This is a genomic window from Nostoc sp. 'Peltigera membranacea cyanobiont' 232 (assembly GCF_002245985.1).
Lineage (GTDB): Bacteria > Cyanobacteriota > Cyanobacteriia > Cyanobacteriales > Nostocaceae > Nostoc.
Genome location: NZ_NOLK01000012.1, coordinates 57,672 through 99,301, shown reverse-complemented (window position 1 = coordinate 99,301; position 41,630 = coordinate 57,672). Strand labels below are relative to the sequence as shown.

Genomic DNA, 41,630 nt, shown 5'->3' with positions numbered 1-41,630 from the left:
CAAAAGTAAGATAAAATACTTTGAAATTTCAGATTTTGGAATTGAGTAAGTAAGTCGATGGGAATAAACTAAACTATCTTACGAAACGTAAATAGGCTTGAAACCCTTACTAATGAGAAATGACAAATGACAATTAAACTTGTTCGCTGCTGAGATGAGCGATCGCTTGTTTTATCCAATCTTCGACGTATGCATCTTTGGGTAAGCCGATATCTTCACTCACTACATGCAGGGCGTGACTAACTTCATGGGCAGTATATCCCAAAGCGAAGAGAGTCATTTGCACCTCTTCGAGAATTCCTGGTGCTGGCCCGCCTGTAGCGACGAAGAACCCGGCTGATTTGCGCCACTCGACTAATTTGCTTTTCAGTTCCAAACAGATGCGCTCTGCGATTTTTTTGCCCACACCGGGAGCCTGAATTAAGATTTGTGTATTGCCAGCGATAATTGCTTGGACTAAATCTGGTAGTTCCAGAGTGTCTAAGAGGGCGATCGCTAAAGCTGCACCAATCCCTGTGACAGTCAGCAAGTGGCGAAATAAATCGCGTTCAGATGGCGAAGCAAAACCATATAAAAAGGGCACTTCTTCCCGAATTTGGAAATGGGTAAAAATTTGCGCTACTCCTCCCGACTCTGGTAACTGGTTTGCTAGCCGTTGGGGAACTTGCAAATCATACCCCAAGCCATTCACTTCCAGAGTCAGAATCACGCGATTAGCGCCAATTGTTTGGATACCAGCGACTATACCTTTTAGATAACTAATCATTACAAGAGACCAAAATAATTTAAGCCTTCAATAATTCCACCTGCACAAAAACATGAAGCCAGGTAGCGGTAGTCAGAGGGATGCTCATTGTGCCATTGGAGTAACTCTTTTCGGGCATTCCCGACAATGATTCCCCGTTCGTTGCCTACAGCAAATAAAGCAATATCATTACCCGAATCACCACAGACAACTGTTTGTTCTGCTGCAAATTTCCACTTCTGGCGTAAAAACTGCATTGCCTGACCTTTATCGCTGCTATGGGGTACAATGTCAAGGTCTATTCCGCTACTGTAGATTAACTTTACATTTAATTTAGATTTCTGCAACTTTGCTTCAAGTTGTGGTAGAACATTCGCAGATGCTTCTTGCTCTAGAAAAAAACTCACTTTAAAGGGACGCTGTTCTGAATCTGGTTGCCGAACTAACTCACGGAACTTCTGGGTAATAGATAATACAGTTTCCCGTTCCCATCCCGGAGAGAGAATTTCTGACCAATCCGAGTCTGGAGTATCAGTACCATCAAGGTAAATTTCTGTACCCACAGAAAGGACGAGGGCATCTGGTTGTAAGAGATTTTTTTGAGCTTGGAGTTCTTTGTAAAGAAAAGGCGATCGCCCGGTAGAATAAACAATTTTAGTGCCGTATTCTTGGCGATGTTGATTCAGCAGTTGATTTAGTTCTGGTAAAGCGCTGTCATCGCCCACGGTGCGATATACGAGGGTGTCATCTAGGTCGGTTATAAAAAGAAATGGTTTCATGATTAGAACTCTTGCAAAATTTCGTTATTCTACCGCGTGAAGGGAATTTTGCAAGAAGTTTACTAAAAATAAAATAAGTTTAAAGTTGCATTGAGGCTTTAGGAAACCCAGCACCAAGAATCTCTAGTTTTGTTGGGTTTAGTTCCTCAACCCAACCTACACATTATTGTAAGTTGAGAACCGTTAAAGTTACAGACTTAAGCTATTCAGAAGGCGTATGAGTGATATCGATAAACAGTGGGAGAAGTTAAAGCATAACCTTCCTATTGGACACAAATTTTATGGAGAGGTTATAAGTGTCAAGCCTTTTGCTATTTTTGTGTACCTTGGCTATCAAGTCATCGACGGTTATAAACTAAGCGGAATTATAGAAATTGCTACAAAATCAGATTGTGATTCATTTTGTTTACCCACGGACACTTCTTTGTGGCCACAAGTTGGTCAAAGCATTCATTGCAAAGTCATAGCTTACCGAGAATACAACAAGGAGGTAGATTTAAGATTGGTTCAATAGAAAATAACTATTCAATAACCTTTACCCCATAATTGGAATCTGCCTCAGAACTAGAATGAATCTTACGTTGAACCATTAACCTCTCTGCGTTCTCCGCGCCTCTGCGGTTCGTTGGGAGTAAGTTTTTTTGAGCTACTGACAGAAAAACTGCCTTTTGATTCTCAAGACCCGATGGAGTTAGTGCATTGTCATATTGCAAAACTTCCTCCTAATGTGTGCGATGTCAACTCTGAGATCCCTTTGGTTCTAGGAAATATTGTTCGCAAGCTGATGGCGAAAAATGCGGAAGACCGCTACCAGAGTGCGTTGGGACTAAAACATGATTTGCATCTGTGCAGAGAACAACTGAAAGAAATCGCGAGGATTGAGCATTTCTCCATTGGAGGGCGAGATATAAGCGATCGCTTTGCAATCCCAGAAAAACTCTATGGCAGGGAGCAAGAAGTTAAAATCTTACTAGAAGGATTCGAGCGGGTTGCCAATGGAGCCTCGGAGTTCATGTTGGTGGCGGGATTCTCCGGCATTGGTAAAACGGCGGTGGTGAATGAAGTACATAAGCCCATTGTCCGGCAACGAGGCTACTTTATCAAAGGCAAGTACGACCAGTTCAACCGCAACATTCCCCTCAGTGCCTTTGTCCAAGCCTTCCGTGACTTGATGGGGCAGTTGTTAGGCGAAAGTGACAGCCAATTAAAGCAATGGAAGAACAGGATTCTGACAGCTTTAGGGGAAAATGCTCAAGTAATTATTGAGGTAATTCCTGAGTTAGAGCAGATTATTGGGCAACAATCCCCAGTGGTGGAACTCTCAGGTAGTGCTTCCCAGAACCGTTTTAATCTGTTGTTCCAAAAATTTATTCAAGTATTCACCACAGTTACACATCCCTTGGTGATGTTTTTGGATGACTTACAGTGGGCAGATTCGGCATCACTCAACTTGATTCAGGTGTTGATCGGCCAGAGAGAAAGCGGCTTTATGTTATTGATTGGTGCATATCGTGATAATGAGGTGTCGCTGGCTCATCCCTTGATATTGACGTTAGAAGAAATCAAGAAAACTGGCACTACAGTAAACACGATCGCACTATCTCCCTTAAGTCAAGAAAGTTTAAATTCGCTGGTTAAGGATACATTGCAATGTCCAGCAGCGATCGCACAACCTTTAACCCAGCTAGTCTATCAAAAAACCCAAGGAAATCCATTTTTCAGCACACAGTTTCTCAAGGCACTATATGAAGAGGGAGGCATTGAGTTTGCTACTCAAGTTGGGCATTGGCAATGTGATATTAGTTATGTACAATCGCTCTCCCTCAGAGATGACGTGGTAGAGTTCATGGCAATGCAGTTAGAGAAGTTGCCAGTTGCCACTCAAAATGTCTTAAAACTCGCAGCGTGTATTGGTAACTCTTTTGATTTAGCAATGCTGGCAATTATCTATGAAAAGTCTCAAGCTGAAACTGCTGCTGACGTGTGGAAAGCCCTTCAAGAAGGATTAGTTATTCCCAGCAATGATATTTATAAATTTTATCAGTCAAAATCAGACTTGTTGATTGAGGAGAATGGACAGTTACAAACAGCACTAACTGATGAAAAAGTAATTGTTTTCTACAAGTTTCTGCACGATCGCGTCCAACAAGCTGCTTATTCGCTGATCCCGGATAACCAAAAACAACTGATGCATTTAAAAATTGGGCGATTGCTCTTAAATGTCATGAACGAGATGGAAAAAGAAGAAAAAATCTTCGAGATTGTTAATCAATTAAATAAAGGATCTGATTTAATTGTCTTAGCAACTGAACGGGAGAGATTAGCAAAACTAAATTTAGCTGCTGCCCAAAAAGCAAAATCTGCAACTGCTTACGTTGCAGCAATTGAATACACCACTAAAGGCATACAACTGCTCACAGCAAGTTCTTGGCAGCAATGCTATGATTTAACGTTGGCTCTCCATGATTTAGCCGCAGAAGTAGCCTGTCTGAGCGGTGACTTTAGACTTATGGAGCAGATAGTTGATGAGGTAGTACAAAATGCTCGTCAATTACTAGACAAAGTGAAGGTCTATGAAGTAAGAATTTTGGCTGATGTCGCCCAAAGTAATCAGCCCAAAGCTATTAAAACTGCTCTTTCTATTTTAAAATTATTTGGAATGTCGTTTCCAGAGCAGCCGACTAACGCAGATATTACTGAAAGTTTGCAACAAACTCAAGATGTATTAAAAGAAAAACATTTAGAAAATTTGTTAGAACTGCCTGAGATGAAAGACCTGAAAGCTTTGGCAGAGATCAGAATTTTAGCGACTGTGACAGCAGCAGTCTATCAAGCGGTTCCAGAATTACTGCCATTAATCGTGTGCAAGCAGGTGAGATTATCAGTTGCTTATGGGAATGCGGCGGTATCAGCACAGGCTTATGCTTGGTATGGAGTAATTTTATGCGGTATTGGAGAAATAGATTTAGGCGATCGCATTAGCGAACTGGCAATGGGACTACTATCACGCTTCGAGAGTAGAGAATTTAAAGCCAGTACGATAAACATGGTTTATCCCTTTGTGAAGCCTTGGAAACATCATATTCAAGATTCACTCGCTCCTTTGCTCGACGGATACCATAGCGGTTTGGAGATGGGCACTTTAGAATATGCTGCCTACTGTGCCTACAATTATTGTTCGCTGTCCTTTTTTCTGGGAAAAAATTTGTCAATCCTAGAACCAGAGATGAAGGTTTACAGTCAGGCATTGGCTCAACTTAAACAGGAAGTGGCTCACAATTATCTAAGAGTTTTTTACCAATCCGTCTTAAATTTCCTTGGAGAGAGTAAGTGTCGTTGGGAAATTCAAGGTCTAGTATATGACGAAGAAATCATGTTGCCCAAGCATCAACAGGCTAACGACCTTTATGCAATGGGAACACTATATATAAATAAACTAATTCTTTGTTACTTCTTCAATGAGTGGGAGCAAGCCATAAAAGTGGCAGTTAATGCCAAACAATATTTGAATGGTGTATCCGGCTGTTTCATGATTCCGGTGTTTCACTTTTACGATTCATTGACTCATCTGGCGATGTTACCCAACGCCCAAGGTAAGGAAGGTAATAGTTTGCCCCAGGAAGTTATTGATAATCAAAAGAAGTTGAAAGAATGGTCAAACCTAGCACCTAAAAACCATTTACACAAATTTTATTTGGTTGAAGCAGAACAGTATCGGGTGTTGGGGCAGATGTATGAAGCAATGGATTACTACGATCGCGCCATTGCATCCGCCAAAGCAAATGCATATATTCAAGAAGAAGCACTAAGCAACGAATTAGCAGGCAAATTCTACCTCCAATGGGGTAAACAAAAACTGGCTCAAGCATATATACAAGAAGCGTATTACTGCTACGCTCATTGGGGAGCTAAAGCCAAAGTCACCGATTTAGAACATCGCTATCCTCAGCTTTTGGCTGCAATTGTGCAACAACGGCAACCGTCACTTACACCATCTGATACAATTTTTGCCCCAGCTTTTCATTCTACTGAAACTTCTAGCTCAAGCAGCATTACAGAATCGCTCGATCTGTTAACTGTTCTCAAAGCCTCTCAAACTCTTTCTGGTGAAATTCAATTAGAAAAACTCCTAGCCGCCTTGCTTCGGATAGTGATTGAAAATGCTGGGGCAGAAAAATGCGTGTTAATGCTGCTGCGGGGCAATTCATTACACGATACCACAGGCGAACGCTTGGTGATTAAAGGGACTGTCACCGCTAATACTCAACCCATCGTTCTGCAAAGAACTCCAGTCGAAGAAAGCGAGGATATTCCTCTGAGACTGATTTATCACGTCAAACATTCCTTAAAACCTGTGGTGTTGGCAGATGCGACTACTCATCCAACCTTTGCCAGCGATACTTACATTTTGAACCAACAGCCAAAAAGCATTTTATGTAGTCCGATTCTCTTCCGGGGTAAATTCGCAGGTATCCTCTATTTGGAGAATAACTTGACGACTGGGGCATTTACTAGCGATCGCGTCGAGATGCTTAACCTGTTATGTACTCAAGCCGCCATTTCTCTAGAAAATGCTCGTCTCTATGAACAGGCACAACAAACACTAGCAGAACTGCGTGCCAGTGAAGCCCAATTCCAGAAGGTGGTTGACAATATTCCAGGGATGGTATTTAAATTCTGTCTGGCTACAGATGGCTCTTTCTCAACACCTTACGTTAGTTCGGGTTGCTATGACCTGTATGAGGTGGATTCACAGGAAGTAATGGCAGGGGTACACAACCTTCACCTGATGACGCATCCAGACGATCGCTCAATAGTTGAACGGTTAGTTATAAATTCTGCTCGAATGTTAACGCCTTTTAGACTGGAGTGGCGAATTGTGGCTGCTTCAGGCAAAATCAAATGGATTCAATGTGCATCTAAACCAGAACTACAAGCCGATGGCTCGGTTGTGTGGGATGGGGTGGTAATTGATATTAGTGATGCCTACGACGAGCTTTGCTTACGCAAACAAGCAGAAGCCGCACTTCAAGAGAAAGAGCAGTTTCTGAGCAGCATCTACAACGGAGCCGAAATGAGCATTTTTGTTGTGGATGTGTCAGAAAATGGTCGCTTCTATTACGCCGGATGGAACGCTCTTTCGGAACGATCGTGTGGAATTAGTAGTGCTGATGCCGTAGGCAAAACGCCCGCTGAAGTGCTTGAGGCAGCACAGGCTGAAATTATCCAACAACAGCTTACTGAGTGCGCTAGAACGGAAATGCCCGTTTATCATGAGCAGTGTCTAACCTTTGATGGGCAGGAAAGCTGGTGGATGATCAATTTCAACCCACTCAAGAATAATGAGGGACGGATTTACCGGATTATTGGCACAAGCTTTGAGATCAGCGATCGCAAACGCGCTGAAGCTCAATTGAATCAGCGCACAGTAGAACTAGAGCAAACTCTGCAAGAACTCCAGCACGCCCAAATGCAGATGATCCAATCCGAGAAAATGTCAGGATTGGGTCAATTAGTCGCAGGTGTTGCCCATGAAATCAACAACCCAGTCAACTTTATTTTCGGCAATCTTAGCCATGCGAATGAATACACCAAAAATATTCTCAGACTCCTGGAACTTTATCAGAAACATTACCCAACTCCCGATTCTGAGATTGAAGAAGAAATTGAGGCGATGGACTTGGAGTTTCTCCTAGAAGACTTACCCAAACTTATTTATTCGATGCGAGTTGGAGCAGAACGCATTCAAAAAATTGTTGTCTCTCTACGCACTTTCTCCCGCATGGATGAAGCCGATATGAAAGAAGTCAATATTCATGAGGGCATTGATAGCACACTAATGATTCTGCAACATCGGCTGAAAGCGAAATCTGATTCTCCTGGCATTGAGATTGTCAAAGATTATGGGGAGTTACCGTTAGTCGAGTGCTATGCCGGACAACTCAACCAAGTGTTTATGAATCTTTTGAGCAATGCCATTGATGCGCTAGAAGAAGCAAACACTCAAAACCAACTCTTAAATCCTACCATTACGATTTGCACTGCCCTGGTAGAAAGCAAACAAGTTGCCATTAAAATCACAGATAACGGCCTCGGAATTCCTGCTCATATCAAGCAACGATTGTTCGATCCATTCTTTACGACAAAACCTGTCGGCAAAGGCACAGGAATGGGACTTTCTATTAGTTATCAGATTGTCACTGAAAAACACAAAGGCAAATTATATTGTGTTTCCGAACTGGGGCAGGGAGCCACATTTATCGTGATGATTCCAATTTGCCAATCTTGATTTGTCATTTGTCATTTGTCATTTGTCATTTGTCATTTGTCATTTGTCATTTGTCATTTGTCATTTGTCATTGGTTTCATTTCGTCTGTGCGAGTGCCACCACAGCTTGAACTAACTCTTCTGGATTGAGGGGCTTGGTAACGTGCCGTTGATAGCCACTGGCTATGGCTCGTTCAGAATCATCAACTCTGGCGTAGGCAGTCAAAGCGATCGCCCGAATCTGTCCGCCTTTTTCGGGGGGTAAAGTTCGGATCTGTTGAATCAGTTTATAGCCATCGACTTCAGGCATCCCAATATCACTGACTAAGACATCGGGTTGGAAGGACTCCAGGTTTGCTAATACTTCCGCCGCCGAAGCAACAGTCTTAACTGTCGCTCCGTATTCAGTCAGCAATACGGTTAATAGCTCGCGGGCATCGGGGTCATCATCGACTGTCAAGACTCGAATTCCGGTGAGTTCAAGTGCTGGTTGTGACAACTCATCTATCTGCTTGATTTCCGATTCAATATTCAGCAGTGGCAACTGGACTGTAAAGGTGGCTCCAAAGCCTTCACCAGGACTATCAGCCGCGATCGTGCCGCCGTGGGCTTCAACCAATTGCCGGACGATCGCTAACCCCAATCCTAATCCGCCATACTTGCGAGTAATTGAGACATCTTCTTGACGGAATGACTCAAAAATATACGGCAGAAAGTCAGGGCTAATGCCTCTGCCAGTATCACTGACGATAATGTGTGCCCGATCGTCAACTCGCTCTAGTCGGATTTCTACCCGTCCTCCCTTGGGGGTAAACTTGATCGCGTTGGAAAGTAAATTCCAAACGATCTGTTGAAGGCGGTTGGAATCTCCAGAGACTTGCCCAATATTTGGTAGTATTGGATGTAAAGCAATTGATTTGGCAATGGCTGCCGTAGTTACCGTATCAATCGCAGCTTCAATTACAAAAGCTAGATTCACAGGAGCAGCATCAATGCTGAGTTTTCCGCGCAGAATCTTGGCTACATCGAGCAAGTCATCAATCAGTTGAGTCTGTAATTTAGCGTTGCGTTCAATGGTGGCTAAAGCTTCAGCCGTTTTGGCTTCACTAAATTTGCGGGTTTGCAGCAGTTTTGTCCAGCCCAAAATGGGGTTGAGAGGCGATCGCAATTCATGGGAGAGAACGGCAAGAAACTCATCTTTAATCCGATTGGCGCGTTCGGCTTCGGCTCTAGCTAGTTTCTCCTGTTCCAACAGTTGCTCCCGTTCTTGCTCGGCAAGTTTGCGATCGGTAATGTCAAGGGCCGCTAGAATTGCGTAGAGAGGTCTTTGATCTGCACTTGTCGGGTCAACGAAAGTCCGTTTGCGAACGCTTAACCAGCGCACGCTGCCATCTGTCCAAACCACGCGATGGTCGCGCGCAAATAGACTAGAAGTAGCAGGATCTGAAAGATAATCGATTAATTGAGCAAGTTCGGCCTGTTCTTCTGGATGAAATGTGGCGTGGATCCGCTCGCGAGAGACAACTAGTTCATCGACGGGTAAACCGTATAAAGCGGCTGCTTCTGGCGAAAGCTCAACTAGATTCGATGTATAATCAAATCTAGCAAGGGCAAAACCGGCAATTTGCATCCCCAATTGCAAGCGCTCTTCCGATTCATACAAGTGCTGTTCAGCAAGTTTGCGATCGGTGATATCTTGCACGTTGCCCAACATCCGTACCGCGTTACCTACGGTATCATAAAATACTTTACCTTTAGCCGCTAACCAGCGAATGCCATTGTGATGTAGGATACGGAAATCAGTTTCATAATGCTCTTGTTGTTGCTGGATGGTACGAGTCACCGCTTCATTGGCTGAGGTGCGATCGTCTGGGTGCAGGCAGCTTAACCACTCTTCATAGGTAATTGACTCTGTGGTTGGGTCAAACCCGAACAGATTGCAGTACTCTTCAGAGATATGAGCGCTGTTGCGGATAATGTCCCAATCCCATAGTCCCGATCGCGTGGCTTTGTATGCTAGCTTTAATCGGGCTTCACTCTCCTGCAATAGGAGTTCTGTCTTTTTGCGCTGGGTGATGTCTCGTGAAACCAACAAGACTCGTTCCATCTGCCCGGAGGCATCCAGAATCGGGCTAACGACCACTTCCCACCATTTGGGAGTGTTTTTGATGGTTGGACAGTATCCGCGAAAAACGCTGATTTTGCCTACTTTAGCGGCAGCGAGTGCCTGCTCTGCCTGTTGCCGATAGCTGCCTTCCCAGAAACAGACCCATTCAGTATTAATATAGGAATCTAAGTCGTCAATTTCCATCAAACACAGCCCGCCTGTATTCATGTACAGGAGCCGCCCATCCAGGCTCAATACTTTGATGCAGTCTGAACTGCTCTCTAAAATGCGGTTCTTAAATTCTTCACTCTGGCGCAGGGCTTCTTCGGTTTGTTGGCGAGCGGTGATATCTCGCCAGGTGGCAACAAATCCATCTCCAAATTTAGCCACGCGGATATCAAATGCTCTAACTAAGCGTTGTTGTCCGTAATCATCCTCATAAACTAGGCTGTCTTTAATCAGCGCTTGACCTGTTTCTACTACCCGACAGTACTCATCAAACAATCCACTGTCACGATGCCCTGGTAGTAATTCACACAAACCCCGCCCAATCTGCTGCTCATAAGTCATTTGATTGTTGAGACAGGCCGCATCATTAACATATTCAGTCCGAAAATCGATAATCTGCCCCTGCTCGTTCCGTATCGCCCGGTATACTCCAAAGCAGTCCAGCATATTTTCAACCGATGTGCGGAAGCGTTCTTCGCTCTGTTGTAGGGCTGCGAAAGAGCGTTTGCGTTCGCTAATGTCTTCGGCAATACCTGCAAACCGATAAATCTCTCCCGCTTCATCTCGAAGGGGAAAGCAGCGATCGTGAACCCAACGAATACTACCATCGGGTAAGATGATCCGGTATTCTTCATCAAATTGACCTGCGACTGCTTTTTCATGAAAGGCTTTGTCAGTCGATTCTCGATCCTCTGGGTGAATCCGATCGACCCATGATTGTTGTCCTTGATACAATTCCTCTGGGTTCAATCCCCACAGTCTTTGATATGCGGGACTAACATAGCTGACTCGGTTTTCGTACACCTCTTTGATCCAAAATACCGCCTCAATATTTTCTGCGAGTTGCCGAAAACGTTCTTCACTATCCCGCAGAACCTGGGCTGACCGTTTGGGTTCGGTGATATCTAAATCAATACCCGCCATCTGAATTGGTTGCCCGTGTTGGTCGTAGAAAACCTTGCCCTGACTGAGTGCCCAGCGAATCTTACCGTTGGGATATACTACCCGAAATTCAATGTCATAGTTTTCTCCCGTGGCGATCGCCCGCTTTACGGCTGCCAAAACGCGATCGCGATCGTCTTGGTGCAACCGGGCTGCAAACATCTCATAAGAGCCGTCAAACTCTCCTGGTTCCATTCCAAATAAGGCTTCCAGGTTATCCGACCAGGAAATTTTTCCCGTCTGGATATTCCAGTTCCACGTTCCCATCCGAGAGGCTGACAGAGCCAATTGTAGCCGTTCTTCGCTTTGACGTAGTTCCGCTTCTACTTGTTGGCGTTCCTTTAGTTCGTGCTGTGCCTGCTGATACAACTCTGCCTGTCGCAAGGCAATACTCACCTGAATTGCCAGTTCTTTGAGCAAGTCAATCTCTAAGGGCTGCCAAAATCGAAGGGAGGCACAATGATGAGCAATCAGCAATCCCCAAAACTGGTTGTCTTGCAGAATTGGCACGACTAGATTAGCTTTGACTTGAAACTGAGCTAATAATTCAACGTGGCATGGGTCAATACTGCTATCCTGAATATCAGATATCGCGGTTACTTGTCCCTGATGATAGCGTTGGAAATAATTCTCGACAAAAGCGGGATCGTAGCTCACAGCTTCTGATGGATTCCATGCGAGGTAGTTTTCAGCCAGACAGGGATCGTAGATAGTCGAGGAGAGGAGCGATCGCCACTCTGCCCCAACTGATTCTGCGATTACTGTGCCATACCCGTCAGGTTTTAACCGAAAAACCAGAACGCGATCGGTGTGGAGAAACTGCCGCACTTCGGCTACGGTTGTCTGAAGAATTTCATCCAGATTCAGGGATTGGTGAATTTGCTGGGTAATGTGGGCGACTACGCGCTCTCGTTCAATCCGCTGTTGCAGTTGGGTGCGTAGCCGCACTGTTTCAATCGCCCCATTCACTGCTATTTGCAGCCCTTCTGGGGTAATTTGCTCTTTGACAATATAATCTTGTGCGCCCGCTTTCATCGCCTGAACTGCGATCGCCTCATTGCCCTGCCCGGTGACGACAATCACAGGTAGGCAGGGCTGTTGGGTTGAGGGTTGCAATTTAGCTAGAAATTCCAGTCCGTCTAGATCGGGCAGTCGATAATCAAGTAAAATAGCATCTGGCTGGTGTTGCTGCCAAAGCTCTAGTCCTTGCCGTCCCAGGGTTGCTTCTAAAAATGTATAGGAATACTCGCGATCGCGCAGCAAGTACCGCCGATAGAGTTCTCGATCCTCTGGGGAATCATCGACAATTAAGAGGGTGCGCTGTTGCTGAGACATCAGGAACTAATTGAGCGGATAGAGTTTAACCCACATTTTGCAGGTTAACATAGAAGAACTGGTATTTTTTTAATAGCGCTAAAATCCTCATTTATCTAAAGATTTTACCATCCCCTTTGTTTTATGACTCTGAGTCAAGAAACAAAGGGGATGATTCTCTTTTGAAGAGAGTGATGAAAGAGCAATTATAGCAATACCAAAAAATATAAAAAATATAATAATATATACCTAAATGCAATCGCCATTGGGCTAATTGCAAGTAGAATTTTCAACTACAATAAATTATATTATTTTTAGTATTTATCTGCCAGGAAAAAACTCATAAACGCTCAATATATTGTTGGAGTCATCAACGATTAAAAGAATGCGCGATCGCCGACTCATGACTAATCTTGTAGGTAATCAGGCAGCGTTGTCACTTCAAACCAATACTCCACAAGCATCTGAATATCTCGTTTCAGTTGAGCAAAATTAATTGGCTTAACAATATAGCTGTTGACACCATATTGATAGCATACTTCGATATCTTTGGGATTATTAGAGGTAGTAAACACCACCACTGGAATCCTTTTCAAATTGTCATCCAGTTTAATCCGGCGCAACACTTCTCGTCCATCGGTTCCGGGCAGGTTCAGGTCAAGGACAATCAAGCCGGGACGGGGGGCACTTTCACGATCGATATAGCTGCCAGTCCGATAAAGAAATGCCAAGGCTTGTTCTCCATTCACACACCGTTGGATAAGGATTGTAATGGAAGATCGCCTGAGAAATCGTTGCAGTGCCTCAAAGTCTTCGTTGCTGTCCTCCACAACTAAAAGCAGTGGCGTTTGCTGCAAAGGGGAGGCTGAAATATGAGTCATTTGTTTGCCTCCGCCGACAGGGTAAAGTAAAACGTACTGCCAAGAGTTGGGGTAGATTCCACCCAAATTCTACCACCATGCCGTTCCACAATTTTGCGGGCAATGGTTAATCCTACTCCAGTCCCACCGCCAAATTCGTCCCGTCCATGTAAGCGGCGGAAGATTTCAAATATTTTGTCAAGATATTCTTGTGAGATACCAATGCCGTTATCACGAACGTAGAAAGTAACAGAAGTGGGAGCAATTTTGCTTTCGCCATTTCCTTCGATGAAACCAATTTCAACCCACTTCTGGGGTTTATCATTGTACTTAACGGCGTTGCTCATCAGGTTGCTGAAGAGTTCGTTAATTTGAGCGCGATCGCCTTGAACGTTATTAAGGGGTTGAGGAATGCGAAACTCGACTTCGCTTTGTGGTCGGGCAATAGTCAAAGTTGCGATTACCTGCTGCACTACCTCATTCAGATTCACTGATTGTCGGCTTAGTTCAGCGCGTCCCAACCGGGAGAAATGGAGGAGTGAGTTGATTAGGTCTTCCATTCGCTGTGTTAGCCGCACCAGCGTTTGGAGTTTCGCAATTCCGTCGTCATCCAGTACGTCTGCATAGTCTTCCATTAAGAAATTAGCATAGTTGTGAATCCCCCGCAGCGGTTCTTTTAGGTCATGAGAGGCAACGTAGGCAAAAGAATCGAGTTCTTCGTTACTCCGTTGTAATTCAAAATTCATCGATGCCATTTTGTCTGCTTGCCGCAACACAACACCCACAACCAGGCTTCGCAGTTCAATAACCGCTTCAACTTCACAGGGTTTCCAGGGTAGGGCAGATCCTTGTACCGTTTCTTGCCATAATTGAAAAGATTTGCGAGGAGATATGCGTAAACTGCCATCGGACGAAACTTCCACAGGTTTGTTGGGGTTGCCGCCCCAATTCACCGTTTGAATTACCTCTGGGCGAAACCAGAGAATGTAATTGTGATGAACTCTAGAAATTTCCAGGGCTAACACCCCACTGGCGATCGCTTGAAATGACTCAGCAGCAGGGTAATTTTTCGCCAGCGATCGCGTCTCAAACAAGTTATGAAAAAAGTGAGGTTTAATCCAATTAAGTAAGGCGTGAACCTCTTCCTCCGATGGCGTTTTCCCGACTCGAATATACTGGTTATCACTGCATATTACTGCTCCGGTAGCGCTAACCAGATTGAGTAATTGAGATTTCAGTTGCACCATGCCATCTCGGAAATACTCAGCCTGAGACAACTCTTCAACAAATTGAGTTTGCAATGATTTCAATTGACTTTTGTAATCAATGTCTTCACTCGCTTCTTTGTTTACTAATTCCACAGACATCACCTGTCCAATGAACTCGCACATAGTGCGGATATTGTAAGAAACATATTTAGGCGAAGAATGATGACAGGCAATCAATCCCCAAAGCTTTTGTTCGTGCATCAGAGAAATAGACATGGAGGCGGTCACGCCCATATTTTGCAGATACTCTAGATGAATTGGAGAAACACTCCGCAACACCGATAGACTAAGATCGAGCGGTTGATTTGTCAAAGGATTGTTCGCTGGAATTAAGCCGACAGGCTGGTAGCTGGCATCTGGAATCAGTCGCAGCCAGTTGAGGGTGTATAGCTGTCGGGCTTGCTTGGGAATGTCAGAGGGCGGATAGTGTAAGTCTAGATAGGGCGTTTCCAGACTGGTATCTTCAGCGATGACACTACCTGCGCCTTCGCGATCGAATTGATAGACCATGACGCGTTCAAAGCCAGTGATTCGCCGGACTTCTGTAACCACAATCTCACACATTTCCAGTAGCGTGGGTGCTTTTTGAATGCGGGTAATGGTTCCTCTTACCTGTTGATAGAAGTCAAAAAAGCCTGCTTTGCCTCTAGCTTTTTTCTGCTCAAATTCGAGAATAATAGTAGTATCTAAACGATGTACAATCCCATCAAAATGAATTGATTTATTCAGACACTTGATAGACAAATTTAGGGGATTGATGCTCTCAAAATCCTCTGCTAAACATTGTTGAATCAGCTTAATCTGCTTGGCATCAAGTAAATCTGATAGCGGCTTCCCCAACAATTTTTCCGGTTGACGACCAATAACTTCCTGGGTATTGCTGCTTACCTGAATAATTTCCAGAGTGGGATCTTGCAAAACTAGTAAAACCCCGTGAGGCTGGATCAGATTCGGAATGTGGATCGGTTCGCGATCGCAGTTTTTCAAATCAATAGTCTCATCAGTCATTCTCAGCTTTTCAAACTCCTCATTAGGATTGGGGATTGGGGATTGGGAAGATTTAAATATGAGTGGAAACGGATATTTACTAAAAATTAGGATTATTTATTTTTAACGAGTTTGACTTTTTAATTATATTTAACTCTCACTAAATGCTCTGGCTTTTACTCTTCACTCAAAGTTTCAATCAACAAATCTACCTGCTGCTGTCGCTGCTGCAAAAAACTTTCACACTGACGTAAATACTCCACAGCACTTGCAAATTGATCGAACACAGCTTCTAATTCCAACTCGCCCGCCTCAATGCGAGTAATAATTCCCTCTATTTCAGCAACCTTCGCCTCATAATTCCAACCTTCCATCGAATCAGAATTAGAAGCACTTTTACGTTTAATCATTAATCTCTCTGTGTCCTCTGCGGTAGCCTGCGGCAAGCCGCTACGCATCTACGTTTACTTCTATAACCTTCACTTTAACCCCACCCTGCCCCAACTGAATCACCAATTCTTCCCCCACAGCCAACTTCGCCGCCGAACGAGCGATCGCTCCATCTTCCCTTCTCACCACCGCATAACCGCGCTGTAACACAGCTTTCGGGTCAAGACTAGCCAACTTTTGCCGCAATAATTCTAAATACTGTGTTGCTTGCTGCGATCGCCCCGTCGTAATTTGCACCAAATGCTGACGCTTCCAAGCTAGCTTTTCCACCTCCTGCTGCACTTGCCGATCTAACCGCAAACGTCGCAAACGATTTCGCAATCCTTGCAGTTTATTCTCAGCATTTTCCCTAAACTCATACACCGCCTCATGTAAAGCCACAACTCGCTGCCGATGCTCAGTATACAACTCTAAAAGTGCCGGTACAACCCTTTCCGCCGCCGCAGTTGGTGTATGCACACAGACATCTGCAACTAAATCCGCCAAAGATTCATCTCGTTGATGGCCGATACCAGTTATTACCGGAATAGAACAACTAGCAAGCGATCGCACCACTCGTTCATCATTAAAGCAAGCCAACTCTTCCACCGCGCCACCACCCCGCGACAAAATTAGCACTTCGGCGCGTCCATCTCTTTCCACCCGCTCAATTGCCTTCACGATAGATTCTGGTGCTTGCTCGCCTTGTACTGTCGCGGGAGAAAATAAAACGTGTAAACCTGGATACCTTTGTTTGAGGGTTTTTTGAATATCACCCCAAGCAGCAGCCGTTGGGGAAGTGACGACAGCGATGGTTTGGGGGTGGGTGGGGAGCGATCGCTTTCTTTGCGCGTCGAACAATCCCTCAGCCGACAAGCGATTTTTTAGTTGTTGATAGCGCAATGCCTGTAAACCAACACCAGCAGGTAAAGTCTGCCAAACTGATAACTGATACTCTCCCCGTTGCGGATACAGGCGAATACTACCCAAAATAATTATCTGCTCGCCAGCAACTGGCATTTGGGCGAGTTTTGGCAATTGGCTGTTCCATACTACACATTTAATTCCGGCGGTGCGATCGGGATCTTGCAGCGTAAAAAATAACCCACTGCGATGGTGGTTAGCGCTGGAAACTTCGCCAGTTACCCAAACTTGCCGTAATTGTTCATCTTGCTCTAACAGCAAGCGGATATAGTCAGTTAACCCAGATACTGAAAGTGCAGTATTGAGAATGAGAGAGTCGGGAAGATCGAGAGTCATCAAAGATGCCTGAAAGCATTTGTGCTGGAGAGATTCTAGCATTTTAATGAAAACGGAAGTTTAGTCTATTCAAAGCCCCAAACATAATTTTTCCACGCTCTTCCCCAATCCCTTTTACTAAGCAAAGGCAATTTTCAGAACTGCTAATTGTCTCACTAACATCATTTCTCCGGTATTGATATCCACAGTAAATAGAGAATTTATTGGCTCACGATTGGGATTAGCAACTGCATATAATTTTCCTAATGGAGAAAAAGCTAAACTGAGCAAGTCACTTTCTAAAGCTTGATTATTGAAGTGCAATTCTGACAACTTGATAATTAGTGGTTTGCCAGTGAGTACCGAATAATTTTCCATGTCTAACTGCACCAAATGTACAGGATGTGCTCGATCCATGCTTGTAGCATAAATTTTTCTATCAACTGGAGATTGAATGAGATTACTATAGCGTCGGTCTGGTAGCAGGTCAGGTAAAACTAGTTCATCATAAGTTACTTTCCCTGTCTCGTAGTCAATAGTTGCTAACTCAAACGGGGGAATACCTGCTCTGAGACTAATGATGCCTACAAGCTTGCCATCTTGAGTTTCTAGCAGACTTTCTAAAGTACTATCCTCCTGTTTAAATCCCCACACTTTTAGAGATTTCTGAATTTGACAAGACTCGTCACTCTTAATAAATAAGAGGCGATTAAAATTGCCTTCTTGCGTGTGCGCTACAGAGCTAATAATGAACGTCTCGTTAGATACAGTAGTGAGACTTGTTAGCCGCTCGTAAGGCTCCTGATAGAAGGCTTTAGGTACAGCTTGAGTAAGTATCTTTTGGTTCTCAACGATGTTAGTCGAGATTGTCGAGTAGAATAAGTTCTCACCAGTTTCTATATCTAAAGATATTAGAGATATTTTAGGGGTCGTATGAGCTATATTTTTAACTTCGGAAGTATGCAATAATCTTCTTACTGGATTACAAATATTTTTTACCGTTTCATCAGCTACACTTGCACCAACTATATTTAAGTTGTTGCTAGTCGCAAAGCTTACTCCGTAAATTATGAAAGACTTCTGTACACCACTTTCTTGTATGTTGGTATTCATATCGGTTAAAGAGTTATTTACAGTTTATGAACTTATATAAATTGCTTTGATAACAAGTCTCAGTCAAATTTTAATAGTTATATAATACAATAAGATTGCATTCTGATTACAGAATGCAATTTAAAAGTTAATCAAACAGAATTTAGGGGACAGGAGTCAGAAGTCTATTCTGAACGACTGGCGGATAGTACAAAAGTAGCGAGCCGGTGAGCGTCTGAAAGAATGGGTTTAATACCTCCACTAAATCAAAGATTTAGTGGTGACAGAGCAAGACGCAGTGTGGTCTTCAAGATGCTTGAGACTCGCTAGCAGTGGTGTGGGTATCTGTAATTTAAATCAGGGAATACTGTTAGTCTTCATCCCCGATCTTAGAGGATGAATGAACAAGTATTTCGCTGTGATTTTAGGTACTTAGCGATNGGTGCATCCCAGTTTTTATTTTCCCATGAAAGAATAACTGTCATTGCGAACGCAAGTGCGTCTCGTAGAGAGGAGGAACGACGTTCGCAAGAGCGTGTCGCAGACAAGCAATCGCATGGACTCGCATTTAGTTGGAGATTTTGCGATTGCTTCGTAACGCTTCGCAATGACATGCAAAAAAGTGGGATGCTCCCCTTAGCGATTCCCCCTAACCCACACCAGTCGCTCCACTTGGGGAGACCCCTTGGCGTTAGCCTCTCTCTTTGGGAGAAAACCGCGCTGGCTCCCCTTAGAAAGGGGGGAACCGGAATAAAAGTCACCCTTATTAAGGAGGATTTAGGGGGATCTAGAACGTTTAAATACCTACAATAGGACTTTTAAAACATCCTCTAAAGGACGATGTATACATTACTCTTTTTCTGATAATTATCGCCGATATTCGTCGCCACAATCGCCAATTAGCTGATACAAATCTCGTGATTGGCGAGATACGGCAATGATGCGATCGCGATCGTCAGCATCTAAACTAAAACTAAATACTTTGGCGTTATCTTCTATATGTTCAGATACACCAAGTCTGGCACCAACTATCACACCGCCCACTGTTGGCTGATCTAAAATGTAACGTACTGCTACGTTGGAAATGCTTACTTTATGCTTATTAGCAATTTCCTTCAAGATAGCTAGCAACTCTTGAAATAATTGCCAACCACCCCAAGCATCGATCGTATTTTTATATTTTTTCAAACTAGCAGTAGAGAGATCGAATCCTTGTGGTTCTGGTTTGCCCAAATAGTTTTCTGATAACAAACTGCCGCACAGTGTACCGTAAGTAAAAAGCTTTATGTCATGCTGTTGACAAAACTCCACCATATTAACTTCGGGACGGCGATCCACCAGGGAAAATTGCACTTGGTTAGAAACAATCTTGATACCTGCTTCAGTAATAATCTTCAGGTTTTCTGTGTCAAAATTTGTTAAACCTAGATGCTTAATTTTACCCTCAGTTTGAAGTTCTGCCATATATTTGAGGGCATCTAGGTAATTTTTATCCTGATATTCCCACCAGTGGAATTGTATTAAATCTAACGATTGCACATTCATCCTTCTCAGGGAAATATCAATATTTTCTTCAACCAGTTCTTTTGTGATTTTACCTGGACGAGGTACCCATTTTGTAAAGGCTTGCACCTGAGATAAAGCATCTTTCCCACGAGTATCAATTAGTTGACAGCGAAACTCACCAATAAAGTCTTCTGCGGGGCCATAATGATCTGCTAAATCCCAAGTGGTAAAGCCTGCATCTAAATATTTGAACATGGTCTCAATGGCGGCTTGAGGATTGATCTTTCCGTGTGCGCCGGAGACTTGCCACATCCCATTTAATATGCGGGAAATATTTAAATCAGGAGTGAATTGGAGACGGCTGGCTGCGGGTAAGTTCATTTTCAATTTATGAGTGAAAAGTTAGCAATGGGAAGACTTAAGAATTACTAATAGATAAATCATAACTGATAATTCATAATTCCTAACTTCTAACTCCCAACTCTTAACTGTCTAACGCCAGCCTTTTTCAGCTTGTTCGAGAACATAAGCAGCAACGTCTTGAATTTGCTGTTCAGCGAGACGCTCTTTGTAGGCTGACATATTATTTTTACCATTGGTAACTATGGATATAATTGCCTCTATTGAATCCATACCATACTTTTTTAGGGCTTGCTTTTTGAGATTTTTTCCACGCCTGACTATGTTGCTACCGTTAATATGACAACCAGCACAATGAACACTAAATATTTGTTCGCCGTTAACTGTGTCTGCCGCACTAGCAGGTAAAGTAAAAGTACTTATCAATAACAAAAATGTTACTAATACTAATGTGAGTATTCTTTTCAATTAACTTCTCCTGATTTGGACAATAACTATAGAGATTCAAAGTCAGTTGTAAATCCAGTAAAATTTGCACAATCTTCTTGAAATGATTCTGCATCGCTAACATCCTCAATTTTGTAGGACATGATGCGTGTACCATCTGGCATTTTTTTGGAACCGATTAATTCACCTTGATACTTTTCTGCGATCGCTTTAAATTCAGTACCATAAAGCTTCCAGGCATCGCCCGAACAAGTAATATTTACTTGCCACATATTTCACTCCTAATTACTACCACTAAATATTCATCATCTCACAAATGGTCAACATCTTACACATCACCTCTGTAGGGCTGGAATTTTCTATCTAAAGGAAGTGCCTAGCTCAATCAGGCTGCGCCATAATATGGGTGTATGAACATGTCTAGAAACTTTTATCCCAATTAGTAAAATTCCAAGAGTTGAAAATGCCTAACAATATCAAACAACAAATTCAAGCAGACTTGCAACAAGCGAAAGAAACTGGACAATTAAGAACCGATCGAATTCGAGAAATTGTTAAATCGGCAGTTTCTCAAGTAGGTTCTGAGTTTAAACAAGGTTCTAGCGAACTTCGTAGCCTTGTTAGAGATGCAGTTTCTGCTGTAATTGAAAACTTCCAAGAAAAAGGTAGCGAACTCAAAGATGAAGTGACAGCTTCTATTGAAGGAGCGCTGGAAGGAATTAATAGTCAAAGACACGAAGCCATTGCTAAAACTCAGACAGATATCAAGCGGCTACAGGCTCAACTGGATGGTGAGGAAGAAGAACTCCAGCAAGAGGTTGATGTAATCTTGGCAGAGATTGAAGAGACGGGTAAGGAAAAATCTGCTAGTACTAAAACTGCTATTGATTCTGCTGTCAATGCTATTAAAGATAGTGAAGAAGCAGCATTGTTAAAGAAACGTTACGCGCAACTGCAAGCGCAGCTAGCGATTGTCCGAGCTAACTTAGCTGCACGCTATGGCGGACGTTCTCTGGAGGTTCAAGATTATCTAGACGAGGCTAAACACTGGTATGATAAAGCCCGTCCCCAAGCTGAGGCCGTAGTTGTACAGGTAGGAGAGAAGCGATCGCAGCTAGAAGATAAACTAGGAGAAGCTGGTACATCTCTCGCGAGAAAAGAGCGTCAAATCAAACAAACATTGCGAGAATTGCTCTTAACAGCAGCTGATTTGTTCAAAGATAAGGATAAGGAACCTGCTGAGAAAGAACGGGAAACTATTCATAAATAGACTAGACTGCTTCTTCACAAAAACCCCGACACATATTTTTTCGTAGGGTGTGTTATGCCAAAGGCTAACGCACCTTTTAGTATGAAAGCTGAAAAACATCTAAGTTCCTCATATAGTTTGGCACATCTTCTCTTCATAAAGAACTAGTAAACTTCTAGTTTTGCTAGAAAGTAAAATGGTGGGTTACAGCTTTAGCCGTAACCCACCATTTGTTAGGTTTCCTAAAATGAATCTTGCATATTAGTAAGTACGTCCCTCTGGATTAAGTTGTTCTTCATGCTTGGCAATGACCCAAATTGCATGAATACTACCGGGTAGCCAACCTAAAACTGTCAGCAAGATGTTAATCAATAATGTTGGGCCAACTCCAACTGTCAGGAAAACGCCTAAAGGAGGCACTAATAAACCTAGAGCAAAGCGAACTAGTTTCATGATTTTACAACTTTGTAATTTTGTTTAGTTACATTCTTTTGAAGATGCCGAATGAGGAAATCCACCTTCGGATATTTTTTTTGGAGTAGAGAAGTGATGAAATTACTACTTCTACTCCCTGTATATTTATCTAGAAGGTAATTCATTTTGGCTTTTGACATCACTACCGCCAGTTAAAAGGCTTCTTTCAACAAAGTAGTTGTTAATGAAAGTATTAGCAAAAGTTAGAATCACTGGCCCCAGAAGAAAACCAATAATCCCACTGACTGAGAAACCAGGAACTAGTACTGCTGCTAACCAAAAACACAAACCGTTGACAACGAGCGAAAATGTTCCAAATGATAAAAAGTTAAGCGGTAGGGAGAGACCAGACAGAACTGGTTTAACTGAACCGTTAATTAGACCAATTACGAAAGCGGCAATCAAAGCTGCCGGGAAATTGGCAATATTAACGCCTGGAACAACTAAATCAACAATCAACAGGCTCAAAGCTGTAGCTAGAGCGGTTAATAATGGTGTCAACATTTTTCTAACCTAATCACTAAAGATGTTTTGTTTGTAACTTCTGATCCGATCTTTAACTATGTGCCAGACTTTCACCTCTCTAGCAAGATAGAATTTGCTTCTACCATTAGGTCTATCATTGAGAAAACTATAGTAGTTATTAGATGGATGCAATACAAAGTAAGGACGCATAGCCATACGCCCCTATTCTGTTTAACTAATTAATTGCAAAACTTGCAATTGCCGTGATGAAATGTTTTGTGTTTTTGAGGTGCGTCATCTGTTTAACGCACCTACAAATTTAAGATTAATTTAATCAGATTTTCTAGACTCAGGCTTCTATAGGACTCCTATTTGATTTTTGAACAAAATTAGGTATGTAGGGTGTGTTAGAACGAAGTTCGTAACGCACCATTATCAAGGGTTTGGTGCGTTACGCTATTGCTAACACAACGCCAGTGACGCTCCTGCGTCGCTACCGCTCAAGTCGGGAAACCCGCCCACACGACTGGCTCCCCTACGTATCTTTTCAGAAATCAAACCGGATTCCTATAGTAAAGGGCTGACTTATATAAGACTGGTTCTTGATGGGTTTCTAAAGTGCAATTAGACAAAGGGTAAGTTACACAAGTAACAACATAACCAGCCTGTATTTCACTTGGGCGCAGAAATTTTTGCTCGCTTTGATTAACTTCACCACTAATAAGTTTGGCGACACAGGCAGAACATTCGCCTTGTTTGCACCCAGATGGTAGACGGATACCAGCATCTTCCGCTATATCCAGAATATATTGATCGTCTGGTACTTGAATGGTGCGATCTAACCCAAGTGTAGGATTGATGAATCGAACTTGATAAACTGCCATCTGCTGCTTATAATTATTGTTTAACTGCTTTCATCGACAAACTAATCCGCTTGAGTTTCTCGTCGATTTCTAACACCTTCACTTTAACTACTTGTCCGACTTTGACAACTTTGTTGGGATCGTCTATAAATCTATCGGCAAGTTGGGATATATGCACTAAGCCATCTTGATGTACGCCAATATCAACAAAAGCACCGAAGTTCGCGACATTCGTCACGATTCCCTCTAGTTCCATCCCCACCTTTAAGTCCCTGATTTCTTTAATTCCTTCTCTGAAGGTGGCATACTTAAATTCAGCACGGGGATCTCTACCTGGTTTTTCCAGTTCGCTGAGGATGTCGCGTAGTGTGGGTTCGCCGACGCTATCAGTAACATATTTTTTCAGGTTGGTCTTTTTGAGTTTTTCGGCAATTTGTGTCACCTGATTTAATGGCACATTTAGATCGGATGCGATCGCTTCTACTACAGAATAACTCTCTGGATGCACTGCTGTACTATCTAATGGGTTGTCACCGCCACGAATCCGCAGAAAACCCGCCGCTTGTTCAAAAGCTTTTGGCCCCAGCTTTGGAACTTTCAAAAGTTGGCGGCGATTTTTAAAGGCTCCATTCTGATTACGATGAGCGACAATGTTATTGGCAACAGTTGCCGTAATCCCAGAGACGGAAGTCAGAAGTTCTTTAGATGCAGTATTCAAGTCTACGCCGACATAGTTAACGCAGCTTTCTACAGTGTCATCTAATTTCTTTTTCAATAACTTCTGATCGACATCGTGCTGATATTGTCCCACGCCAATGGATTTGGGATCGATTTTCACCAGTTCCGCCAAAGGGTCTTGCAAACGGCGGCCGATGCTAATAGCACCGCGCACGGTAATATCTAAATCGGGAAACTCTTCTAGCGCTACAGTACTTGCAGAATATATAGATGCGCCGGACTCATTCACCATCACCTTGACTGGTTTGCTTTCTATTGTTTGCAATACTTGCGTCACAAACTCCTCTGTCTCACGGGACGCTGTACCGTTACCAATGGCGATTAACTCAATCTTGTATTTCTCAATCAGCTTTTTGACAGTTTGTGCAGCTTTCGCGCGTTGTTCAGCCGCTTGGTGGGGGAAAACCGCTTGGTATTCCAAAAATTTCCCCGTTTGGTCGAGGACTGCAACTTTGCACCCAGTTCTAAATCCAGGGTCTATCGCCAAGGTCGGTTTCATTCCGGCTGGTGCAGATAGCAGCAACTCTCGCAGATTAGTTTCAAATGTCTTGATTGATTCTATGTCTGCGTAAACTTTTTTATCAGAAATTACCTCTCCCATTAGAGATACTTTCATCAAACGATTGAATGCATCCTTCAGCATCGCCTGATAAAAATCTCGAATTGACCGAACTTTGGTTTTAATTTCTTTCGACTCCAGATAGTAAAGTACCGTATCTTCATCAAAAGCGATTTCAAAGCTTAATATTTTTTCGGTTTCACCCCGACACAACGCCAGCATATTGTGAGGTGCAATATTTTTTACCCTAATTTGATAGTTACGGTACATCTCAAATTTGGTTGTACCTTCGGGATAATCATCTTTGATGCGGGAGACAAATATCCCTTCATCTAGAAGATAATCGCGGATATATGCCCGTAATTCAGCTTTTTCAGCAACTTCTTCGGCTAAAATATCAGCAGCACCTTTAAGGGCTTCTTCTGCGGTTTTGACTCCCTTGGTTTCAGAAATATACTTAGCCGCTTCTTCCTCCAGTGAAGCTGTTACAGCATTTTTGAGATTTAGTGACTTGATGAACTCCGCCAGTGGTTCGAGTCCTTTTTCTCTAGCGATAGTGGCGCGGGTACGTCGTTTTGGGCGATAGGGTAAGTATAAATCCTCAAGTTCGGTTTTTTGTAAGCAGGATGAGATTTTGGCTTTCAGTTCATCTGTGAGTTTACCTTGTTGGGCGATCGCACTTAAAATCGCAGATTTTCGTTCTTCCAGTTCTGTTAAATAAGTATATCGATCGGACAGTTCACGTAGTTGCACTTCATTCATCTCATCGGTGCGCTCTTTACGGTAACGTGCAATAAAGGGAATTGTTGCACCCTCCGCCAAAAGTTCCAGCGCGTTTTGCACCTGATGGGGTTTGAGGTTTATTTCAGTTGCCAGTAGTTGAGGAATATTCAGCATTAGGTGTCTAAAATGAAAAAATGAAAATGCTACTTCTAAAGGTAATACGCTAGATCCTTATCTTGGCGCAAGACCAAAGTTTTAAGCTAATTTACCAAATGATTTCTCACAAAAGTGGAATTTGCGAAATAGACAAAACTCACCTACGCAATTTTTACACTCTATCAATCTACATAGACAAGCAGTCTTAGTATAAAGTTTTACGCTGGCGCGATCGATTGGGAGAGTACTAGGGACTTGCATCACCACAATAAATTGTCTAATTTTACACTTAAACCGAGCTGCATCTAGCATCTCTTCACCTACTGTTAAAGTTAGCTAGACGCACCGCCAGCGAAAAGGATTGATTCACCAAGCTTTTGTGTGCTTCATCTATAGGAAGAATTATTCCAATTGGTGTAATATCCAACCTTGCGTAATCTTGATTTTCTATAATATTTATTTCGATAGACTGTTGTGGCTAAAACCTTATTGGATGTAGAATTAACCACAATTCCAAAAATAACTTCGATTTGTTTTACAAGCAAAACAACTTTTAGCTCAGAGGTTAGTAATATGCCTTTGTTTTTCTTAATACCACTGTGTACTGCTTTAGCCACTGGCTACTTCTTTAAAAAGAGTAATGATGAAATTGCATATCTTTCTGGTGTATTCGCAGCCATTAGCTTGATATTAAGTTTAGTGTTAGCACCCTGGCCGATTCAGTTTGGATTGTTAATCATGGTCTTGATTATGACCAACAGACTTTTGCAGGAGAATCAGTCCAAATAAACTGAAACTACAGGATAAACAACCTAGAGAAATTAAATAATATCAACCATCCCCAACTAGTTTTTTCTCAACTTTAACCTCCTAGAAATTCTCAGATAGCTAGCCCAGTAATGTACTTAAAGACAGAGATTAAAATCTTTTCTTTGGCAAATTATTCTGTTTGAGTAAGGTTTTGAGTAATTGAGACTCCTTTTTGGAATCGAATATTTACTAATTATGGTAAGCTTGATGTTCTACCTCAGTTCACAAAATCGATGCTGAAGCACTGTTAAGCTTTTCCATCTATAAAGGCAACGCCAAGTTTTAAAAGTATATTTATAACCAATCGTCAGATAAAATAAATTATTCTGACTTACTTAGTGTCGGAATGAACTCTTAACGAAGTTTTGTCTGAGATGTCTGAATTTGAAGGTTTTCGTAGATAAATATAAAACAATTCAGACTCTTATTTACTATACATAGCAACCCGCTTTAATTTCTAAGTTTATTTACGTGGTGCGCGAAGCATCGTAGGCAGGTAATAGGCAACAGGAAAGAAGGCTCTTTGAGTTATACTAAGTTTTTTAAAAAATTAAATATGAGTCCCATATATATTTTTTTGCTATCTTAGATGTATTAATGTAGTATAATATTACATCTTCCTTGTACCTGTACTATTATTCGAGTTTAAATTCTGCTTTCTCAAACTCTTAGCTTGGCACTTCTGGAGCCTGATACCAAATACCTACTTCTATGAGTTTATTAGCCAGGAAGTGCTTCATAAATCTACAAATTCTTAAAAACAAAAATTCACATACAGAAAGCTTTCGATTTTGTGAAGTTTTTGTTTAAGTATATTTTCAGTAAATGAATTTTTGATGAAGTATAGCGATAAATATGCAACACGCTATTCTCGTGGTATTCTAGTAAGTGATTGTATGTAGCAGTAAATTTTGAGGTAAAACTCTAGTTAAAATTACATATAGTTATGAACAATTCAGCAACACTAATATTACAATAATGGAAAGACATTTCAAATCTGCTTAAACCAACGTAAACAGCGAGTTGATTGCCAAACGTTAGTTGAGATTAGCTATTAGTCTTAAATACTCTATTTGGACATTTACTAAAATTCCTCAGAACCCTGTAAAGCTCACTATCATAGACTGGATTCATCTGTCTAAGATTTTCGCAGCCAAGCAGACTTTTGTTAATAGTTTTGTTCCCATGTCTAAAAAGAGTACCTATACACGCTCAACTTGAGTAAAAATTTTTATTAATCGGCTTAGTTACCAGCCGAGGTTACAGATATGGATGTGAGCCTAGAGGAATTCTATGGTATATCAATAAGTTAATTAAACTTTTCTGGAGAAAATGAAGAACATTTATCAATCCAGTTAAGTTAATTTCTTGAAAAGTTCAGTCGTGTCTTTAATAAGATTTCTACAGCAGGATGCAACTGATGAAAATAAATGAATGGATTAATCAAAAATTATGGCAATCCACTTTTATTAGTTTAGCTCCATCTGTTGAACATGCGCGTCTAATTCAAGTTCAAGAGCGGATGTCGCGCACTACTAAAACTTGTCTAGAGCGATTTTGTGATGAAGTCTCGAACCTGCACCATGTCTGCATTCACTATGACAGAAATGTTGCGATCGCACTAAAAGTAGTCTTGAAGCATAACTGGCTGATATGGAAGATTTCTGTAATTCTCGCTCATATCGGAATTGGACATAATCCAGCAACCCTCATACAAACTGCATAGTATTTAGTTGCTAACTCTTAGACATTAGCTTCGATGGTCATTTTGATATTAGTCACGTCAATATAGCCCTCCTAGTTTTATTGTCTATTTACTGAAGTGGAAGTCGAATTGTACAGAAGGTGTAGCCGAAATCAGAAGCGTTCAAAATAACGAGATGTTTACTGTCAGGTTTATACCTACTATCTCGATTGAGGCAAATGTACTATGAAATCTATGTCGCAAATTTCAAACTTTAAAATAATTCCTTATTTTATCTTGTTTGTCAGTATTTTATTTAGTATTTCTGGGCAACTGCTGATGAAAAATACCATGAGTCATGCAGAAGAAGGACTATTTACTTGGGAATTTATTCAAAAATTAGTATTAGCTGTTAGTGTTTATTGCTTGGGAGTAGTAAATTGGATATTGGCTCTACGTTCTGTAAAATTGAGTGTTGCTTATCCACTGACTAGCTTAAATTATGTCGGTATACTGTTTGGCTCATACTATTTTTTTAATGAGGTAATTACACTAACTCGAATAGCAGGAGTAATCACTATTTTTATGGGTGTTCTTTTAGTCGTTCTTCCAGTTAAAAAATCTATATAAAAACCAAAAGTAAATCTGACAAAAAATATTTATAAATGAACATTATTACTTGGCTACTTTTAATGATTGTAGTTTTATTCGGAACAACAGCTAACGTATCACTAAAATATGGACTGCACATTTCTAGCCCTACTCAAGGAGGAAGCGCATCTATCCTAAATCTCTTATTGTCTCGTTATTTTTTGATTTGGTTTATCTGCTATACATTTATGACTATATTGTGGCTTTATGTATTGCGGACAATTCCTCTGAGTCAAGCATTTCCAGTTTTAGGATTAATGTATGCACTTGTACCGATTGCTTCTCACTATCTTCTGAAAGAGCAGGTTATGTTTAGCCAGTGGTTAGGAATTTCCATAATCATTACTGGTGTAATTCTGGTTGTAAACTAATAGCTAAAAAAGTAATGGTTGAGATTATTAATATTAAAAACCCCTGAAGATAAATTTCGAAAACATCGCTAAAAATATAAGTTTAAATTTATGAATATAGGTATCGTTGGCGGAGGTATAACTGGACTAGTATTAGCCCAACGTCTTGCAAATCAAGGACATAGAGTAACTGTATTCGATAGTAATAAGCAGCTTGGTGGACTTACCACCTATTATGATTATGGGTTATTTACTTGGGATCGTTTTTATCACGTTATCCTCCCTTCTGATACTCATTTAATAAATTTTCTCAGAGATATTGGTCTTGGAGATAAGCTACGTTGGCATCGAAGTTTAACAGGGTTCTACGACAATCAAAAATTCTATTCTATCAGTAACACTATAGAATTTTTGCGTTTTCCTCTGTTTGGACTTATAGGTAAAATCAGATTAGCTTTTACTCTTCTATATGGTTCACGCCTGAATGACTGGAGGCGCTTAGAGAAGATTTTAGTGGAAGATTGGCTATTAAAACTCGGTGGTAAAAGTACATACGAAAAGCTTTGGAAACCGTTGCTTCTATCCAAATTAGGAGAGAACTATAAACGGATATCAGCAGTTTTTATTTGGGCTTATATCAAACGACTATTTTCAGCGCGGGATTCTTCATTAAATAAAGAACAACTTGGTTATGTTTCCGGTGGCTATAAAACTGTTTTTGACCATATAGAAAAATTAATTTACGCGGCTGGAGGCCATATCCACAAAGGGGTTGCAGTAGAATACATCGCACCTCATGCAGGAGGTGGAATGTGGGTAGAATCTCAGGGTAAAAAAGAACATTTTGATAAAGTCATTTTTACTGGCCCAGTTAATATTTTGCAGCAAGTTGCTGCCAATGAACTGGTAAAAGTTTCAGACACTGGTGAAACAGTAGAATACCTGGGTGTAATTTGCATGGTGCTGATTACTCGCAAGGCTTTAGTTCCTTATTACGTAGTAAATATTGCCGATAGAAATATTCCTTTTACCGGAGTCATCGGTATGAGTAACTTAGTTTCTTTGCAGGAGACAGCAGGATATCACATGACATTCCTACCAAAATACATCCTTTCCACCGACCCGTTGCTGAAACAGCCAGATGATGAATTGCGCCAAGTATTTTTCCAGGGTATACGTTTGATGTTCCCAGAACTCAAATCAGATGACATTGTAGCGGCACATATAAATCGAGCTATTAAAGTGCAGCCACTACAAGTTTTAGATTATTCAAGTCTTGTTCCAAAAGTGAGTACCGAAAACGATGATTTTTTCGTCGTGAATACCTCACAGTTGGTCAATGATAGTGTCAACAACAATGCAGTTGTGCGACAAGTGGATGAATTCCTCAAGAAATCAACATTACTGAATTCTTGAGATTTGAGTAATTGTATTTTATTTTAAAAATCATACGAGGTCTTTATGAGTCTTTTTGTTCTTTTACCCGCATACAACGAGCAAGAATCAATCCGCCCCTTGTTCAAAAGGTTTCAGACATTACAGCAAATCTCTAATATGGAGATAAAACTGATTCTTGTTGATGATGGTAGTAGTGATGCAACTGCTGAAACTGCTTCAGAGGAAGCTGAATCACTGGGGGTATTACTTAAATTAGTCCAACATCCCAAGAATGCTGGTTTAGGTGAAGCAATTAAAACAGGTTTCACAACTTTCTTAGAAATTTCTAAAGAAGGCGACTTTTTAGCCGCAATGGATTGTGACAACACTCAACCACCAGAACTCTTAATCAAAATGTATGAGACAATGATAGCTGGTAGCTATGATATTGCGATCGCATCTAGATACCGAAAAGGCTCTAAAGTCATAGGCTTATCAAAATTTAGAGAAATAATGAGTTATGGAGCAAGCTGGCTGTTCAGAATTGCAGCCCGTGTACCAGGTGTCAGAGACTATACTTGTGGTTACAGGTTATATAACCGTAATTTTGTTAGTAAACTGGATATGTATTATGGCGACAATCTATTCACTGAAAGTGGATTTGCTTGCATGATAGATTTACTGCTAAAAGCCAAAGCACTCAGACCAAAAATTGCAGAAATTCCAATGATTTTGAGATACGACCAAAAGCCAACTGCCAGCAAAATGAAAATTCTGAAAACTATTACTCGAACATTGAAGCTCCTGTTTAAGAATCTCACATCCACAGGACAAACTGCCAATTTAGGTCAGGCTTTCAATGAGCCAGGAATAGCAAGAATTCCACTCAAAATGGCAAATCGTAAATAAATCTGAGAGTTATAGTCTGGATTAAATTAAGCATTTGTAGCCAACAAGATTACATATTTAGTAAGAGTGAGTCGATAGTTAGAGCATCTTCTGTCTCGTGACTCTCTTCGTTGAAAAGAGTACTAATTAAATCAATATTAGCGCTCTTTTATGACTCTCGTCGGATAAAAATCATCCACCCTTATTTTTAAGGACTTTGATGAATTTAGGCGTAGGTTGGGTTGAGGAACGAAACCCAACACCAACAATCTCTGGTTTTGTTGGGTTTCACTTCGTTCAACCCAACCTACGAATATTTTATTTTTTCGGAGTAATAAAAGAGCGTTAGGTACATCTCATTTTACACCGACACCCTCAAGGGTGCGAACTTTCCAAATCTCAGCCCGCCTTTGCGGGCTTTTTTATTGACAAGCCTTTTAAAGGAGGGTTAGGGAAATCCACACTGCTTTTCTACCAACTGTAGCTTTCACTGATTTGTTAGACTGAACACACCAGGATTTTTCAGTCAAATCTCTGAACTACGCCAGCAGACGAGGCTACCCATGCTTACAAGTACGCTACTTCTCTCGAATCAACTTCCCACATTACAATATTCCTCCACACCAGAGCGTTTCGATGAAACCTGGGAAGCCCCCCTGGCTACCCTCCTGGGATTAGGACGCGCTGCGGGCGCTGACTTTATCGAATTATTTTTAGAGCGTCGCAACTATATTAGTTGTCTTGCAGAAGAAGACTCCATCACTAGTATTTCACCAAGTCTGTCTACAGGTGCGGGAGTCAGAGTATTTCGTGGCAAAGCCGATTGCTACGTCAGCACTAATGACCTTTCATTTTCTGGTTTGAAAGCAGCTTTAGAAAAAGGTCTGTCTATTCTAGGATTACAATTACCGACTCCTAAAGCTTTCATTCCAGAAATTAACCTGGAATTACTGAGAGATTACGCCACCAAAAGAGGTAAAGATGCATGGCTACCAGTGTGTAGCTCCATCCGCGAAATGGGAGAAGTCCTTCTGGATGGGACTGCCAATCTGAAGCAAAAAGCTAGCCACGTCCAATCGCGCCGTGCTACCTATTTCCGGGATTGGCAAGAAGTTTTAATCGCCGCCAGTGACGGGACTTTTGCCCGTGATATTCGCCTCACCCAGTCAGTAGGATTCAACCTGTTATGTGCTGATGGTGCTAATCGTACCTCAATTGGCGATCGCGCAGGTAATACTAGCGATGCCAATTTCTTGAGAACTTGGGATTCTCAACAAGCCGCTGAAAAAATAGCAGAATCTGCTGGAAAAATGCTCTACGCCGATTACGTAGAATCAGGTAGTTACCCAATTATTATGGCCAATCACTTTGGCGGCGTAATCTTCCACGAAGCCTGCGGACACCTCCTAGAAACTACTCAAATTGAACGCAATACCACTCCTTTTGCTGACAAAAAAGGCGAAAAAATTGCCCACGAAAGTTTGACAGCTTGGGATGAAGGGCGTTCTGAAAATGCCTTCGGGACAATTGATATGGATGACGAAGGTATGCCTGCTCAAAGAACTCTATTAATTGAAAAAGGCATTCTCAAAAACTTCTTAGCCGATAGAACAGGTTCTGCACGCACCGGACACCCCAGAACTGGAAGTGGACGCAGGCAAAATTATACCTTTGCTGCTGCTAGCAGGATGCGTAATACTTATATTGACTCTGGCGAATATAGCACTGATGAGTTATTTGCCTCTGTTGATAAAGGTATTTACTGTAAAAAGATGGGTGGCGGTAGTGTTGGTGCTACAGGTCAATTTAACTTTAGTGTTGATGAAGCTTATTTGATTGAAAATGGCAAAATCACCAAACCTTTAAAGGGAGCAATTTTGATTGGCGAAGCTAAGGAAATTATGAATAAAATTTCTATGTGTTCCCAAGATTTGGAAATTGCACCAGGTTTTTGTGGCTCTGTAAGTGGCAGTATTTACACCACAGTCGGACAACCCCACATCAAGGTTGATTCTATTACCGTTGGTGGACGATAGGAATTTTAGATTTTGGATTTTGGATTTTGGATTGCAATGTTCAAAATCCAAAATGCTCAAGTTACTGTATTATTTCGTGAGTTAAATCTAAAATCTAAAACTGTTGAACTGTTGCTTTAATCAGAACTCTACGAGACAAATACAAGCAATAACATCCAAAATCTAATATTCAAAATAGAATCATTTCCAATCCAAAATCCAAAATTGACTATGCCAAACATCAATGAGATTGCAAATTCTGCCAAAGATAATGCTGATAAGCTTGGTATTAAGAAATTCGATATTTATGGCTCAACAGTAGATGATACTAGCGTGCAAGTAGACCAAGGTGAGCCAAAACAAGTCAAAGCCTCAAATCGCTCTGGTGTGACTGTTCGTGTTTGGAATGAAGATAATACAATGGGTGTCACCAGCACCACAGATGTAGATTCCAAAGGACTGGAATTAGCTTTGAAAACTGCTTATGAAGCCAGTTTTTTTGGTGTTAAAGAAAATGTTCCTGATTTTAGTCCCGAAGCTACCGTTCCTATTCCGAATAAACATCAAGATAAAACAGCCCAAGCACCTGTTGCTGAACTCATAGAAAAATTGTTGGTAGCGGAAAAAGAATTACTGGCAGCCCATCCAGCAATTAAAGGTGTGCCTTATAATGGATTGTCACAAAGAGATATTGACAGGTTTTATCTAAATAGCGACGGTGCAGTAAGAACTGAATCTCACTCCTTAGCATCAGTTTATCTTTACAGCAAAACTGAAGAAGAAGGAAAAAAACCTCGCAGTGCAGGTGCTTATAGAATCAATCAAAGTTTAGATAATCTAGACATCAATGGTTGCATCAAAGAAACCGCCGATAAAACTATCAGCCACTTGAACTATGAAAAAATTAAGACTGGTAAATATCGAGTTGTTTTCTCAGCAGAAGCTTTCTTGAGTTTGTTGGGTGCTTTTTCTAATTTGTTCAACGCCCAAAGTATTTTGGACAATCAAAGCCTATCAACTCCTGATGATTTAGGTAAGCAAATTGCCTCTCCTCTACTTTCAGTTTACGACGATGCACTTCACCCAGCTAACGTCGGGGCAGAAACTTTTGATGGTGAAGGAACTCCAACTCGTCAGATTTCACTGATTGAAAATGGCATTTTAGCAAGCTTTCTCCACAGTGCAGGTACTGCCAAAAGGTTGAACGCGCAGCCCACAGGTAATGCTAGTATTGGTGCAAAAGTCAGCGTTAGTCCCAATTTTTATCACGTTTTTACAACAGCAACTGCTGAAGAAGAGTTAAGTTTAGAAACTGCTGAAAATGTGATTTTTATCGATGATTTACAAGCTCTCCATGCGGGAGTTAAATCCTTGCAAGGTTCTTTTTCTTTGCCATTTGATGGTTGGCTAGTGAATAAAGGTGTCAGGACGAGTATTGAGTCTGCAACTGTTGCTGGCGATTTCTTGGAACTCTTAAAGTCAATTATTTATGTAGAGAAAAAGGCTGAGTTAACGCCAGGGGGAGTTTGCCCAAAAATCTGGGTTGATGAACTGTCTATTACTGGTGAGTAAAACTTCGTAAGTGCAGAGTTAGGAGTTGAATCTAACTCTTAACTCATCACTTTGAAATCATGACTCACCATTAGTATTCCCCACCAATGCTAATGGCAGTGTTAAATACATCAGCGCCGCTTAAATCAATATTAGCCAAAATTGCGCCATTTACGTCACTATTATATAAACGGGAATTACTCAAATTAACGTTGGTGAGATTGGCATTATTTAAGATAGTATCGCTGACAAATGCTTTTGTGAGATTAGCAGACTTTAAGTTTGCGCCCGTTAAATCAGCGCCTTCTAAATTAGCACCTTCGAGATTAGCTCCCTTTAAATTTGCATTTCTTAAGTCAACACCTATCAAGTGAGCGCCTTTCAGGTTTGCTCCTGTTAAATTACATCCAGAACATGCTCTAGTTTCCAGCAAGCGCCGAACAGGGGCGGAGTTTTCTGCTTTGACGGAAAGGGGAGCAGCTAAAGATAGGGTGCTGAGTAAGGCTGCTGCCGTCAAAAAGATTGCTTTCATATTTACCTCCGAACACTTCTAAAAGTCTTTAAATTCTTGACTTATACGATAGTAGTGTGCCTAAATTCCAGAATTTTGTCCTCATGCGATGGGAGGAATACATAATTTCTATGTGATTAGGTATTCTTCAGTAAGGTATTCCGATGGTATTAAAATTAAAAGATTGTCAGTAAGAACTTCCCAGGCTACCGCAAAGAAATAAGAGTTTCAAAAAGTTGTTGCATAAATCCTACCTGACAGCACCAAACTGCTGTTAGCAAATAGGAAGTAGCATGGTATTATCGCCACTATTATTCAAATTAGCCAATTATCGGGTGAAAATGTATTGCCAGGATTTAACTTGAGTCTATCTGTTATTAAGCCTTGCCGCTACCTAACAAGTACAGCAGCGCCATCCGAACGGCGATACCGCTAGTAACTTGCGATTGAATCAGACTAAATTCTGGGTCATCCATCAATTCAGAACTAATTTCAACACCACGATTGACTGGGCCTGGATGCAAAACTTTGACATTAGGTTTACAAAGTTGCAGTTTTGTGCGTGTAATGCCAAATAGCTGATGATATTCTCGCAAACTTGGCAGCAAATGAGCCGTCATGCGTTCTTTTTGCAAGCGCAGAGTCATCACAAAATCAGCATTATGCAAAGCTGGTTCTAGCTGCCAATGTAGAAAAAGTTGGGGAGTCGGGGAATAACTCCTAACTTCTGTCTCTTCAGAGATATACTCGGCAAATAACTTGGGTAACAGGGTGGGTGGGGCTGCGAGATGCACTTCGGCACCACTAGCGATTAAACTCCAAATATTCGATCGCGCCACGCGAGAATGGAGAATATCTCCAACAATGGCAATTTTTTTCCCTTTTAAAAGTTCCAGTCGGGGACTAGCGGGGTCAATTAGAGTACTTATGGTAAATAAATCTAGCAGTGCTTGGGAAGGATGCTCATGTTGACCATCACCAGCATTGAGGACACTAACTCGTACACCTAAACGATCCATCTCAGCCGCGATCGCATTCGGTACTCCTGCCTCTCGATGGCGGACTACCATAATATCAGTTCCCATTGCCAAATAGGTCTTTGCTGTGTCGAGAATTGTCTCTCCCTTAGTCATAGAGGATGTGGCGGCGGCGAAGTTGAGGGTATCTGCACTTAAACGTTTCGCCGCCAGTTCAAAACTACTGCGAGTCCGGGTAGAAGATTCAAAAAATAAATTCGCCACCACCTGTCCCTGCAAAGTTGGCACTTTTTTCGTCCGCCGCGATAGCACCTCTTGAAAAGAGGCCGCGGTTTGCAAAACAGTATCGTATTCAGTGGTAGTGAAGTCAGCTAGGGAAAGAATGTGATGACGATTCCAGGTAGTAGTAGGCATCTTTGACGACTGGGGAAGATGGGGCCCCCTCTGGGGATAAGGGGTAATGGGAACTGGGGATTGGGGACTGGGGGAGAAATAATTAATGCCCTATGTCCTATGCCTCATGCCCAATCCCTTCACGTTGGTAAATGGAAAACATTTAAAGCTAGAGAAATTAGGCTAAGGAATGTTAAAAACCCAATTGTATCTAGCATTGTAGTCACTAACGGGCCGCTAACCAAAGCAGGGTCAAGTTTTAAGCGTTCCAAACCCATTGGCAGTAACGTGCCGAGTGTAACAGCCACAATTGTATTAGTTGCCATGACCATGCCGGCAATTAAAGCCACCCATCGCTCTTGGGGATGCGCCCAAATTAAGGAAAGCAAGATCATTGTTGTGGCTAAAGCTAAGGCTGTACCTAAACCAGCTAAAAGTTCCTTGCGGAGAATTTTCAAGGTATCTTTGGGTGTTACCTCTCCTACTCCCAAGCCGCGAATTGTTACCGTTAATGATTGAATACCGACAGTACCACCAGTGTTAGAAAAAATTGGCATGATTACTGCTAAAACTGGCACTGCGGCAATTACAGATTGGAAAGGCGCGATCGCACTGGCGGCACCAATATACAATGCCATGATGCCCAACAGCCAAGGCAAGCGGTTGCGGATGGTGAGTAGAGGAGAGGATAAAGCAGCTTCATCACCACTCACACCGGCCAGTTTTTGGATATCTTCTGTGGCTTCCTCTTCCAAAATATCCATCACATCATCAATGGTGACGATGCCAACTAATCGGTCTTCCCGATCGACGACGGGGATAGCAATTAAGTCGTAGCGCTGCATGATTCGCGCCACTTCTTCTTGAGGAGTTTCAGTTCTAACTTTGATGACGCGATCGCTCGCAATATCTTTAATGAAAACATCGGGAAAGGTAAATAACAACTGGCGCAGTGAAACTACTCTCACCAGCGTTCGGTTGTCATCTGTGACGTAGGCGTAGTAAATCGTTTCCTTGTCTTCATCCTGACGGCGGATTTTACTTAGGGCTTCACCTACAGTCAAACCTTGGCGCAACCGAACATATTCGGTTGTCATCACCCGCCCAGCCGTGCCTTCTGGATAGCCGAGAATCGTTGCTGTTGCTTGCCTTTCTTCTAGACTTAGCTCTTGTAATAGCCGTTTGATTACCCCAGCAGGTAGTTCATCAAATAATTCTGCCCGTTCGTCGGGACTCATGGCTTCTACAATTTGAACTACTTGGACATCATGCAGAGAATTAAGTAGTTCTTCCTGAACCTCTGTGGGCAGATATTCAAATACATCAATTGCCTGAGCTTTATTGAGTAAACGAAATGCGATCGCCCGTTGTTGTTCAGGCAATTGTGTAATGTAATCTCCCACATCCACAGGCTGCAAGCGATTTAAATCCCATTTCAACTGGTTCAAATCGGTAGTATCAGTCAGCAAATCACGAATATCTTGTGTGAGCATGAGATATATCTCCTAAGTCTCCCCCGCGCTGGGAGACTTCCTCACCAGCTCAGAGGAGGTTGATACTGCCATCTGGTGGACTATTGCCCATAAAATTTCAACAATTCAATATCGATATCTAAATCAAGGCATCGCTAGTCATCATCCTAACCCGGAATAGCAATCTCCGGTAGTTACTGAATATTACTATTCAGTCTTTGTGATATTTATCACTATTGAATAACTTAATTGCCATCGGATTTTTAAGTAAATTTTATATTACTTAAAGTAGATTTTACTACTGCCAGAAGCTATGTCAAGCCAATCACCGAATTTACTCGCAAACTTTACAGAGTTAAAATATTTACAAAATCAATAAGTAGTATTTGGTATCAAGTAACTTCATGTATAGTCACCTGGACGACGGAGAATCAGAAATGGGTTGGCAGATTTCACTTCATAGTCGCGGTAAGGTGTTTAAGCTTTGGCGATCGCTCTTCTCCTAAAAATCACTTTTTGGAAGTGACTTGCAAAAAAAGTATAAATGATGATATACCTAGTTTAAAGTTACGAGTTACGTAACGCATAACATATACTACTGTTCTGCTGCTGCTCTTATGTCTCCGTCAAATGATTTTCCGAAGTACAAGGATAAAAGGACGGAGGAGTTTGTTGCTGGTAAAAGGGTAAAAGAGTTTCAGTCTTTTGAGAGACAAGCGTATAAACGACTTGAAATATTAGAGGCCGCCACTAGTAAGGAGGATCTAATGCAGCTACCTAGCAATCGCTTTGAGTCTCTAGGAGGAGATAGAAAAAGTCAGTACAGTATCCGAATTAACGAGCAGTGGAGAATTTGTTTTAATTGGACAGAAGGATATCTTAAACCATTCAACATAGAAATCATAGATTATCACTGAAAGAGGTAAAATGACACGTCCACCTATCCACCCTGGAGAAATTCTTGCTGATGAAATTAATGAATTAGGGATGTCTGCAAGCGAACTAGCGCGTGTTCTGGATGTGCCGAAAAATCGGATTACCGAAATAATTAATGGACAGCGGGGAATTACCGCCGATACAGCTTTGCGATTGGCACAGTATTTTGGAGTTAGTGCTGAGTTCTGGATGAATTTGCAAAAAAATTATGAGCTTAGGTTAGCTGAACAAACAGTAGGCAAAAAAATCCAAGATACCATTCGCCCTCGTGGATTAACTTCTTGTACATAAGTCACAGCTTATATTACCAGAGCTACTAACACAGCTATTAAAATGGGACTGCTATCACCCATAGATCCAGAAGAACTGCAAAACCTCCTATAACAAATTGGTCGATAACTGTCTCAAATCGAAACTGAAATTACTGATGGCGATGACATTAACGACGAAGGCGAAGATGAAGAGTGGGAGTAACAATCATTGGCATATATATGCCGTTATAACTCGCATTATGCTACGTCCTCTAGTCAACTAAAAATTTACTTTATAAATGCTCTCTTAGGCAGTAAATTTCCAAAGTTTAAGATTTCCATCATGATCTCCAGATACCAAAAACTTATTACTGATAGCTAATGAACTGATCCCTGCTTCGTGTTCACCTGGAAATTCTTGCAAAAGTTCTTTGCTTTCAGTAGATGAGATTCTGATATTTCCGTTTAGTGCGGCAGTGATGAGAATACTACCGTTATGATTTAGGAGAACCTTGGGATCAAACGGGCCAGCTTCCCATATTGGTACTACTTCAATTACTTGTATTCTTTTGCCACTCACAGTATCCCATAGGTACACTTTGCTATCTCGATCTGATGCAGTAGCTATAATCCTTCCTCTATCATCAATTGAGGAGTAACTCACTTCTCCATAATGACTATCAGGGAAAGCTCTAATAAGTTTTGTAGAAGGCATTTCCCAGACTCGATTTTCTCCAAGTCCGCCTCGTGCATACAACCGTTCTCCAGTATCATTAAATGCTAATAGGTCAAAAGCCCAAAATCTTTCGTCACTAATTTCAGCAATCTGCTCAAATGACTTTAAGTTCCATACAATGACTTTGACTTGACGTGAGTAATTTATCGCCGCAGCCAAGTAATTAGCTCTAAGATTGATTGCAAGACATCCTACAGCACTTGGTGTCTCTAAAGTTCGTGAAAGCTGATTAGAAAAATAATTCCAGATTTTTATTCTGTTGTCTGAACCTCCACTGATTACATCACCCTTCTCTCCAATTACAACTGCACCAGCATTACGCTCATGAGAGTATGAGGCGATAAGCTCACCAGATAAAAGATGCCAAATACTTACCTTTCCATCTCTTGATGAACAAGCAAGAATTCCTTGCAATTCATCAATAGCAATTTGTGCAACTCCCATAAATGAGTCACGTATTTTATGCGATCGCAAAACTTTAAAGAGTTTTAATGGCGATAAATATTTTTTTCTCTCATCTTCAGATAGCTTGATCGAAGGTAAGGAAGCTTTGTTGTCTAGCCCATAAGAGAAAAATTCATCCTTCATAACTTTGTTTAAGCGAGTTGATAAAGTAATTTTTAGAGATTTTCTCGTGTCCGTTTTGCTTCTATTAGTTTTTCCAGTTCACCAATTTCATCTATGGTATAAAACTTCGGGTTAGGTTCAGCGTTAATTTTATCCATTAGAGCGTGAAAAGCTTCTGTATCATTACGATTCTCTAATAAATAACGTTTTAACTCTATTTTACTCATTGCAGCAAACTTAGGCTTGGTCATTCGTCGTATCTCCATTTACCATTAGGGTTAATTACAATACCAGTTTCATCACCAGCCAAGATATAGATGTCTCCTGTTCGTTCATCTAATCTGACTATAAAGATAGGTAGTAGAAATGTTGTGAGGTTTTGACAGAGAATAAAACAAATCAGATTTTGTTTGGGTGTAGGATACGTCATCAAGGTTGACTTACTTTTTTGATTGCCGCATCACACCACATTCTGACAGCTTCTTCCATTGCCTCACTGTGCCCTATTTCTAACTCAAGAGCTAGCTGTTTGAAAATTTTAACTAAATCCTTAGGCAGATAGGCAGCACTTTGGGTGTAATCGCTGTGGGTGCGTTTGTTAATTCGAGTTTCCATGATGAAAAAAGTTAATCTGCTGTTATGCTAGCATACTAGCTCATATCT

The 41,630-nt window shown here is 41.5% G+C and carries 35 protein-coding genes; 13 read left to right on the top strand and 22 right to left on the bottom strand.

The features are described 5' to 3' along the window. Window positions 1-133: 133 nt before the first annotated feature. A complete protein-coding gene (ruvA, locus tag CDG79_RS06535; protein ID WP_094328759.1) occupies window positions 134-766 on the bottom strand; it encodes a Holliday junction branch migration protein RuvA in 633 nt (210 codons plus the stop codon). After that, complete coding sequence (locus CDG79_RS06530) at window positions 766-1,524, bottom strand: sucrose-phosphate phosphatase (RefSeq protein WP_094341414.1); 759 nt, start codon at window positions 1,522-1,524, stop codon at window positions 766-768. The genes ruvA and CDG79_RS06530 overlap by 1 nt, the downstream gene beginning before the upstream one ends. Before the next feature lie 217 nt (window positions 1,525-1,741). On the opposite strand from CDG79_RS06530, the gene CDG79_RS06525 reads away from it, so the two are divergent. Both CDG79_RS06525 and CDG79_RS06520 read left to right on the top strand, forming a co-directional pair. Continuing rightward, window positions 1,742-2,038 (top strand): hypothetical protein, encoded by a 297-nt coding sequence (locus tag CDG79_RS06525; RefSeq protein WP_094341413.1) that lies wholly within the window; start codon window positions 1,742-1,744, stop codon window positions 2,036-2,038. Window positions 2,039-2,149: 111 nt separating this feature from the next. Then, a complete protein-coding gene (locus CDG79_RS06520) occupies window positions 2,150-7,813 on the top strand; it encodes an ATP-binding sensor histidine kinase (protein WP_143855428.1) in 5,664 nt (1,887 codons plus the stop codon). A 76-nt stretch (window positions 7,814-7,889) separates the two neighbouring features. Here the strand turns inward: CDG79_RS06520 and CDG79_RS06515 are convergent, their stop codons facing one another. The 9 genes from CDG79_RS06515 to CDG79_RS06470 all read right to left on the bottom strand — a co-directional run bounded on the left by CDG79_RS06515 (window position 7,890) and on the right by CDG79_RS06470 (window position 20,843). Beyond that, entirely contained in the window at window positions 7,890-12,404 is a 4,515-nt protein-coding gene (locus CDG79_RS06515; RefSeq protein WP_094341411.1) for a PAS domain-containing protein, read from the bottom strand. A gap of 386 nt (window positions 12,405-12,790) precedes the next feature. Continuing rightward, window positions 12,791-13,264, bottom strand: coding sequence for a response regulator (locus tag CDG79_RS06510; protein WP_094341410.1), 474 nt, complete (start codon window positions 13,262-13,264; stop codon window positions 12,791-12,793). Beyond that, complete coding sequence (locus CDG79_RS06505) at window positions 13,261-15,519, bottom strand: ATP-binding protein (RefSeq protein WP_094341409.1); 2,259 nt, start codon at window positions 15,517-15,519, stop codon at window positions 13,261-13,263. The genes CDG79_RS06510 and CDG79_RS06505 overlap by 4 nt, the downstream gene beginning before the upstream one ends. A gap of 155 nt (window positions 15,520-15,674) precedes the next feature. Beyond that, window positions 15,675-15,908: an exodeoxyribonuclease VII small subunit gene (xseB, locus tag CDG79_RS06500; protein ID WP_094328767.1), complete on the bottom strand. Its 234-nt coding sequence runs from the start codon at window positions 15,906-15,908 to the stop codon at window positions 15,675-15,677. A gap of 40 nt (window positions 15,909-15,948) precedes the next feature. Then, window positions 15,949-17,187 (bottom strand): exodeoxyribonuclease VII large subunit, encoded by a 1,239-nt coding sequence (gene xseA, locus CDG79_RS06495; protein WP_094341420.1) that lies wholly within the window; start codon window positions 17,185-17,187, stop codon window positions 15,949-15,951. A gap of 117 nt (window positions 17,188-17,304) precedes the next feature. Next, window positions 17,305-18,279 (bottom strand): hypothetical protein, encoded by a 975-nt coding sequence (locus CDG79_RS06490; protein WP_094341408.1) that lies wholly within the window; start codon window positions 18,277-18,279, stop codon window positions 17,305-17,307. 846 nt (window positions 18,280-19,125) lie between these two features. After that, the gene (locus CDG79_RS06480; protein ID WP_094341406.1) at window positions 19,126-20,145 is read right to left on the bottom strand and encodes an aldo/keto reductase; all 1,020 of its coding nucleotides are present in this window, start codon (window positions 20,143-20,145) and stop codon (window positions 19,126-19,128) included. 111 nt (window positions 20,146-20,256) lie between these two features. Further along, the gene (gene petJ, locus CDG79_RS06475; protein WP_094341405.1) at window positions 20,257-20,592 is read right to left on the bottom strand and encodes a cytochrome c6 PetJ; all 336 of its coding nucleotides are present in this window, start codon (window positions 20,590-20,592) and stop codon (window positions 20,257-20,259) included. Between the two features lie 26 nt (window positions 20,593-20,618). Beyond that, the gene (locus tag CDG79_RS06470) at window positions 20,619-20,843 is read right to left on the bottom strand and encodes a hypothetical protein (RefSeq protein ID WP_094328771.1); all 225 of its coding nucleotides are present in this window, start codon (window positions 20,841-20,843) and stop codon (window positions 20,619-20,621) included. Window positions 20,844-21,034: 191 nt separating this feature from the next. Here CDG79_RS06470 and CDG79_RS06465 point away from each other — a divergent pair, with 191 nt between their 5' ends. Next, the gene (locus CDG79_RS06465; protein ID WP_094341404.1) at window positions 21,035-21,841 is read left to right on the top strand and encodes a histidine kinase; all 807 of its coding nucleotides are present in this window, start codon (window positions 21,035-21,037) and stop codon (window positions 21,839-21,841) included. A gap of 240 nt (window positions 21,842-22,081) precedes the next feature. Here CDG79_RS06465 and CDG79_RS06460 read toward each other — a convergent pair whose 3' ends face one another. The 4 genes from CDG79_RS06460 to CDG79_RS06445 all read right to left on the bottom strand — a co-directional run bounded on the left by CDG79_RS06460 (window position 22,082) and on the right by CDG79_RS06445 (window position 25,816). Further along, on the bottom strand, window positions 22,082-22,273 hold the full coding sequence (locus tag CDG79_RS06460) for a YqaE/Pmp3 family membrane protein (RefSeq protein WP_094341403.1): 192 nt from the start codon (window positions 22,271-22,273) through the stop codon (window positions 22,082-22,084). Between the two features lie 126 nt (window positions 22,274-22,399). Further along, window positions 22,400-22,798 carry a phage holin family protein gene (locus CDG79_RS06455; RefSeq protein ID WP_094328774.1) on the bottom strand — a complete coding sequence of 133 codons (399 nt, stop codon included), beginning with the start codon at window positions 22,796-22,798 and terminating at the stop codon, window positions 22,400-22,402. Between the two features lie 515 nt (window positions 22,799-23,313). Beyond that, entirely contained in the window at window positions 23,314-23,643 is a 330-nt protein-coding gene (locus CDG79_RS06450) for a 2Fe-2S iron-sulfur cluster-binding protein (protein WP_094341402.1), read from the bottom strand. 13 nt (window positions 23,644-23,656) lie between these two features. Continuing rightward, entirely contained in the window at window positions 23,657-25,816 is a 2,160-nt protein-coding gene (locus CDG79_RS06445; protein WP_094341401.1) for a Tex family protein, read from the bottom strand. 456 nt (window positions 25,817-26,272) lie between these two features. On the opposite strand from CDG79_RS06445, the gene CDG79_RS06440 reads away from it, so the two are divergent. From CDG79_RS06440 to CDG79_RS06405, 8 genes are all read left to right on the top strand, one after another. Beyond that, entirely contained in the window at window positions 26,273-26,587 is a 315-nt protein-coding gene (locus tag CDG79_RS06440) for a hypothetical protein (protein ID WP_317616572.1), read from the top strand. 1,441 nt (window positions 26,588-28,028) lie between these two features. Then, window positions 28,029-28,334, top strand: coding sequence for a hypothetical protein (locus CDG79_RS06435; protein ID WP_094341400.1), 306 nt, complete (start codon window positions 28,029-28,031; stop codon window positions 28,332-28,334). A 204-nt stretch (window positions 28,335-28,538) separates the two neighbouring features. Beyond that, the gene (locus CDG79_RS06430) at window positions 28,539-28,922 is read left to right on the top strand and encodes an EamA family transporter (RefSeq protein WP_094328778.1); all 384 of its coding nucleotides are present in this window, start codon (window positions 28,539-28,541) and stop codon (window positions 28,920-28,922) included. A 35-nt stretch (window positions 28,923-28,957) separates the two neighbouring features. Continuing rightward, on the top strand, window positions 28,958-29,314 hold the full coding sequence (locus CDG79_RS06425) for an EamA family transporter (protein WP_094341399.1): 357 nt from the start codon (window positions 28,958-28,960) through the stop codon (window positions 29,312-29,314). A gap of 90 nt (window positions 29,315-29,404) precedes the next feature. Continuing rightward, entirely contained in the window at window positions 29,405-30,709 is a 1,305-nt protein-coding gene (locus CDG79_RS06420) for an NAD(P)/FAD-dependent oxidoreductase (RefSeq protein ID WP_094341398.1), read from the top strand. Window positions 30,710-30,754: 45 nt separating this feature from the next. Continuing rightward, a complete protein-coding gene (locus tag CDG79_RS06415) occupies window positions 30,755-31,579 on the top strand; it encodes a glycosyltransferase family 2 protein (protein ID WP_094341397.1) in 825 nt (274 codons plus the stop codon). 542 nt (window positions 31,580-32,121) lie between these two features. Next, window positions 32,122-33,594, top strand: a complete 1,473-nt coding sequence (locus CDG79_RS06410; RefSeq protein ID WP_094341396.1) for a TldD/PmbA family protein — start codon at window positions 32,122-32,124, stop codon at window positions 33,592-33,594. Between the two features lie 210 nt (window positions 33,595-33,804). Next, window positions 33,805-35,145: a TldD/PmbA family protein gene (locus CDG79_RS06405; RefSeq protein WP_094341395.1), complete on the top strand. Its 1,341-nt coding sequence runs from the start codon at window positions 33,805-33,807 to the stop codon at window positions 35,143-35,145. Window positions 35,146-35,215: 70 nt separating this feature from the next. Here the strand turns inward: CDG79_RS06405 and CDG79_RS06400 are convergent, their stop codons facing one another. The 3 genes from CDG79_RS06400 to mgtE form a co-directional block, all read right to left on the bottom strand. Next, a complete protein-coding gene (locus CDG79_RS06400) occupies window positions 35,216-35,656 on the bottom strand; it encodes a pentapeptide repeat-containing protein (protein WP_094328783.1) in 441 nt (146 codons plus the stop codon). Between the two features lie 356 nt (window positions 35,657-36,012). After that, a complete protein-coding gene (locus CDG79_RS06395; RefSeq protein ID WP_094341394.1) occupies window positions 36,013-37,026 on the bottom strand; it encodes an aspartate carbamoyltransferase catalytic subunit in 1,014 nt (337 codons plus the stop codon). Window positions 37,027-37,145: 119 nt separating this feature from the next. Then, on the bottom strand, window positions 37,146-38,498 hold the full coding sequence (mgtE, locus tag CDG79_RS06390) for a magnesium transporter (protein ID WP_094341393.1): 1,353 nt from the start codon (window positions 38,496-38,498) through the stop codon (window positions 37,146-37,148). Window positions 38,499-39,094: 596 nt separating this feature from the next. Between mgtE and CDG79_RS06385 the strand changes: the two genes are divergently transcribed. Both CDG79_RS06385 and CDG79_RS06380 read left to right on the top strand, forming a co-directional pair. Continuing rightward, window positions 39,095-39,394: a type II toxin-antitoxin system RelE/ParE family toxin gene (locus tag CDG79_RS06385; protein ID WP_094341392.1), complete on the top strand. Its 300-nt coding sequence runs from the start codon at window positions 39,095-39,097 to the stop codon at window positions 39,392-39,394. Window positions 39,395-39,404: 10 nt separating this feature from the next. Next, window positions 39,405-39,704, top strand: a complete 300-nt coding sequence (locus tag CDG79_RS06380; RefSeq protein ID WP_094341391.1) for a HigA family addiction module antitoxin — start codon at window positions 39,405-39,407, stop codon at window positions 39,702-39,704. 267 nt (window positions 39,705-39,971) lie between these two features. On the opposite strand, the gene CDG79_RS06375 is transcribed toward CDG79_RS06380, so the two are convergent. From CDG79_RS06375 to CDG79_RS06360, 4 genes are read right to left on the bottom strand one after another with little or no spacing between them, the layout of a single operon-like run. After that, window positions 39,972-40,988, bottom strand: a complete 1,017-nt coding sequence (locus CDG79_RS06375) for a WD40 repeat domain-containing protein (RefSeq protein WP_094341390.1) — start codon at window positions 40,986-40,988, stop codon at window positions 39,972-39,974. Window positions 40,989-41,020: 32 nt separating this feature from the next. Next, window positions 41,021-41,218, bottom strand: coding sequence for a DUF6887 family protein (locus CDG79_RS06370; RefSeq protein WP_094341389.1), 198 nt, complete (start codon window positions 41,216-41,218; stop codon window positions 41,021-41,023). Beyond that, window positions 41,215-41,397 (bottom strand): DUF6888 family protein, encoded by a 183-nt coding sequence (locus CDG79_RS06365; RefSeq protein ID WP_094341388.1) that lies wholly within the window; start codon window positions 41,395-41,397, stop codon window positions 41,215-41,217. Before CDG79_RS06365 ends, CDG79_RS06370 begins: the two co-directional genes overlap by 4 nt. Further along, a complete protein-coding gene (locus tag CDG79_RS06360) occupies window positions 41,397-41,582 on the bottom strand; it encodes a ribbon-helix-helix protein, CopG family (RefSeq protein WP_094328789.1) in 186 nt (61 codons plus the stop codon). The genes CDG79_RS06365 and CDG79_RS06360 overlap by 1 nt, the downstream gene beginning before the upstream one ends. Window positions 41,583-41,630: the final 48 nt, after the last annotated feature.

Coding starts and splice junctions, on each gene's coding strand:
- xseB (WP_094328767.1), bottom strand. CDS start 15,908: ATGATTAAACGTAAAAGTGCTTCTAATTCTGATTCGATGGAAGGTTGG.
- CDG79_RS06465 (WP_094341404.1), top strand. CDS start 21,035: ATGCCTAACAATATCAAACAACAAATTCAAGCAGACTTGCAACAAGCG.
- CDG79_RS06425 (WP_094341399.1), top strand. CDS start 28,958: ATGAACATTATTACTTGGCTACTTTTAATGATTGTAGTTTTATTCGGA.
- CDG79_RS06400 (WP_094328783.1), bottom strand. CDS start 35,656: ATGAAAGCAATCTTTTTGACGGCAGCAGCCTTACTCAGCACCCTATCT.
- CDG79_RS06375 (WP_094341390.1), bottom strand. CDS start 40,988: ATGAAGGATGAATTTTTCTCTTATGGGCTAGACAACAAAGCTTCCTTA.
- CDG79_RS06415 (WP_094341397.1), top strand. CDS start 30,755: ATGAGTCTTTTTGTTCTTTTACCCGCATACAACGAGCAAGAATCAATC.
- CDG79_RS06450 (WP_094341402.1), bottom strand. CDS start 23,643: ATGGCAGTTTATCAAGTTCGATTCATCAATCCTACACTTGGGTTAGAT.
- CDG79_RS06455 (WP_094328774.1), bottom strand. CDS start 22,798: ATGTTGACACCATTATTAACCGCTCTAGCTACAGCTTTGAGCCTGTTG.
- CDG79_RS06410 (WP_094341396.1), top strand. CDS start 32,122: ATGCTTACAAGTACGCTACTTCTCTCGAATCAACTTCCCACATTACAA.
- CDG79_RS06420 (WP_094341398.1), top strand. CDS start 29,405: ATGAATATAGGTATCGTTGGCGGAGGTATAACTGGACTAGTATTAGCC.
- CDG79_RS06370 (WP_094341389.1), bottom strand. CDS start 41,218: ATGACCAAGCCTAAGTTTGCTGCAATGAGTAAAATAGAGTTAAAACGT.
- CDG79_RS06480 (WP_094341406.1), bottom strand. CDS start 20,145: ATGAACTTACCCGCAGCCAGCCGTCTCCAATTCACTCCTGATTTAAAT.
- CDG79_RS06530 (WP_094341414.1), bottom strand. CDS start 1,524: ATGAAACCATTTCTTTTTATAACCGACCTAGATGACACCCTCGTATAT.
- mgtE (WP_094341393.1), bottom strand. CDS start 38,498: ATGCTCACACAAGATATTCGTGATTTGCTGACTGATACTACCGATTTG.
- CDG79_RS06365 (WP_094341388.1), bottom strand. CDS start 41,397: ATGACGTATCCTACACCCAAACAAAATCTGATTTGTTTTATTCTCTGT.
- xseA (WP_094341420.1), bottom strand. CDS start 17,187: ATGACTCTCGATCTTCCCGACTCTCTCATTCTCAATACTGCACTTTCA.
- CDG79_RS06515 (WP_094341411.1), bottom strand. CDS start 12,404: ATGTCTCAGCAACAGCGCACCCTCTTAATTGTCGATGATTCCCCAGAG.
- CDG79_RS06510 (WP_094341410.1), bottom strand. CDS start 13,264: ATGACTCATATTTCAGCCTCCCCTTTGCAGCAAACGCCACTGCTTTTA.
- ruvA (WP_094328759.1), bottom strand. CDS start 766: ATGATTAGTTATCTAAAAGGTATAGTCGCTGGTATCCAAACAATTGGC.
- CDG79_RS06380 (WP_094341391.1), top strand. CDS start 39,405: ATGACACGTCCACCTATCCACCCTGGAGAAATTCTTGCTGATGAAATT.
- CDG79_RS06460 (WP_094341403.1), bottom strand. CDS start 22,273: ATGAAACTAGTTCGCTTTGCTCTAGGTTTATTAGTGCCTCCTTTAGGC.
- CDG79_RS06430 (WP_094328778.1), top strand. CDS start 28,539: ATGAAATCTATGTCGCAAATTTCAAACTTTAAAATAATTCCTTATTTT.
- CDG79_RS06470 (WP_094328771.1), bottom strand. CDS start 20,843: ATGTGGCAAGTAAATATTACTTGTTCGGGCGATGCCTGGAAGCTTTAT.
- CDG79_RS06435 (WP_094341400.1), top strand. CDS start 28,029: ATGAAAATAAATGAATGGATTAATCAAAAATTATGGCAATCCACTTTT.
- CDG79_RS06525 (WP_094341413.1), top strand. CDS start 1,742: ATGAGTGATATCGATAAACAGTGGGAGAAGTTAAAGCATAACCTTCCT.
- CDG79_RS06360 (WP_094328789.1), bottom strand. CDS start 41,582: ATGGAAACTCGAATTAACAAACGCACCCACAGCGATTACACCCAAAGT.
- CDG79_RS06405 (WP_094341395.1), top strand. CDS start 33,805: ATGCCAAACATCAATGAGATTGCAAATTCTGCCAAAGATAATGCTGAT.
- CDG79_RS06445 (WP_094341401.1), bottom strand. CDS start 25,816: ATGCTGAATATTCCTCAACTACTGGCAACTGAAATAAACCTCAAACCC.
- CDG79_RS06385 (WP_094341392.1), top strand. CDS start 39,095: ATGTCTCCGTCAAATGATTTTCCGAAGTACAAGGATAAAAGGACGGAG.
- CDG79_RS06395 (WP_094341394.1), bottom strand. CDS start 37,026: ATGCCTACTACTACCTGGAATCGTCATCACATTCTTTCCCTAGCTGAC.
- CDG79_RS06490 (WP_094341408.1), bottom strand. CDS start 18,279: ATGAATACCAACATACAAGAAAGTGGTGTACAGAAGTCTTTCATAATT.
- CDG79_RS06505 (WP_094341409.1), bottom strand. CDS start 15,519: ATGACTGATGAGACTATTGATTTGAAAAACTGCGATCGCGAACCGATC.